Source organism: Streptomyces tanashiensis (assembly GCF_014648895.1).
Taxonomy (GTDB): Bacteria; Actinomycetota; Actinomycetes; order Streptomycetales; family Streptomycetaceae; genus Streptomyces; species Streptomyces tanashiensis.
The window spans coordinates 341,153-398,350 of sequence record NZ_BMRZ01000004.1 but is presented as its reverse complement, the minus strand read 5'-3'; the positions used below and the strand labels follow the sequence as shown (position 1 = coordinate 398,350).

Below are 57,198 nucleotides of genomic sequence, written 5' to 3'. Positions count from 1 at the left end.
AGGGCCTCGCCACCGCCGGCGCCCCCGGCACGCCGCCCGCCCTGCACCCCGTGCAGGAGGAGATGGCGGTCCGCGGCGGATCCCAATGCGGTTACTGCACACCGGGGTTCGTCTGCAGCATGGCGGCCGAGTACTACCGGCCCGACCGCTGCGCCCACGCGGACGCCGACGCCGGCAGCGACGCCGAGCACGGTCCGAACGGTTTCGATCTGCACGCCCTGAGCGGCAACCTGTGCCGCTGTACGGGCTACCGCCCCATCCGCGACGCCGCCTTCGCCGTCGGCGCACCCGCCGAGGAGGACCCGCTCGCGCGGCGCCGCGACCAGGCCCCGCCCGCACCGGTCGCCACCGAGTACGCCCAGGACGACAGCGTGTTCCTCCGGAAGGCCACCCTGGCCGAGACGCTGCTGCTGCTGCGCGAACGGCCCGACGCCGTGGTCGTCGCCGGTTCCACCGACTGGGGCGTCGAGGTGAACATCCGCTCGCGACGGGCCGGTTGCGTGGTCGCCGTCGACCGCCTCCCCGAACTCCGGCAGCTGCGCGTCGCGTCCGACTCCATCGAGATCGGGGCGGCCCTGACGCTCACCGAGATCGAGCGCCGTCTCGACGGCGACGTCCCGCTCCTGGCCGAGCTGTTCCCCCAGTTCGCCTCCCGGCTCATCCGCAACGGCGCGACCCTCGGCGGCAATCTGGGGACCGGCTCCCCCATCGGCGACAGCCCGCCGGCCCTGCTCGCGCTCGACGCGTCGGTGCTGCTCGCCGACGCCGACGGTGAGCGCGAGGTCCCCCTCGCGGACTACTTCACCGGCTACCGGCAGAGCGTGCGCCGTCCCGGCGAGCTGATCCGCGCGGTGCGGGTCCCGCTGCCGCTCGCGCCCGTCGTGGCCTTCCACAAGATCGCCAAGCGGCGCTTCGACGACATCTCCAGCGTGGCGGTCGCGTTCGCGCTCGACGTCGAGGACGGCATCGTCCGCAGGGCGCGCATCGGCCTGGGCGGAGTCGCCGCCACCCCCATCCGTGCGCTCGCCACCGAGGCGGCCCTGGAGGGCAGGCCGTGGACGGCGGAGACCGTCGAGGCCGTGGCGCCGCTGCTGCGGGACGAGGGCACCCCGATGGACGACCACCGGGCGAGTGCCGCCTACCGGTCCGCGATGCTCGGCCGGAGCCTGCTGAAGCTGTACACACGAACCACCGAGGCGGTCTCGTCATGAGCCAGTTGTCCGAACGCCCCGAGAAGTCCGTCGTCGGCCTCTCGGTGCCGCACGAGAGCGCTGCCCAGCACGTCACCGGCACCGCGCTCTACACCGACGACCTCGTGCACCGCACCAAGGACGTGCTGCACGCCTACCCGGTCCAGGTCATGAAGGCCCACGGCAGGATCACCGCACTGCGCACCGGACCCGCGCTCGACGTGCCCGGTGTCGTGCGGGTGCTGACCGGCGCCGACGTGCCCGGCGTCAACGACGCCGGGATGAAGCACGACGAGCCGCTCTTCCCCGACGAGGTCATGTTCCACGGGCACGCGGTCGCGTGGGTGCTCGGCGAGACGCTGGAGGCGGCCCGCCTCGGCGCGGCGGCCGTCGAGGTGGAACTCGACGAACGCCCCTCCCTGATCACCCTGCAGGAGGCCATCGCCGCGGGCAGCTTCCACGGCGCCCGTCCGGTGATGGAGACCGGCGACGTCGACGCGGGATTCGCCGACTCCGCGCATGTGTTCACCGGCGAGTTGCAGTTCTCCGACCAAGAGCACTTCTACCTGGAGACGCACGCGGCGCTGGCCTGCATCGACGAGGCCGGGCAGGTGTTCGTCCAGAGCAGCACCCAGCATCCGTCCGAGACGCAGGAGATCGTCGCCCACGTGCTCGGCCTGCACAGTCACGAGGTGACCGTGCAGTGCCTGCGGATGGGCGGCGGCTTCGGCGGCAAGGAGATGCAGCCGCACGGGTTCGCGGCCGTCGCCGCGCTCGGCGCCCGGCTGACCGGACGGCCGGTCCGCGTCCGGCTCAACCGGACCCAGGACCTGACCATGTCCGGCAAGCGGCACGGCTTCCACGCCCGGTGGAAGATCGGCTTCGACCCCGAGGGGCGCATCCAGGCCCTCGACGCCACCCTGACGGCGGACGGCGGCTGGAGCCTGGACCTGTCCGAGCCGGTGGTGGCCCGCGCGCTGTGCCACATCGACAACACGTACTGGCTTCCCCACGCCCGCATCACCGGTCGCGTCGCCAGGACCAACAAGGTGTCCAACACCGCCTTCCGCGGCTTCGGCGGACCCCAGGGCATGCTCGTGATCGAGGACATCATGGGCCGGTGCGCGCCGCTGCTCGGACTGGATCCGGCGGAGCTGCGGGAGCGCAACTTCTACCGCCGGGGCCAGTCGACGCCGTACGGACAGCCGGTCGTCCAGCCGGAGCGGATCTCCGCCGTCTGGGAGCAGGTCAAGGAGAGCGGCGGCATCGCCGGTCGCCGGCGCGAGATCGCCGCCTTCAACGCCGCGCACCCGCACACGAAGCGGGCCCTGGCGATGACCGGACTCAAGTTCGGCATCTCCTTCAACCTCACCGCCTTCAACCAGGGCGGCGCGCTGGTGCTGATCTACAAGGACGGATCCGTCCTGATCAACCACGGCGGCACCGAGATGGGCCAGGGCCTGCACACCAAGATGCTCCAGGTGGCCGCGACCACGCTGGGCATCCCGCCGCACAAGGTGCGGCTGGCCCCGACGCGTACCGACAAGGTGCCCAACACCTCCGCCACCGCCGCCAGCGCGGGAACGGACCTCAACGGCGCGGCGGTGAAGAACGCCTGCGAGCAGTTGCGCGAGCGACTGCTCCAGGTGGCCGCGACCCGGCTCGGGGTGAACGCCTCGGACGTACGCATCGTCGAGGGCGTCGCGCGCGGCCTGGGCAGCGCCGAGGAGCTGTCCTGGGACGACCTCGTGCGCACCGCGTACCTCCAGCGCGTCCAGCTGTCGGCGGCCGGCTTCTACCGGACCGAGGGGCTGCACTGGGACGCGAAGACCTTCCACGGCTCGCCTTTCAAGTACTTCGCCCACGGCGCCGCCGCGGCCGAGGTGGAGGTGGACGGCTTCACCGGCGCGTACCGCATCCGGCGGGTGGACATCGTGCACGACGTCGGCGACAGCCTCTCCCCGCTGATCGACATCGGTCAGGTCGAGGGCGGTTTCGTGCAGGGCGCGGGCTGGCTGACCCTGGAGGACCTGCGCTGGGACGCCACGGACGGTCCGCACCGCGGCCGTCTCCTCACCCAGGCGGCGAGCACCTACAAGCTGCCGAGCTTCTCGGAGATGCCGGAGGAGTTCCACGTCACGCTGCTCGAGAACGCGGGCGAGGAGGGCGCGGTCTACGGGTCCAAGGCGGTGGGCGAGCCGCCGCTGATGCTGGCCTTCTCCGTACGGGAGGCGCTGCGGCAGGCCGCCGCCGCGTTCGGGCCGGGCGGGATCAGCGTCGAACTGGCCTCGCCCGCGACGCCGGAGGCGGTGTACTGGGCGATCGAGGCGGCGCGCCGGGGCGGCGACGCCTCCACCGTCGGGGCCGGTGCGGAAGCGCTGAGCGGTGCCTGACATGACGTGGTTCGCCGCGGTCGCGCGGCTGCGGGCACGCCGGGAGCCCGGCGTGCTCGTGACCGTCGCGACCGTGCGCGGCCACGCCCCGCGCGACGCCGGCGCGAAACTCGTGGTGGGACGGACCGAGACCTGGGGCTCGATCGGCGGCGGCAACGTGGAGGCCGTCGCGATCGACCGGGCCCGCGAGATGATCGCCGCGGCCGAGCCGCGGCCGGAGCTGATCGATTTCGCCCTCAACGAGAAGGTCACCAACCGGCACGGTGTGCAGTGCTGCGGCGGCACGGTGTCCGTGCTGCTGGAACCGCTGCCGGTGGTGCGGGCGGTGGCGATCTTCGGCGTCGGGCACGTCGGCCTCGAACTGGCGCGCATCCTGGCCCGTCAGGACCTCGATCTCCATCTGATCGACAGCCGCTCCGACACCCTCGCCGAGGAGCGGCTGGGTGTGCTCGCGGACGCGGTGGCGCAGGTGCGGGTGCACCACACGCCGCTGCTGCCCGAGGAGGTCCTGGAGGAGCTGCCGCTCGGCACCCACGTCCTGATCATGACCCATGATCACGCCGAGGACGCCGCGCTGTGCGACGCCGCCCTGCGCGCGAACCATCTGGGCTCCGTCGGGCTGATCGGGTCGGCGGCCAAGTGGGCGAGGTTCCGCAAGCGCCTCGCCACCGAGGGCGGTCACGACGAGGCCGTCATCGACCGGATCAAGACCCCGATCGGTCTGGCCGACATCACGGGCAAGGAGCCCGCGACGATCGCGGTCAGCGTCGCCGCGGATCTGCTGCGCACCTTCGAGTCCACCTTCGAATGACGGGAATCGATATCACTTTACTCGCTTCATTCGGTATCGAATGAAGCGAAAACCATTGACGAAGCATGCGAACTATCAAATGATGCCGTTCGACGCCCCAGCGAACGATCGGTGCACATCATGCTTCGCAGAACAACGGCCGCCCTGGCCGGTTCCGTCGCCGCCCTCTCCCTCCTCGTCACCGCCTGCGGAGGGGCCGGCCCGGACACCACCCCGAGCAAGGCGACGACGGGGAAGGTGACCTTCTGGTCCTTCCTCAAGGGTTCGGACCACGTGGCCGAGGCCTTCAACCGCAGTCACCCGGACATACAGGTGACCTTCGAGAACGTCCCGTCGAACCAGGAGTACTACTCCAAGCTCACCAACGCGGTGAAGGCCGGCACCGCCCCGGACGTCGCGGTCGTCGAGTACCCGCACCTGCCCGAGTTCGCGACCCAGGGCAAGATCGAGGATCTGAGCGGAACGCTCGGGCCCGTGGTGAAGGAACGGTTCCCCGAGGCGGTGCGGCAGCTTGTCGACCTCGGCGGCAGGACCTGGGGGGTCCCGCGCGACGTGGCCCCCCTGCTGCTCATGTACCGCAAGGACTTCTTCACCCGGCACAAGATCGCCGTGCCCACCACGTGGGACGCCTACCGGACCATGACCGAGCAGGTGAGGAAGGCCGACCCGGACGCCCGCGGCGGAGTCCTCTTCACCGACAACCCCGGACTGCTGACCGCGCTCTCCTGGCAGGCCGGAGCGAAGTGGTTCGACGCCGGCCAGGACTCCTGGCAGGTCACCCTCGACGACGGCCCCTCGAAGAGGACCGCCGCCTACTGGGGCGACCTCGCCCGCGAGGACCTCGTCCGCTCCCTCAGCGCCGCCGACCCGTTCTGGACGAGCATCCAGAAGAACCGGACCGTCGCCTACGTCTGCGCGAGCTGGTGCGCCGGAGCCCACCAGGCCACCGTCCCCGACCAGAAGGGCAAGTGGGCCGTGGCGCCCGTCCCCACCTGGGACGGCAAGCCCGCCTCGGGCATGTACGGAGGCTCGTCCTTCGTGATCCCGAAGGGCTCCGGCAACAGCCGCGCAGCCGCCGAGTTCATCAAGTGGATCACCACCGACCCCGAGGGCATGAAGGCGTGGGTGTCCTCCGGCACCAGCAGCATGTTCCCCGCCGACCCGGCACTGGTCCCGGTCACGAAGGCCGCGTTCGGAACGGAGTACTACGGCGGGCAGGACCTCTACGCCCTCGGGAAGGCGTCCTACGACGCGGTCCGGCCGGGCTGGGCCTGGGGCCCGGTCATGGGGGCCACCAACACCGCCCTCGTCGACCGACTCCCCAAGGTCGCCGGCGGCACGGTGTCCCTGCCCGACGTGCTCACCCTCGCCGAGCGGACCACCGTCGCGCAGATGAAGCAGCGTGGCATGCGGGTGACCGCTCCGTAGCACCCGAAGCCCCCTCGGGCCGGTGCCGGCCACGCCCACGGGCCGGCACCGGCGCCCGACCGCACCCAGCTCGTCCCCGCCCCACCCCGAAAGGGCCGTCATGGCGACCCCGTCCACCCTGGGACAGCGCAGAACCGCCGCGCTGCTCCTGTCACCGTTCCTCGGCCTCTTCGCGGCCGTCACCCTCGCCCCGCTCCTCTACGCGGCCTGGCTGAGCCTGTTCACCACCCGCACCTCCGGCCTCGGGTTCGGCGGCACGGAGAGCGTCTTCGCCGGGTGGGACAACTACGTACGGGCCCTGTCCGACCCGGAGTTCCTCGACGGTTTCCTCGTCGTCGCCGCGTACTGCGCCGTCTACATCCCCGTGATGATCGGCGCCGCGCTCGCCCTCGCGCTGCTCCTCGACTCCGGCCTCGCCAAGGCCCGGTCCTTCTTCCAGCTGGCACTCTTCCTGCCGCACGCGGTGCCCGGCCTGATCGCCGCCCTGATCTGGGTGTACCTCTACACCCCCGGCCTGAGCCCGGTGATCGACCTCCTCGCCTCCGGCGGCATCCGCGTCGACTTCCTGTCCGCCGACCACGCCGTCCTCTCCACGGCCAACATCGCGGTGTGGGAGTGGACCGGCTACAACATGGTCATCTTCTACGCCGCGCTGCAGGCCGTGCCCCGCGAGACCCTGGACGCCGCCCGGGTCGACGGAGCCGGCGCCGTACGGACCGCGCTGTCCGTCAAGGTCCCGATGATCCGGCCCGCGGTGGCGCTCGCCGTCATGTTCACGGTCATCGGCTCGATCCAGCTCTTCACCGAACCGAAGGTCATCTACAACGCGTCCAGCGCGATCGGCAGCAGCTGGACCCCCAACATGTACGTCCAGACGGCCGCCTTCCAGAACAACGACTTCGGCCTGGCCGCGGCGGCCTCGCTGCTGATCGCCCTGTTCGCCGCCGTGCTGTCCTTCGCCGTCACCCGTATCTCTCGCCGCGGGAGCAAGCCGTGACCACGCCCTCCACCCTCCCCACCGCCCCCGCGCCCGCGCCGGCACCCGCCGCCGTCCCCGCGCCGCTCCCCCACCGACGGCGGCGCGCCCCGAAGGCCCCCTCGGCGCTGCTGTCCAGGGCCGGGGTCACCGCGCTCCTGGCCCTCGCCACCCTCTACACCCTGCTCCCCCTCACCTGGCTGCTGCTGTCCTCCACCAAGAGCCGCGCGGACCTCTTCGGCACCAACGGCTTCGCCCCGGGCCGCGACATGCACCTCGCCGAGAACCTGGAGCAGCTCTTCACGGCGGACGGCGGGGTCTATCTGCGCTGGATCCTCAACACCGTGGCCTACGCGGGCGTCGGGGCCCTCCTCGCGGCGGTGTTCAGCGTCGCCGCCGGGTACGCCTTCGACAAACTCGCCTTCCCCGGCAAGGAACGGCTCTTCTCCCTCGTACTCCTGGGCGTGATGGTGCCCGGTACGGCCCTCGCGATCCCCCTCTTCCTGCTCGCGGCCGAGGCCGGCCTCGTCAACACCTTCTGGAGCGTGTTCCTCCCCGGCCTCGTCTTCCCGTTCGGCGTGTACCTGGCCCGGGTCTTCAGCGCGTCCTACGTACCCGACGAGGTCCTGGAAGCGGCCCGCATGGACGGAGCGAGCGAGTTCCGCGCCTTCCGCACGATCGCCTTCCCGATGCTCGCCCCCGGGTTCGTGACGATCTTCCTCTTCCAGTTCACCCAGATCTGGAACAGCTTCTTCCTGCCCCTGGTGATGCTCTCCGACCAGGACCTGTACCCCGTCAACCTCGGTCTGTACGTGTGGTATTCGTCCGCGCTCTCCCAGGGTCACCCCGAGGACTACCTGCTGGCCGTCGTCGGCTCGCTGGTCGCCGTGGCGCCGCTGATCGCCGTCTTCCTGATGCTCCAGCGGTTCTGGAAGTCCGGCATGACCGCCGGCGCCGTCAAGTAGGCCTTCTCCGTGAGGAATTCCCCCATGCGCCCGCACACGACCACCCGCCCGCGCGCCCTGCTCGCCATGGGCCGGCACCACCGGGACGCGCTGTTCCCGCCCGAGGAGATCCGGCGCCTGGCGGAGTACGTCGACGTCGACCCGGACCACGTGGCCGAGGACCTCGCCCACGAGCCCTCCCTGCCGGAGGTGGAACTCCTCATCACCTCCTGGGGCTGTCCCGTCATCGACGAGGACGTGCTCGCGCGCGCCCCTGCCTTGAAGGCGGTCGTCCACGCGGCCGGCAGCGTCAAACACCATGTGACCGAGGCGTGCTGGGACCGCGGGATCACGGTGTCATCGGCCGCCTCCGCCAACGCCGTCCCCGTCGCCGAGTACACGGTCGCGGCGGTCCTCTTCGCCAACAAGCGCGTCCTCGACATCGGCGCCCTCTACCGCCAGCACCGCACGCCGCTCGACTGGTCCCGGCGCTTCCCCGGCTTCGGCAACTACCGGCGGACCGTGGGCGTGGTCGGAGCCTCGCTCGTCGGACGCCGGGTGCTCGAACTGCTCCGGCCCCACGACCTCGACCTGCTGCTCGCCGACCCCCACGTCGACGCGGCGCAGGCCGCTGCCCTCGGCGCCCGGCACGTGGAGCTCGACGAGCTGGTCGGCGCCTCGGACGTCGTCTCCCTGCACGCACCGGCGCTGCCCGAGACCCACCACCTGATGGACGCGCGCAGGCTGTCCCTCATGCCCGACGGCGCCACCCTCGTCAACACGGCCCGGGGATCCCTCGTCGACACCGACGCCCTGGCCGCCGAGGCGGCGACCGGCCGCCTCCACGCGGTCATCGACGTCACCGAACCCGAGGTGCTGCCCCCGGCCTCCCCCCTCTACCACCTGCCGAACGTCCTCCTGACGCCGCACATCGCCGGCTCGCTCGGCGGTGAACTCCGGCGCATCACCGAGAGCGCCCTCGCCGAGGTCGAGCGCTACTGCTCCGCAGAGCCCTTCCGGTACGCCGTCCACCACACGGCCCTCGCGACCTCGGCCTGACGGCCCGGCACCGCCCTTCTCCGCCTCCCCGCCCACCCCCACCCAAGGAGTCCCCATGCAGCACTCTCCGTCAGTCGGCAGGCGCCGGCTCCTCCGGGCCGGCGGTGCCCTCGGGCTCGCCGCCGCCGCTGCCCCGTTCCTCCCCGCGACCGCGCAGGCCGCGCATGGCGGGCCCCGCACGACCGTCACCGATCTGGGCCCCGCCATCGAGCAGTTCGCCCTCATGAGCGGGATCCTGGTCGGCGACACCGTCGTCATCGGCTCGCGCAACCTCACCCCGCCCCGGCTGATCGCCTTCCATCTGCCGACCCGCACGGTCGTGTCCCGGACCGACCTCGGCACCGGCCACTCGGTGCAGGCGCTCGCGGTCGACGCGAGCGGCAGGTACCTGTACGCCGGGATCCTGGCCAAGGCCGACGAGGGCGGGCCGAACCTCTACCGCTGGGACCTCGCCACCCCGGACGCACCCGCCGTGGCCGTCGGCCGGACCGAGGACCGCGACATCCGCGAGCTCGCGGTCGCACCCGACGGCACCGTGTACGCCGTCGGCGGCATACCGGGGAAGGCGCCCGCGCTGTGGAGGTACGACCCGGGCACCGGCCTCGTCACCAGGCTCGGCGTGCCCGACCCGAACGCCACCCTGGCCCGGGCCGTCGCCGCCACGGACACGACCGTCTTCTTCGGCGCCGGCAGCACCCTCGCCGGCGGGGACGGCGCGAGCAGGGCCTCGCTGTACGCGTACGACCGGGCGACGGGCACGTTCACCGACGTCACCCCGCCGGAGATGGAGAAGGACCCCAGCCTGCGCGAACTCGCCGTCGTCGGCGACCGCCTCGTCGTCACCACCGCGGGATCGACCGAGCCCGCCAAGCTCGCCGTGATGGACCTGGCCGACCTCTCCTCGTACACCCTGACGCGCACCGGCGGAAAGGTGGCCAAGACCCTCACGACGGACGGCGAGCGGATCTACTTCTCCGGGGAGGCCGGTCTGCACGCGTACACGCTCGCGACCGGGAGCATCGCCCCCGTCCGGTCCGACGCGGGCGACCTCGGCGAGGTCTGGGGGCTCGACCACGTCGACGGCGGTCTGACCGTCGTCTCGGGCTACGGCTTCGTCGCGGAGATCGACCTCGCCACCGGTGCGTCCGTCGTCACCGACCTCGGCCGGGCCGGGGCCCCCGTCAGCCCGCAGACCTGCATGGGGATCGCCGCCGACCGCCGGTCCGTCTACGTCGGCGGCAACAACGTCATGGCACGCCACGACCTGTGCGGCGGAGAGGTGGTCAACCTCCGGGCGCCGGGCGAGGCGAAGGACGCCGAGGTGCTGGACGGGGTCCTCTACACCGGTCAGTACAGCTCGCAGGGCATGTGGACGTACGACCCCGCCGTCGACGCGCAGCCCCACCGGCTCGCGGAGTTCCCGAGCGAGCAGAACCGTCCCCTCGACCTGTGCTTCGACGCCGTCAACGGCCTTCTGCTGGCCGGCGCGCAGTCCGACACCGAGGGCGGCGGCTCCCTGTGGACGTACTCCCTGGAGGACGGCGGGAAGGCGGCGTACATCAATCCGATCGACGAGGTGCAGCTGGTGCGCGCCGTCGCCGCCCGGGACGGTGTCGCCTACCTCGGGGGTGACAACCCCACCACGCGGGGACCGCGCGGCACGGTCGTCGCCTTCGACCCGGTCGCCGGCCGGGAGCTGTGGCGGATCGATCTTCCCCTGGCCACGGGCGTGGCCGCGCTGGCCGTCCGCGGCCCGCACCTGTACGGCCTCACCCGCAGGGGCGGTTTCTTCGTCGTCGACCTGCGGATCCGCCGGGTGGTCCACACCGCCGACCTGCGGGCCCTCTGCCCCGGCTTCGCGGCGATGGTGACCTGCCGGGGCTGGGTCTACGGCGTCTCCGACACCACGCTCTTCCGCGTCCACCCGAAGACCTTCGCCGTCACGACGGTCGTCGCCGGCATCGACGGCGCCTGGTACAGCGGCCCGCACGTCAACACCGACGGCCTGGGACGGCTCTACACGCTGCGCGGCCACCATCTCGTCCGCGTCGACGACAGGCCGGTGCTCTGATCGCGCGGGAGGGGAGGAGGCGTCCCCGATGAGACACGTCATCGCCCTCGGCGTGAGCGACACCGGAACACGGGCGGCACTGGTCGGCCCGGACGGGACGCCCTTGTACGAGGAGTGGCGGGCCGTCGGGCGGGGTGCCGGTCCCGAGGCCGTCTTGGAGGAGCTCCTCCCCTTCGCGGAGGAGCTCCGGGCGCGGGGGCGGGAGCGTTTCGGCACGGCCGCGGAGGCCGTCGGCATCGCCGTGCCCTGTGCCGTGCCCGTACGGGGGACGGGGGTCGGTTCCGGCGGCCTCTGCCGGGAGGGGATCCGGGAGCGGCTGAGCCGTGGGCTCGGGCGGATGCCCGTCGGGCTCGCACCGGAGGTCCGCGCCGCCGCCCTCGCCGAGGGCCGCCTCGGGGCGGGGCGCGGCGCCGACCGGTTCCTGTTCGTGTCACTCGACGGCCGTGTCGCCGGCGCGATCGGGACCGACCGCGGCATCGAGACCGGTGCGCACGACCGGGCGGGCGCGATCGGGCACGTCGTCGTACGTCCCGGCGGCCCCCTGTGCGGCTGCGGGCGGCGCGGCTGTCTGGACGCGGTCGCCTCGGCCGCCGCGATCGCCCGGTCCTGGGCCGCCGCGAGCGGTGCGCCCGTGGCCGACGCCATCGGCTGCGCCCGGGCCGCGGGGAACGGCGACGCGGCGGCGGCCGAGGTGTGGACGGCGGCGGTGGAGGCCCTGGCCGACGGCCTGATCACCGCGCACACCCTGCTGGACTCCCGCACCCTGATCATCGGCGGCGGCCTCGCCGCGGCCGGGGAGACGCTGTTCGCTCCGCTCCGGGCCGCCGTGCGGGAGCGCATCGCGTTCCGGCGCCTGCCCGGGATCGTTCCCGCGGCGCTCGGGGACACCGCCGGGTGCCTGGGCGCGGGTCTGCTCGCCCGGGACCTGCTCGCCGTCGGGGCGGGCCGCTGACGTGCGAGGCGCCCCCACCCGGGCGGATACCGGGGTGGGGGCGCCTGACCCCACGGGGTCTACAGGCCGCCGGTGAACAGCAGCTTGTTGGGGGTGCCGCCGCTGACGTTGTTCAGGAGGCCCTTCGTCGCGTTGTCGTCGAGCCACTCGGCGACCTCGGCCGGGCCCGCCGCGGGGTGCTCGGCCTTGTAGAGCGCGGCGACGCCGGCGACGTGCGGGGCGGCCATGGACGTGCCGTTCTGGGCGACGGATCCACCGCCGATCCGCGCCGAGACGATGTCCTGGCCGGGTGCGAAGAGCTCCACGCACGGGCCGTAGTTGGAGAAGGAGGTCTCCTCGTCCCAGATGTTGGAGGCCGCGACGGTGACCACGCCCGTCGCCGAGGCGGGCGAGACGTCGCAGGCGTCCTTCGACGAGTTCCCCGCCGCGATGACGGGCAGCACGCCGGCGGAGTGGAGCGCCGTGGCGGCGTCGTTCAGCGCCACGGACCTGTCCCCGCCCAGGGAGCCGTTCAGGACCGCCGGCTGCCTGGCGTTCTTGGCGACCCAGTCGAGCCCGGCAATCATCCCCGAGTACGCGCCGCGTCCGTCGCACCCCAGCACCCGGACGCTCACCAGGGCGGCCTTGCGGGCGACGCCGTACGTCTTGCCGGCGACCGTGCCCGCGACGTGCGTGCCGTGGCCGTTGCAGTCCTGGCCGAAGCGTCCGTCGCCCATCGCGTCGAAGCCGAACGTGGCCCGGCCGCCGAACTCGTCGTGGTGGTAGTCGATGCCGGTGTCGAGGATGTACGCGGTCACCCCGGCGCCGTTGCCGCGGGTGGTGAAGTCGTTGTCGAGGGGCAGGTTCCACTGGTTGATCCGGTCCAGGCCCCAGGTGGCGGCCGGGGCCCGGGGCACGGAGGTCGTGGCCGGCTGGGGCGGCGCGAGCGCCACCGCGTCCTCCTCGACCGAGGTCACCCCGGGGGTCTTCCTGACGATCGCCAGCTGGAGGTCGCTCAGCGGGGCCGCGAAGCCGTTGATGGCCTTGTCGTAGACGAAGGTGGGCCTGAGGTTCAGCTTCTCGGCGGTCTCGGCGGCGTCGACGGACTTGTCGAGGGTCACGATGTACTTGCCGGGCACCGCGTTGGCGGCGGTGACGAGCGGCGCCGGGGTCGGTTCGGGACCGGCGGCGGACCCGGACGCCGACGCCGTCGGGGCGGTGACGGCGAGGGCGGTCAGGGCGGCGCCTGCGAGAGCGAGTCTGGTACGCGTGTTCATGCCGGTGAGGGCATCATGAAGAAACGATCACGGCCTACGACATTCCCGGCGGATTCCAACGGATGCCGCAAACGTCACCGCAATGCGCTCCGCCGAAGCGGTGCCGTCGGCCCGAACGGGTGCACGGGAGGCCGAAGTCGACGTCGAGCCGACCGCGATCGCCGAAGCCGAACGGCAGGCCACCCGGGACTTCCTCGCCGACCACCCCGCCGCCGAACTGCCCTGCGACGACCGGGGGAACCGCGTCGCCTGAGCCGGAGCCGTCGTACCGGGAACACTGGCGCCACGCGTCGGAGTTGTGTTCTCCTGGACGCATGAGCCTGCTCGTGATGCGCCGACACGTGGACTACGTGCGCGTCACGACCATGGCGTGTTCCCGCTGACACCGAGGCCTCGACCCGGCGTCCGGACACCGACGCACTCGCCCCGGCTCACCCCGGGCGCCTCCTGACGGCCTCGTCCTGCCCCGCGGCTCGCTCCCCGCCTCACCACGCCACGCTTCGGCTTTCCGGCGGCGGACCCGCGACCGCGCACACCACACCATCCACCACAGCAGGAGGAGACGCATGAGCGTCCGTGGCATACCCCACGCCCCCGAACCCGACCCCCGGACCGTCGACGTCGATCCGGAGCTCTTCGCCGCCGAGTGGGAGACCTGGCACCGGGACAAGGACGCCCGGCTCGCCTCGGAGCACGGCTTCCTCGCGATCACCGGTCTGCACTGGCTCTCCGCCGAGCCGCAGGAGATCCCCGGGGCACCCGGGACCTGGTCGACGGGGCCCGGAGGCGTCGTCGTCGAGCTCGACGAGGGCACCGAGCTCGTCGTCGACGGCGAGGTCGTGCGGGGGCGTCACCTCTTCGGCGTCATCCCGGAGCGCGGCGGCATCGACGCCGTCTGGGGCGACACCGTGATCGAGGTCGCCCGGCGCGGCGGCAACGACGTGGTCCGGCCGCGCCATCCCGGCCACCCGCTGCGGGGCGACTTCACCGGCACGCCCGCGTACGAGCCGGATCCGCGCTGGGTGGTCACCGGCCGGTACGAGGCCTTCGACGAGCCCCGGCCCACGACGGTCGGCGCCTCCGTCGAAGGCCTCCGGCACGTCTACGACGCCCCGGGTCGCGTCGTCTTCCGGCTGGACGGAGAGGAGTTGAGCCTGACCGCGTTCAACGGGCACGCGCCCGGCAGCCTCACGGTGCTGTTCACCGACGAGACCTCGGGCGTCACCACGTACGCGGCCAACCGGAACCTCACCGTGCCGGCCCCCGGGCCCGACGGCGCGGTCCGGCTCGACTTCAACCGGGCCACCAACCTTCCCTGCGCCTACACCGACTTCGCCACCTGCCCGCTGCCGCCGGCCGAGAACCGGCTGCCCGTCGCGGTCGAGGCCGGAGAGAGGATCCCCCACGAGCGCGGCGCCGTCGTCTAGCGGGACGCACGGGTGGCCCGCGGGACGCTGTGTTGCGGCGGCGTGACGGCCGCGTGGCCACCCGGTGGCGATCCCGTCCGGCACCCCGCGGCGCCGTCCGGCGTCACCTGACATCCCGGGGAACGGCCCCGCCGCCACTGTCGCGGAGCCGTTCCCCGCACCTCCCAAGGACAGGTTCCTCATGGGTATTTCCCGCACTCTCGGCGTCGACGAAGCACTGCCACAGTTGCCCGGTCTGAACGTGGTCGACGTCCGCACCCCCGGCGAGTTCGCGTCCGGCCATCTGCCGGGCGCCGTCAACGTTCCCCTGGACCGCATCGACGGCAGCCTGGCGGACCTGCGGCAGGCCGCCGAGACCGGACCGCTGCTCCTGGTGTGCGCCTCCGGCGCCCGCTCCGAGAAGGGCTCCGCGGTCCTCGCCTCCCACGGGATCGCCGCCGCGAGCCTCACCGGTGGCACCCGGGCCTGGACCGGGGCCGGTCACGGCCTCGCGTACCCGCCCGGCCCCGTGCGGGCCGTCTGGGGGATGGAGCGTCAGGTCCGGTTCACCGCCGGGGCCCTGGTGCTGCTCGGCCTGGTCCTCGGGCTGCTCGCGCATCCGGCGTTCCAGCTGCTGTCGGCTGCGATCGCCGGCGGTCTGGTGTTCTCCGCCCTCACCGACACCTGCGGCATGGCGGTGGTCCTGGGCCGGCTTCCCTTCAATCGGCGCGGCCAGGCACCTCCGTCCCTCCGGGCCGGAGCCGGCCGAGCAGCGCGGTGAGGAGGACCGCCGTCAGCGTGCCGGCGACGACGCCGCTGCCCAGGATCGTCCGGGCCCAGCCGGGGAACCCCGCGTACAGGTCCGGGCTGAGCAGCGGCAGCAGCCCCGCGGTGAGCGCGAGCGCCGCCGTCAGCGAGCCCGGTCCCGTACCGGACAGATCGGCGCGGCGGAGCATCTCGACGCCCATGACGGCGATCACCGCGTAGACGACGAGGGCGGAACCGCCCACGACCGCCTCGGGTATGCCGGCCAGTGCCCGGGAGACGGGGGTGGCCAGGCCGAGGGCGACCAGGAGCGCCCCGGCCCCGGCGGTCACGAAGCGGCTGCGGACGCCCGTGAGCCGGCCGATGCCGATGTTCTCGGCGCTGGTGACCATGAGCGAGGTGCCGAACAGGCCGCCGGCCAGGGACACCAGGGCGTCGGCGCGGGCGACGCGGGGGACGTCGCGCTCGGGGGCGGGAGTCCGGCCGACGGTCTCGCTGTTGAGGACGGTCTGCCCGGTGATCTCGGCCAGTGTGGTGAGGCTGAAGACGAGCAGCGGAAGCGCGGCCACCAGGTCGAACCGCGGTGTGCCGAAGGGCAGGAACACGGGCAGCGCGAAGCCGTCGCCGGACGCGGGGGTGAAGGAGCCCAGGCCGGTGCCGACCGCGACGAGGGTTCCCGCCGCCATCCCGAGGAGGACGGACGTCTGTCGCCAGACGCCGCACAGGAAGACGTAGGCGGCGACGGTCGCCGCGACGGTGAGCGCGGCGAGGAGCACCGCTCGCGGCTCCCCCGTGCCGTCCGGCCCGGTGACGAGCCGGGCGGCGACGCGGATCATCGCGACCCCGATGAGCAGCACGGTCACGCCCATGACCAGGGGCGGGAAGAGCCGTACGACACGGGCGTAGAGGGGCAGGACGGCGAGCAGCAGGGCGGCTGCCAGGAGGACGGCGCCGGTGGCGGTCGCCGGGCCGTGTTCCTGGGCGATCTGGAGGAACAGCGCGGTCGCGGCGCCGCCGGGCAGCATGACGAACGGCAGCCTGCCGCCGATCCGCCACACGCCGAGGGACTGGAGCAGGGCGCCCGCGCCGCAGAGCAGCAGGACGGTGCTGAGCAGCGAGGCCGTCGCTCCGGGCGACATCCTCAGGCTGCCGGCGACGAGGAAGACGGTGGAGACCGGCGCGGCGATCATCGCCAGGACGTGCTGGGCCGCGAGCGGAAGCAGGCGCCTCGGCGGGACCCGTTCGTCGACGTCCTCGACCGTGCGGGCGGTGGCGGGAGTCCCGGGGGGTGTGGTCGTCATGCCGTCGTCTCCAGCCACGGGATCTGGGCCGCGGTGTAGCGGTAGGCGCGGAATACGGCGTTGGGTTCGGAGGGGAAGAGGCCGCGGACCTCGTTCTCGGCGTAGCCGGCGAAGTACGGGACGACGTACTCCCAGCAGAGGTAGCCGTCCTTCGTCACCTCGAAGAGCCGGCCGGACGGGGAGTCGGTGACGAGCGTGTTGCCGTTCGGCAGGCGCTGCGCGGAGCCCATGAAGGGGGCGAAGAAGAACTCGCGGGCCGGGTCGTGGTACTCCCACACGATCGCGCCGTCGGCCCGGTCGATCTCGATGACGCGGGAGTACGGGACGTCGTGGCCGGGCCGGAAGACGCCGTTGTCGAAGACGAGCAGCCGGCCGTCGTCCAGTTCGGTGGGCGCGTGCTGCTGGCTGACCGTGCCGGGGCGGCTGCGCCAGAGGATCTCGCCGGTGTCGCGGCTGATGACGACGACGGCCGAGACGCTCCGCAGGCTCGCCAGGATGTTGCCGTCGCGGAGCGGGGTGACGCTGTTGATCAGCGGCCAGTGCTCGCGGGCGTAGGCCTCGTGGAGCGGGAAGGAGTCGCGGTCGAGGTGCTCCGCGGCGCGCCAGGACCAGAGGAGTTCGCCGTCCGGGCCGACCTCCCTGATGGTGTCGGCCCAGACGAGACCGTCCTCGGCCTCGGAGCCGGGCACTCCGCCGCGTACCGTCGCGGCCTCGGCGCCGGTGAGGGGTTCCAGGGCGGTGTAGAGGATGCGGCCGTCGTCGAGGTGATGGGCGTCGTGGTGCTGGAGGGGGTCCCGGTGCTCCCGCAGCACGGTCCCGTCGGGTGCCGCGCGGAGCATGACGCCGCCCCGGTACTTGTGCCACATCGGGAAGAGGGCCTTCTCCCCGGGGAGGACGCCGTTGTAGGCGAGGGTTCCGTCGTCGAGCAGCCGGGCGTGGCGGCCGGGGCGGTACGGAAGGTCCCACCGGTGGACGGTGCGGCCGTGGAGATCGATGAGGTGGACCTCTCCGGTGCCGGTGAGCGGCGCGTAGAGGGTGTAGCCCTCGGACGCGGCCGTCTCGTCGAGGGCGATGAGGCCGGTGGGACGGCGGCGGCGTGAGTTCTGGTCGATCGTGGGCACGTCGGAGCTCCTCCTTCAAACTTTCTTTGATGAGAACAACCGACTTTGACGTTAGGGGCGTTGTGTGACGGGCGTGTGTCAGGAGTACGAAACCGTCTCCGGGCTCCGGCCGCGCGCCGCGTAGGGTGCCGTCAGGCGCCACCGGGCGCCGGGGCGAAAGGACGGGACCATCCATGGAGGCCGCGAACACACCGCGGGTGGGCGCCGCCGTACGCCGCCGGCGACGGGCACTCGACCTGACGCTCGCCGAGGTGGCACGGAGCAGCGGACTCTCCTCTCCGTTCCTCAGCCAGATCGAGAACGACCGGGCGCGCCCCAGCATGCGGTCGCTGCAGCGGATCGCGGACGCCCTCGGCACCACGGCGGTCCAGCTGCTCGCGGCCTCGGACGAGACCCGCACGGTCGACGTGGTGCGCGCCGGCGACGACAGCGGGCTCGACCGCGAGGCCCGCGTCCGGCCGGTGGTGAGGGGCCGTCACCAGCTGCACGCGCTGGAGTTCGTCGGCGCGCACGAGGCGGACCGCGAGTTCCGGCACCGGAACGACGAGCTGCTGTACGTGGCGGACGGTTCCGTGGAGGTGGAGGCCGACGGGCGCGTGCACCGGCTGGGCCGCGGGGACACACTGCTGCTGTCGGGCGGCGTCCGGCACCGCTGGCGCACCACCGAACCGGGCTCGCGGGTGCTGGCCGTCGCGATCGGCGACCACGTGGAGGTACTGGAGACATGACATGGACGGCGCCGTCGGTCGTGCGCACGCGCCGGCTGGGCGACCTGGGATCCGTGACCGAGCGTCGGATGCTGGAGGGCTGGCTGACCTGGCACCGGGAGACTCTGCTCGCCAAGTGCGCCGGTCTCGACCCGGAGCGGTTGGCGCGGGCCACGGTGGAGCCTTCGAGCCTCACCCTCCTCGGCCTGGTCCGGCACATGGCGGAGGTGGAGCGGTCGTGGTTCCGGCGCGGCTTCGCGGGTGAGGACCTCGGTGACGTCTTCACGGGGCCTTCGGACGGCGACGAGGGGCTCGCCGGGGTCCTGGCGGTCGACGCGGAGCGGGATTTCGGGGTGTACCGGGCCGAGGTCGAGGCGTGCGACGCCGCGGCGGCCGGGCACGACCTCGACGAGACGTTCACGTCCTCGCGCGGGGTCGCCCTCAGTCTGCGCTGGGTCTACATGGTGATGATCCAGGAGTACGCCCGCCACAACGGCCACGCCGACTTCCTGCGGGAGCGGACGGACGGGGTGACCGGGGACGCGTGACGTCCGGTACGGCTCCGGGAGGGCCGTACCGGACGGGCCGGAGAGCGGGCGGGGCTCAGGCTTCGCGGACGCCCTCGTACATGGCTTCGACCACCTCGGCGTACTCGCGCTCCACGACGGGGCGCTTCACCTTGAGGCTCGGGGTGAGTTCGCCGTGCTCGACGTCGAGGTCGCGCGGCAGCACCGAGAACTTCTTGATCGTCTGCCAGCGCTGGAGGTCGGCGTTGACGCTCTGGACGAAGCCGTCGATGAGCGTGCGCACCTCCGGCGAGGAGACGACCTCGGCGTAGGGGCGGCCCCCGAGGCCGTGGGACGCCGCCCAGGGCATGATCACGCTCTCGTCGAGCGCGATCAGGGCGGTGCAGTAGTTGCGGCCGTTGCCGATCACCAGGATGTTGCTGACGAAGGGGCAGACGGCCTTGAACCGGCCCTCGATCTCCGTGGGCGCCACGTACTTGCCGCCCGAGGTCTTGAACAGGTCCTTCTTGCGGTCGGTGATCCGGACGAAGCCCTCCTTGTCGATCTCACCGATGTCCCCGGTACGGAACCAGCCGTCGCTCTCCAGCACTTCGGCGGTCTTCTCCGGGAGGTTGTGGTAGCCGCGCATCACACCGGGCCCCCGCAGGAGGATCTCGCCGTCCTCGGCGATGCGGACCTCGGTGCCGGGCAGGGGTCTGCCGACCGTGCCCACCCGGAAGTCGTCGGCCGGGTTGACGGTGCACCCGGCGCTGGTCTCCGTCAGGCCGTAGCCCTCGAGGACGGGCACGCCGGCGCCGGCGAAGAAGTAGCCGATGTCGGGGGCGAGCGCGGCGCTGCCCGAGGCGCTGCCCCGGAGCTCTCCGCCGAACGCCGCCCTGATCTTGCCGTAGACCAGCTTGTCGGCGAGCGCGTGCTGCACGGTGAGCCACAGGGGGATCCGGCGGCTGCCCGTCGCCACCAGGCTCTCCTGTGCCGTCCTGGCGTGGTCGCGGGCCACCTTCGCGGCCCATCGGAAGATCTTGTACCTGGCGCCGCCCTCGGCCCTGGCCTTCGCCGCGATGCCGTTGTAGACCTTCTCGAAGACCCTCGGCGCCGAGGCCATCACGGTGGGCCGGACGACGGGGAGGTTGGTGACGATGCGGTCGATGCGCCCGTCCACCGCGATCACGTGGCCGGTCCGCACCTGACCGGAGATCAGGGCCTTGCCGAAGACATGGGACAGCGGCAGCCACAGGAACTGCACGTCGTCGGGTTGCAGCAGCCCGCTGACCTCCTGCGCCACGCCCTGGTAGGACCAGCAGTCGTGCACGAGGCGCACGCCCTTGGGGCGGCCGGTGGTGCCGGAGGTGTAGATCAGGGTGGCGAGTTGTTCGGGCTCGATGGCCCCGACCGTCGTCTCGATCGCCTCGGGATGTTTCTGGAGGTACGCGGTGCCGCGCTCCTCCAGTTCGGCGAGGCTCAGCACCTCCAGGCCCTCGACCCGGGGGAGTTCCGCCTCCGGGTCGAAGAGGATCGCGTGGCCGAGCCCGGGCAGGCGGTCCGCGTGCTCGACGACCTTGGCCAGTTGGGCGGCGTTCTCGACGAAGATCGCCCGGCTGTCGGAGTCGGCGAGGATGTACGCCGTCTCGTCGGCGTTGGTGCTGGGGTAGACGGCGGTCGCGGCGGCGCCCGCGCACATCACCCCCAGGTCGGCGAAGATCCACTCCACCCGGGTCGAGGAGGAGATGGCCACCCGCTCCTCGGTCCCCAGCCCGAGGGCGAGCAGGCCTGCCGCGATCGCCGTGACGCGCTCGGCCGTCTGGGCCCAGGTCAGCGAGCGCCATTCCTCGGCGCCGTGAGCACCCGGGCCGGCTGCCACGGGGTAGCGGTAGGCCTCCCGGTCCGGTGTGGCCTCGACCCGCGAGAGGAAGAGGTGCGCCACCGAGTGCGGCCGGTTTTCGAGCAGGTACTGCGCGGAACTCATGGCGACCTCCGGGCCCAGTGCGCCGGTCAACGTCATTGACCGGCGGGTAACTTGCGCGCTGGGGTGAGGCTAGGGGGAAACCCGTCACCGCGTAAGGGGTCGGTCCCCGTCCGTCTCGCCGTGGGCCGCGATCAGCGGCCCGAGAAGCCGGGTGCCGGGCCCCACCCGGCCGCCGGGGCCGGGCGGGCGACGCGCGGGCGACGCGGGGGCGACGCGCGGGCGCGGGCGCAGGCGCAGGCGCGGCACACTGACCGACGAACAGCTGCCGGCCCTGGTCGACATGGTGCTCCAGCCCGACGGCAGCCCGGTGGTGACGTATCTGGGGTACGCGGTCCGCCGGGCCTGAGCCGGCGCCCCTACGGGTGCGCCCCCCAGTGGCCCGGGCCGCGGTCGCCGAGCAGCGCGCAGACGAACCGCTCCTCGGTCGCGCGCAGCCGGGCCAGCAGCGCGGGGTCCAGCGTCGCCTGGCTGGTGAGGGAGACCGTCACCGTGCGCCGGCCGTCCCGTGTGGCCGCGGCGAACTGCGTGTAGCCGGGGGTGTTGCCCGTGTGTCCGAGGACCGCGCCGCAGCGTGTGGTGTAGCGGAAGAGGCCCAGACCCGCCGCGTTGGCGCCGGGGCCGGCCGGCTCGGAGGCGCCGCCGGGGAGGAAGTCCTGCTGGGCACGGCGGGTGGTGGGGGTCAGCAGCTCCGGTCCGGCGTAGCCGCCGATGAACCTGCTCAGGTCGGCCGGGGTGGAGACGATGCCGCCCGACGCCCAGGCCCCGGAGGCGCTGACCGCCTCGCTCACGTCCTCGGGCTGCTCGCCGGGGGCGGTGAAGTAGCCGTGCAGGAAGGGGCGGGGAAGCAGATAGCCCTGGGGCAGGCTCGTCGCGGTGAGGTCCAGCGGGCGGTACACGAGCTGCCTCAGCAGCGACTCGTACGGGCGGCCGGTGGCCTGTTCGGCCATCAGGGCGACCGCGATGTTGTCCGAGTTGGAGTAGGCGTACCGGCTGCCCGGAGGGAAACCCAGGGGCTGGTCGGCCACGAAGTCGAGGAGCCGGCGGGAGTCGAAGTGGTGGCGGGGGTCGGCGCGGACGATGTCCTGGAAGGCCTGGCTCCTGCTGTAGTCCGGGAGTCCGCTGGTGTGCTGGAGGAGCTGTCGCAGGGTCACCGCGTGCCAGGCGGCGGGCAGGTGGGGCAGGCGTCGCCCGATCGTGTCGTCCAGTTCCAGGGCCCGCCGGTCCACCAGGCTCAGCGCGACCGCGCCGCTGAAGGCCTTGGCCACGCTCGCGATCCGCATGTGGTCGTCGGGCCGGGGCCGGCGGTCCGTGCCCACCTCGGCCGTGCCGGCCCGGTAGACCTGCCGTACGCCGTCCCGGGTCAGGATCGCGATCGCGCCGGGCGGGCCGCCCGGCGCCCCCACCAGGTCGGCGAGGGCCCGCTGGAGCTCCGGGTCGCCGTGGCCGGGGCCGTACGGGGACGGTGCGGCGGCCCTGACCGGGGCCGTCGCCGCCCCGCCGAGGAGACCGGCCGCCACGACCGCCCCGACGGCCGCCGCGCGGAGTCGGCGCCTCGGGCGAGGTCGGGTACGAGCAGGGGCGGAGCCCGTGGAATTCCGCCCGCCGTACGCGGCGGGGACACGTCGGTGCATGCGTTACCTCCTCGACTGCGGGACCGGGGACGGCGGACGGTGCCCGCGGTCCGGATCCGGTCGTACGACCGGCCGTCCCGGCCCGCGTCGGCCACCGGGCCTTCCTGTCCCAGGATTCGGCCACCCTCTCGCGGACCCGGCGCCGCCGCGCGCCGCCTGCGCCATCCGGCCCACACGCGCCTCCGGGGGACGGCGGGGCGGGAGCTCGCGCCCCCTCCTCAGGGGGTGGGGGCGGTCCCGGCGCCGGTCCGCCGCCCGGACCCGGTCCGGTATCCGACGGTGACCAGGACCGTGGCGACGAGGACGACCGTGCCCACCGTGCGCAGCGCCGGGCTCATCGCGTCGGCGAAGGACGCCGCGTGGGCGTCGGCGTGGTGCACGGCGAGCACGGTGCCGGTCACGGCCACACCGAGGGCGGCACCGATCTCCCGGGCCGAGGTGCCGAGGCCGGAACCCAGACCGGCCTGGTGCGCGGGGAGGGAGGAGACGACGCCCACGGTCAGGGCCGGCATGCACAGGCCGGTGCCCGCCGAGATCACCAGGAGCCAGCAGGCGTACAGCGCGTACGGCGTGGCCGCGCCGGCGGTGGAGGCTCCCACGAGTCCGGCGCCGATCAGGAAGAGCCCGGTGGCGACGGCGGGACGCGGGCCGGAGGCGGCCTGCCAGCGGGTGGCGACCTTGGGGAAGAGGGCCATGCCGATCGTGAGCGGGACGATGGCGAGGCCGGTGACGGCGGGGCCGTACCCCTTGACGTACTGCAGGTACTGCGAGTTGGCGTAGAACAGCGAGAAGAGGCCGAAGAATCCGGTGGCCGTGCCCAGGACGGCGGCGCGCAGCCGCCGGGAGCGGAAGACCCGCGGATCGAACAGGGCCGCCTCGGAGCGCAGGGCGTACCAGGTGAACAGACCGGTCAGTGCCGCGCCCGCCGCGAAGAGGACGAGGATGCGCGGCGAGGTCCAGCCGTAGGCCGGGCCTTCGATGATGCCCGCGAGGAGGGCGACCAGGGCCGCGACGAGCAGCAGGGTGCCGCGCGGGTCGGGGTGTCCCTGCGGGGAACGCCCGGTGCGCGGGACGGTGACGGTGACGGTCCAGGCCAGCAGTGCGGCCAGGGGGACCATGAGCCAGAACAGGGCGCGCCAGGAGAGGAACTGGCCGACCGCTCCCCCGCCGACGTTCCCCGCGAGACCGCCCAGACCGACGGCGAGGGTCCACGAGGCCAGGGCCCGGGCCCGGTGTTCCGGTCCGGCGAGCTGGACGAGGATCGACATGGTCGCGGGCATGACGCAGGCGGCCCCGGCCCCGGACACCCCGCGGCCGGCGATCAGCAGCGCGGGCGAGGTGGCGAGGGCGCTGAGCGCCGCCCCGGCGGCGAACAGCGCGAGACCGGCGAGCAGGACGCCCTTGCGGCCCCGGCGGTCCCCCAGCGCCCCGGCGGGGATGAGCAGTCCGGCGAAGACGATGACGTAGGCGTCGACCGTCCACAGCAGCTCGGTGGGGGACGGATGCAGGGAGGAGGAGGCGAGTTGGGGGATGAGGAGGTTGATGGCGGCGACCATGCTCTGCGCGACGAGGACGCAGGCGCACAGGGCGAGCAGGGTCGACCGGGCGATCGCGGTCGGCGCGGGCCCGGCCGGGGCGGAGGGAGGCGGTGAGAGGGCAGGCGAGGACATGGCTCCTCCGGGGAGCTTCGTGGTGAGGGGATGTGCGCCCACCGTAGGCTCGGCCCATGGATTACTTCCAGTGCATCTTTCGCAAGGGGTGAGTGCGTGTGACGCAATCCGTGGAGCCCACCGGCCTCGACCTCAATCTTCTCCTCGCCCTCGACGTCCTCCTGGAGGAACAGAGTGTGCGGGGAGCGGCCCGGCGGCTGCATCTCTCCGAGCCGGCCACCAGCCGCACCCTGGGCAGGATCCGCAAGGCGCTCGGCGATCCGATCCTGGTGCGCGCGGGGCGGGCGATGGTGCCGACACCGTACGCGCTGTCCGTACGGGCCGAGGTGGGCGCGGTCGTGGAGCGGGCCAGGGCGCTCTTCGCGGCCTCGGGCCCCCTCGATCTGCGCGGCGTCGCCCGGACGTTCACGGTGCTCGGCCAGGACTCCCACGCCGCCCTGCTGGGGCCCGCGCTCCTCGCCCGCGCCGGCCGCGAGGCGCCGCTGGTGCGGCTGCGGTTCCTGAACGAGAGTCACGTCGACGCGCCGGCGCTGCGGGAGGGCGTCGCCGACCTGGAGGTCGGTGTCATCGACACCGTCCATCCCGAGGTGCGCACCGAGCACGTCCTGGACGACCGCATGCTCGCGGTCGTCCGGGCGGGACACCCGCTCCTGCAGGGGCGGCTGACCCGGCGGAGGTTCGCGACGGACGCGGACCACCTCGTCGTCTCGCGCCGGGGACGGCTGCACGGCCCCGTGGACACCGCTCTGGCCGAGCACGGCCTGCGGCGGCGGGTGGCCGCGGGCGTCGGCACGTACCCGGCGTCGCTGTTCGTCCTCCGCGACACCGATCTCGTCGGCCTGATCAGCGCGCGGAGCCGCGCGCTGGCCGAGTCCCTCGGACTGGTCGCCTTCGAGGTCCCTCTCGACCTGCCACCCCTGCCGGTCGGCCTCGCCTGGCATCCCCGGCACGACGCCGATCCGGCGCACGCGTGGCTGCGGGGCTGTGTACGGGACCTGCTGCTGGACCGGTCCGGCTGATCCCGGACCGGTCCGGCAGGCGCGGGTCAGGAGGCGCGGTCGGCGGCGAGCCCGGCGGCCAGGGCGGGGATGCCGAGGGCCTGCTCCTGGGCCGGTGTGGCCTGGTACAGCTTGTTGACCAGCTGGTGGGGGTCGTTCACCAGGTCGTAGTACTCGCGGAACTTCACCTGGCCGGTGCCGGACACCGTGCCGTTCCCGTCGGTCGTCAGGTCGTAGTACTCCGTGTACTGCTCGTCCTTGGCGACGTACGAGGACCAGGTGGGGGTGCCGCCGGTGCCGGTGCCCTGCTTCCACCATTCCACCAGGAGGTGGTCACGGCTGTACCCGGTGAGCAACGACCGGCCGTCCTGCGGTGCGGCGGGGGTGATGCCGGCGGCGTCGAGGATGGTCGGCGCGATGTCGATGTTGGCGACGATGCGGTGGTCCTGGGTTCCCGTGCCCAGTCCGCCGGCCGGCCACGAGAGGTAGAACGGCACCTCGTGCGCCGGGCGGTAGGGCACCGACTTCGCCGTCCAGCCGTGGTCGCCCCAGCTGAAGCCGTTGTCCCCGATGTAGATGACCAGGGTGTTGTCGAGCTGGCCGAGGGCCTGCAGCCTGTCCTTGAAGGCCTGCACCGCGTCGTCGACGGAGAGCAGGGTGCGGAGCTGCTCGGCGCGGATCCGCCGACCGTCGGCGAGGGTGCCGGTGGCGTTCTTGATGTAGCCCGGCTTGTCGCTGCGGTCGGCCTCGGGGACGGAGGGGCGGCCGTTCCACTCGGGGACGACCGTGTCGGCGTACTTCGCCTCGGGGGTGCGCGGGCCGTGGGACGCGTAGGGCGTGACGTAGGCGAACCAGGGCCTGGTGTCGGTGGCGGCCTTGTCGAGGAACGCCAGGGTGCGGTTCTTGACGATGGTGGTGGTGTAGCCGTTGATCGTCTGCACGGTGCCGTCGACGTTCCAGCGGGCGTCGGTGTACCCGGGCTGGAGAAGGGCGAACTCCTCGAAGTGCGGCGGGTTGTCCTCCAGGGTCCAGGAGTTGAGGTACTTGCCGAACAGGCCGGTGCGGTAGCCCGCCTGCTTGAGGTACTTCTGCACGGTGGTGCTCTGGTCGAGCGCGTACGAGGCCTTGTTGTTGCGCACGCCGTGGTGGTGGGCGTGGCGGCCGGAGAAGACGCTGGAGCGCGAGGGCGCGCACAGCGGGGTGGTGACGTGGCCGTCGGTGAACCTCACGCCCTGGTCGGCGAGCCAGGCGACGGTCTTGGGCAGGGCCCATTCGGTGTGCTTGGGCTGGTCGTCGGTGACGATCAGCAGGATGTTCGGCCGGGCGGCGGCAGCGGCGGGGCCCGCCGCGGCGGCCTGGGCGAAGGTGGGTACGGCGGTCGCGGCCGCGACGGCTGCGGCGCTGCCGAGGAAGCCTCGCCGGCTCACCTGCGGGCGTCGGTTCTCGCTCATGATGTCCATTCCTCTGGGTGCGTGGGCACAGGAGGGCGCCGCGGACGAACGGCGTGGGGACATGCCGTCGACCGCGGTGCGGAAGGGGAGGGACGGGAGTCGGGCGGGGGCGCCGGGTGGGGATCCCGTGGGGGGAGGAGGGCGCGTTCAGCGCGCCGGGGCGACCGTACACAGGGCGCTCGCCACGTGCCCCTGGTCGACGTGGCGGCGCGCAGTGAGCATCTCTGCTGCCATGGCCACGACCATAGAAGGTGCGAAAGCGCGGTTCCATGTACGGCGGATGAAATGCGGAACGGCGCGACGGAGGAGCGGCCGACGGGCAGGAGGCGGTGTCCGGTGCCAGGCTGAGGGCAGACCGCATCCACGGAAGGGAATCACCATGCTCACCACCGCCTTCGTGCCGGGCTCGCCCTGCTGGCTCGACCTCGGCGCCCCCGACGTGCCGGCGGCCGCCGCCTTCTACGGTGCCGTGCTCGGCTGGGAGTACGAGCCGATGGGCGAGGGGGAGGACACGGAAGGCGGAATGTTCCGGAAGGACGGGAAGGTCGTCGCCGGGCTCGGCAGGCTGACCGAGCCGGGCGCGCGCTCGGCCTGGATGATCTACTACACCGTCGCCGACGCCGACGCCACGACCCGGGCGGTGGAGAGCGCGGGCGGCACGGTCCGGGTGGCACCGAGGAGCTTCGGCGAGCAGGGCCGGATGGCCCAGTACAGCGACCCGCTGGGGGGACAGTTCGCCGTCTGGCAGTCGGGCGACCTCAAGGGCGCCGAGCTGATGGACGAGCCGGGTTCACTGAGCTGGACCGAGCTGTACACGACCGACGCGGCCGCCGCGAAGGCGTTCTACGGCGAGGTCCTCGGCTGGCGGTTCGGCGACATGGAACTCCCCGACGACGCGGGCACGTACAGCCTGATCACGCCCGCGGGGCTGCCCGACGAGCGCATGCACGGCGGACTCATGCAGCTGTCCGCGGCGGACCTCGACGTCGCCGGCGGACGGCCGTACTGGCACCCCGTCTTCGCCGTCGCCGACTGCGACGCCACGGTCGCCGAGGTCACCCGGAGCGGCGGAAGCGTGCAGATGGGACCGGTGGACATGGAGGGGGTCGGCCGGCTCGCGGTCTGCCTCGACCCGTCGAACGCCGACTTCGTGGTCCTGACCCCGCCCGCGGGCTGAGCGGCCGGTACGGAGCGGCGCGCACGGGGCCGGTCGGCCGGTTCCCGGTCTGGAAACCGGGCCACCGCCCCGTGAGAATGCCCCCATGACCGATGCAGCAGCGACACCGGCGGAGCGGGACGCGGTACGCGTCGAGCGCGACGGGCCCGTGACCACGGTGATCCTGTCGCGGCCCGCCGCCCGCAATGCCGTGGACGGGCCGACGGCCCGCCGACTGGCCGACGCCTTCCGCGCGTTCGAGGCCGACGAGGAGGCCTCGGTCGCGGTGCTGTGGGGCGAGGGCGGGACGTTCTGCGCGGGCGCCGACCTCAAGGCCGTCGGTACCGGGCGCGGCAACCGGGTGGCGCCCGACGGAGACGGCCCGATGGGGCCGACCCGGCTGGAGCTGACCAAGCCGGTCGTCGCGGCCGTCAGCGGCCATGCCGTGGCCGGCGGACTCGAACTGGCCCTCTGGTGCGACCTGCGCGTGGTCGAGGAGGACGCGGTCCTCGGGGTGTTCTGCCGCCGGTGGGGCGTGCCCCTGATCGACGGCGGCACGGTCCGCCTTCCCCGGCTGATCGGCGAGAGCCGCGCGATGGACCTGATCCTGACCGGCCGCCCGGTCCCGGCGCCCGAGGCGTACGCGATCGGGCTCGCCAACCGTCTCGTCCCGCCCGGCCGGGCCCGGGCCGCGGCGGAGGAACTCGCCCGGGAGATCGCCGGCTTCCCCCAGCTGTGCCTGCGCCACGACCGTCTCTCCGTACGGGAGCAGCACGGCCTGCCCGAGGCCGAGGCCCTGGCCGCCGAGCTGCGGCACGGCATGGTGCCGCTGTCGGCGGGCGAGACCCTCTCGGGCGCCGCGCGCTTCGCCGCCGGGGCGGGACGGCACGGCTCCTTCACCGAGTGAGCCGCAGGCGTCCCCCGTCGCCGGGAGGCCCCGCCCCGGTTCAGAACCCGAGCCCGGAGCGGACCTGGCCCGCCACCCGGTTCGCGAGCGCGGCGACGTCGATCTGCGGGACGATCCACTGGATGTCCCGCGCCTCGGGCAGCCGGAGCGGCTGGTCGGACTGGTAGTGGAACGGGGCGACCAGACCGAACTCCAGGCCTGTGGCGTACGAGTAGGACGCCAGCTCGTAGGGGAAGCGCCAGGACCCGCCGACGGCGGCCTCGATCAGGATGTCCGCCTCGATGCGCAGGGTCAGGACGGGCTGCACGCTGATCCTGGCCAGGGTGTCGAAGCTGAGGACCCCCTTGGTGTAGGCGAGCTTGGCGGCGGCGTCCAGGCCGCCGCGCAGCAGGACGCCGCCGGTGAGGGTGATGCCGCCGGTGGCGCTGGCGATGGCCACGGACGCGCCGATCCCGGCCCGCACGAACATCTCCAGACCGGCTTCGGCCGGCAGCACGAGGCGGGCCTCCGCCGCCAGTTCGGCGTTCATGTCCTCTTCGAGGGGGTTGAACGCGCCACGGATGACCATGTCCCGGATCTCGCCCGGCCCGAACCGGTAGAACACGGCCAGGCCGCCGCCGATGCGGGCGACCAGGCCGACCGACCCGATGCCGAGGGGGATCGCGAAGATCGGGATGTCGGGCAGGCTGTGGCGGAACAACTCGTGACGGGCGCCCCGGGGTTCGAGGAAGCGGTACGGGGGGAAGCGCAGCTCGCCGGAGACGCGGAGCTTGCGGTCCCGGCCGTACTCGACGCCGACGGTTCCGACGAGCCCCGGCCGGATCGTCAGACTGCCGGTGCCGCGGCCGGTGATCCGGCCGTCCTCGTCGAGGTGCGCGTCGAGCCGCCCGGCGAACCGTCCCCGCCTGAGCTCGACGGACCCGTCCCCGCCGAAGACCCCGTCGCGGTAGCGCAGGGCGATCTCGCCCTCGGCACCGAGCAGGGAGAACGTCGTGCGGGCCGTTCCCGTCACGCGCTCGCCGTCGTAGGTCACCGCGACGTCCACCGGCCGCAGGCCGGGGACCTTCAGGGGGGCCTTGCCGCCGTAGACGATCCGGTCCCCGGACCTGTGGACGGTCAGCTGGGCCGAGCTGTCCCCGGGCAGCATCAGGTCGATCCGGCCGCCGACCCGCCACGCCGTGCCGGCGACGTCGAGCCGCACCTCGCCGCCGCGCACGAGCCCGGAGGGCTTCGAGGCGCGGGCGACGAAGAAGCCGGTGAGTCCGGTGGCGGGCCGGTACTCCACGTCGCCGGTCGCCTCGTCGAGACCGGGGACACGTCCGACGAGGCGGCCCTTGGCGAACATCCCCTGCGCGTCCACCCCCGCGTCGACCCGGCCGGTGACCCACGAGCCGAGGGCGAAGGCCACATGGCCGCCGACCTGGAGCTGCGGTGCGATGCTCAGCGCGAGGGCGGCCTCGGTGACCTTGAACGGCGGCAGCGACAGCTTGTCCGCGGGCGCCTGCGCGGAGCCCCGGAAGCCGTTGCGGTCCCAGTCCACGGTGATCGGCACGCGGGACAGCAGGGGCACGCTGGGGGTGAGGGTTCCGTGGCCTTCGAGTCCCTGCTCCGTCGAGGACAGGGTGAGCCGGCCGGTGGACAGGTACGGGTACAGGAAGCGGACCTCCTGCTTCCCGCCGCGGAGCGACAGGGACCCGGTCGTGAAGGGGTCCTTCACGACGAGGGTGAGCTCCTTGTCCTCCGCCTTCGGGATGCTGATGGGCAGCCGGGTGCCCGTCCGGACCGGGTGCGCGTCGGAGTCGATCCACGCGGTGACCGTGTGCGCGCCCCTGCCCGACGAGGGCCGCCTCAGCTTCTCCAGCGTGATGCCGGCGATCAGTTCCCGCGCGGCACGGTTCTCCGGGACGGCACTGGCCTCGATCTCGTCCTGGCCGTCGCCCGCGGGCTTGTCCGGCACCCGCAGCTCCTGCCGGCCCGGGCCGCTGACCAGCGGATAGCGCTTGTACGCGGCCCAGGCGTCGGCGGACTTCTTCAGATCGTCCGCCGAGGGCCGTCGGCCGGCCTTGAGATCGGCCTCGGCGGTGAAGTGCACCTGGAGCGCGGACGCCGCCTTGCGGGACGCGAAGGGCGGATCGAGCGGGTTCACCGCCTTCAGCTCGGTGTACTTCTTGGGCTGGTCGGCGCTGCCGAACCACAGGACGACGTGGTCGGGCCGCTCGCGTCCCTTGGCGTGCAGGGCGTCCGAGACGGAGGAGGCCGCCTGCTGCACGTGACGGGCGATGGTGCGTCCGCTGTCCTCGTTGTCGGGACCGTCGTGCGGGGCCAGGTTCTCGGGCACGTTGGAGCCGCCGAGCTGGAGCTCGACGATGTGATCGATCTGCGACTGCGTGGAGTGGACGTACGGATCGAACTCCGCGCCCTTCCTGGGGTCGTCACCGCCGGCGTCCTTCCACCACGCGGCGGCCTGGTCCTTGGGCCACTGCACGCGCAGCAGCCACAGATTGCGCAGCTCCTTCGTGGGTGCCCGCTTCTCCCAGAGGCCGGAGCTCGGGTGGCTGCCGGACATCTTGACGACCGCCTGCAGGCCCTTCGCCTTGGCGATGGCGTCGTACGTCTCCTTCCACGGGCCCTTGTTCTGCGGGACGACGAAGGTGCCCAGGTTGACGCGGACCATGCCGGCCGGGTCTCCGGGAGAGCGCTGCTCCTCCGTGACGGTGCGCTGCCCGTCCGCGTAGTCGACGGTGTACTGGTCCTTGGCCTCCAGCTTGGTCCAGCTCATGTCGGCACGGCCGAGGAAGGGACCGGCGGGCCGCTCCCACCGCCACCCGGCGGGCAGCGGCTCGCCGCGCGCGTGGAACGCCGACGCCGTGTGCGCCTGCCCTTCCAGGCGTGCGTCGGCGGCCGGCGGGGCCACGGAGGGGTGTGTCCGCAGGAAGCCGGGCGCCGAGGGATGCCCGCGGTGCTGGGCGACATGGGCCAGCTCGTGCGCGATGAGGGCACGGCCGCGGCGCGACAGCGGATCGTAGGCGCCGTGCGAGAAGACGACGTCGTTGCCCACGGTGTAGGCGAGGGCGCCGAGTTCGGCGGTGGCCCGGTCCGCGGCGGGGCCGGCGTGGACCCGTACCGGGGCGAAGTCGTGGCCGTAGCTGGTGGACAGCTGGTCGCGCACGCCAGGCTCCAGGGGCGCGCCCCCGCCCTGGAGCCCCGAGGCGGCCGTGCTGTCGGCCGTGCCGGTCATGACGGGACCCAGCCGCGGATCTCGTTGGCGGCCAGCGGGCGTTCGAGCTTGTCGCTCTCGATCCTGGCGGCGTCCAGCACGTGCCGCATGCCCACGGGCACGCCCTCGTCGGCGGCGAGGAAGGCGGCGTGCAGGGCCAGCTGGGCGATGGTGCCGCCGCTGACGGCCAGTTGGGCGAGGCGGCGGGGGTCGAGCCCCTCGGTGGGGACGCCCGGAGGGAACGCCCCGGCCCACAGCAGGGCACGCTGTTCGGCGTCCGGGAACGGGAAGGTCACGACGAACCGCATGCGGCGGACGAAGGCGGGGTCGATCGCCTCGCGGGCGTTCGTGGTGAGGATCGCGATGCCGCGGAAGGTCTCCAGGCGTTGCAGCAGGTACGACACCTCCAGGTTGGCGTAGCGGTCCCGGCTGTCCCGTACCTGGGTGCGCTTGGCGAAGAGGGCGTCGCCCTCGTCGAAGAGGAGCACCGACCCGGTCTCGGCCGCGTCGAACAGCCGGGCGAGATGCTTCTCGGTCTCGCCGATGTACTTGCTCACCACCTGGCTGAGGTCCGCGGCGATCACGTCGAAGCCCAGTTCGTGGGCGACCGCCTCGGCGGCCGTGGTCTTCCCGGTGCCGCTCGGGCCCGCGAACAGGGCGGTGACGGCGAGGCCGCGGCCGCGCTCGGCGTACCCCCATTCGCCGTGCACCCGGCGGCGCCGCCGCACGTGCGCGAGCAGGGCCCGCAGGGAACGGTTCGCCTGGTCGGGCAGGACCAGGTCGTCGAGCCCGGCCGCCGGGCGGCGTACCGTCGCGAGGCCGTGCAGCGGGCGCTCGGCGACGGCCCGGCAGGCCGCCGCGACATCCGCGGCCGGAACGCCGGCGGCCTCCGGACCCGTGGCCCGTGCGCGGGTGTCCCCCGCCTCCCCCGCGTCCCCGTGCCCGGGGGCGGCGGCGAGCCGGCCGGTGCGCTCCACGGCCAGCGTGATGCCCGCCGGGGTGAGCGGATGGCGTTCGGCGAGTTCGGCCGGGTCCTCGGTCAGGCGCGCCTCGCGCAGGGCCGCGGCGAACAGGTCCCGTCGTTCGCCCGCCGACGCGGGCGGCAGCCGCAGCACCGGAAGCTCGCTGCCGGGGGGTGCTTCGTCCGCCGACAGGACGGCGGACACGCCGAGCGGCGCTCCGGCGGCCAGCAGCCGCACACAGCGCGGCAGGGATGCGGCCGTTCCCTCCACGAGCAGCAGCCGCAGCCCGAGCCCCGCCTCCCGGGCGAGCAGGCGCGCCAGGGTGTCCATGGCCGGGGCGGTGTCGGGCAGGTCGAGGCCGTCGACGGCGAGCACGGTGAGGCCGATCCGCCGGGCGGCGTCGACGACCGCCTGGCGACGGGTCAGCCGGTCCTCCCCGGTGAGCAGACAGCCTTCGGTGCCGGGGGCGGGGCGGACCAGCGCGGCCAGGGAGGCGACGACGGGGCCCTGGCCGGGTGCCAGGCGGCACACCGGGGCGACGAGGCGGGCGCGCCCGGCCAGGCGGTCGTCCGTCGTGTCGGCGCCGAGGAGGGCGTGCAGGATGCGCTCGTCGACGGCGAGGGGGAGCTGCGAGAGGCCGCCGAACTCGGTGGGCGGCAGCTGTGCCGGGACGTCGAGCAGGCGCCAGCCCCGCAGCGGGGCGTCGGGCAGCAGGGCGCTCCAGTGCGCGTCCGGCAGTGCGGCCAGGGCGCGGGCGAAGGTGACGGGGCCTGTCGCCGTGGGCAGGCCCAGTTCGGGGGCGGCGACCGCGACGAGCAGGTCCCGTTCGAACGCGGTGAGGGTGAACAGGCTGCAGAGCCGGTCGAGGGCCGGGGGCAGGCCCGTGGTCCTGTGGACCTCGGCGGCCAGCAGTTCGGCGGCGCGGGCCGGTTCGTCCGCCTCGTCCGGGCGGGCGTCGAGACGGGCCGCGGCGGCGGCCGCGGCCAGGGCGAGATGCCGCTGGTTGTCGCGGGCCCAGACGCGCTCGCGGTCGGCGTCGTCGAGGCGGGGCTGGGTGTCGGAGAGGGTCACAGGGTCACCACCGTGGGGACGTACAGGCCGTTGGCGTCGAGGGCCGGGAGGCTGCGTGCGCCGTCGACCTCGAGGGTGACGCGGTACGGGCCCGCGGGGGCGTCGGTCACCGTGAAGTCCACCTGCGCCGTGGGCGGATTCGCCGCGGGCAGGTCGACCGTGAGGGCGAGCGACACCGCGGACCCGGGTGCCGTGGCGTCGAGCAGCAGCCGCACCCGGTTGCCGTGTCCGACCGGCGGGGTGACGGCGGCGGTGACGGTGCCCGTGCGCAGTCCGGGCTGGTGCCCGGTGCTGGTGGTGGCGACGACCGTGCCGAGGGTGGGGACCACGAGGACGACGACGGGCGCGCTGACCTGCGCGGGGCGGGTCGCCGAGAGGGTGGGGTGCGGCGGCGGCCCGCTCCGGCGGACGGAGATCCGCCGCCGGCCGGGCGCGAGCGCCGGGGAGGCCAGGACGAGGTGCGTGTCGTCCGCGGCGGTCACCCCGGTGACGGGGGCGCCGTCGACCAGCACTTCGCTGAGCTCGCCCTCCCGGGCGGAGAGGGCGTGGCCGTACAGATGGAGAGCGGGCATCGGGTCGGCCGCCCGGACGGGAGCCCCTCTGCCGTCGGGTCCGGCGGCGCCGTCCAGCCTCGGGGGTGTGAAGGGTGTCGCACCGGCGAGGAGGGTGCGGACGGGGAGCACCGCGCCGGGGTCTCCGTCGCCGTCCACGAGGACGGGGCCGGCGGTGACGGCGAGCGTCACCGTGAAGGTGGCGGGCGGGAACAGGGCCCACAGTCGGGTCAGTTCGTCGGTCGAGAGCACCTCGGGCGTGACGCGGACGGGCTCGTCGGCCTGTGCCAGGTCGTTGTCCGCGATCTCGGGGTGGGCGGTCTCCGCGTCGGCGAGGAGGGCGGCGGTGACGTGGGGGACGGTGTGCAGCGCGGCCGCGGTCCTGGCCAGGAGCTGCTGCGTCTCCCATTCGTTGGTGCCGCGGAAGGTGAAGAGGTAGTGCAGGTCGAGCGCCGCTCTCGGTTTCTCCCGCAGCTGTCCGGAGGACGAGCGGGTGGGGAGGTCGGCGAGGGACAGGGTGGGGTTGCGCGAGACGCGGTACAGGTGGACGCCGACGCGGGCGTGGTCCCCCGTGTTGTCGAGGGGACCGGGGGCGACGATCGGGCCGGGGTTGATCCCGAGCCCGTTCACGGCGTTCTGCACGAGGGTGGTGAGGGCGGCGGTGACGGCCGGTACGGCCAGGGGGTTGCTCATCGGATCCTCACCACAGCGTGCTCAGGTCGTCGATGTCGGTGTACCACTGCTCGATGCCGTTGAGCAGGATGTCGGTGTTGTCGCCGGCGGCCGTCACGTCGTCGTCGATGGAACTGCGCAGAAGCTGCAGGTTCTCCTGGAGCAGGGGGTCGTTCTGGGCCGCTTGCTGGACTTCCATGACGTCGAGAACCTTGGCCATCTGCTCGAGTTCGGCCTTCTCGTCCTTCAGGGCCGCGTCGGCGACTTCGAGGAGGGCGTCGACCTCTCCTCTGACCTGCGCGAGGAAGAGGTCCAGGCTCTCGTCGACCAGGTCGTCGTGATCGCCGCCCCGCAGGTCCGCCAGCCGCGGCACGACGACGACCATCCCGGGTCGCAGGTGGACGAGGTCGAGGCCCGGATTGGCCTCGCGGATCGCCTGCGCGGCCTTCTCCTTCACGGCCTTGGGCGTTCTGGTCTTCAGGAGCCGTGTGGTCAGGGCGGCGAGTGTCTTCTCCTGCGCGACGACGACGATCGGCATCGGTGCGGGATCCTTCCGGAGGTCGGGGCGGGTGGTTCGCGGGCGGAGGGAGCGGACGGTCCCTCGGGGGCGGGGCGGATCCGCCGTCAGAGCACGCCCTGGACGTTGAGGGACAGCCACTTGGGGTCGATGGTCGCCGGCTCGATGCCACCGCTGGTGATGTTGCCGAGCACGGCGAGCCATTTCGGGTTGACGTCGAGGAGGATCGACGGCATGCCGCCCCTGGCACGGTTGCCGGTCACGGTGGCGGTCGTGGCCCGCACGCTGAGCGCGGGCGGGTCAGAGTCTCCGTGCTGGCGGAACTGGTTGGCGGAGACGACGGCGTCTCCGGTCATGTCGATCCGCGCCGCGGGGAACTGCGCGCCGCCGGTGAGGGTGTTGGTGGAGACGATCAGGCTGACGTCGTCCGAGGTGTGGGTGAACGCGGTGCGCGGACCGATCAGGTAGGAGACCCTGGCGCCGATGACGGAGACGTACGGGCCGATGTGCGCGGTGCGGAAGGCGGGGGCGTCGCCGTTCCCGTCGTCCTCTTCGTGGTCGTCGCCCACCACCAGGCCGCTCCACGGCGGGTGGCCGTCGTGGTCGACGTCCTCGGGGATCCGTCGGCAGACGTTGCTCTCGATGGTGCTGCGGGTGAAGACGCATACGTGGATGCCGAGGTAGCGGTCGCCCTCCATGTAGTTCTCCCGGCCGACCGATTCGACGGTGTTGCCGTGGACCCGGGACTCCCGGCAGGCCAGCAGCGCCACGGCCGTCTTCCGCTGCGGCCCGCCGTTCTCCTCGGCGGGGGACGGCGTGGTCACGTTGGAGATGGTGTTGGAGCCGATCAGCGCGTGGTTCGCGCCGACCACTCGGATCGCGTAGATGTCCACGGGCGGGTGCCCGTACGGGCGCGGGACGATGTCCCGCAGCGTGTTGCCGACGATGACGGCGTCGGCCGACCTGCCGCGCTCGGTGACCACGATGCCCTCGACGGCTCGTTCGACGGTGTTGTGCGAGATGTCGAGGTCGCCGGTCGGCACGCGCACGGCGATGCCCGGGCCCATGACCCGACGGATGCGGTTGCCCGTGATGCGGGTGGTTCCCCGCAGTACGCCGGACACGCTCTCCCGCACGAGAATCCCGCGGGAGGGACCGGGGTCCGGCTCCGGGGTACCGACGATCGTGTTGTCCCGGACGGTGTATCCGCTCGCGCCCACCTCGATGCCGCCCCCGTCGGCCTGCACATGGTTGTCGGCGATGTCGAAGGACGCCCGGGGCGAGACCGCGCCGCACAGGCGGAGACCCGCGCTGTGGGTGAACAGCACCGTGTTGCCGCGGATGGTGTTGCGCAGCACGTGGGCCGCGCTCTTGCGGAACTGCACGCCGGCCGAGAAGCACATCATGCGGTTGCCGACGATCTCCAGGTCGGCCGTCAACAGGTGGGATCCGACGCCCTCGCCCTCGCCCTCGCCGTCCAGGTACTCCTGGGCCTCGACGCCTTCCCGGCCGATGATGTCGCAGTCCAGGATCCTGGTCCGCAGGGACGCCCCGGACAGTTGGAAGGCCGTGCCGCCGCTGCCCTCTCCGCCGCCGATCGCCAGCGCGGTCAGCCGCCGCGCGGTGACCGCGGTCGTGACGGCGAACCGGATCGCCGGATCGCCGCCGATGGAGATGGCCGCGAAGTCCTCCAGGGTGACGAAGACCGAGAGGTTGACGTCGAAGCAGCCGCTCTCGCCGATGAGCAGGGTGCCGGTGCCCTGCCCGTGGACGCGCACCGACCGTGCCCCCCGCATTCGGACGGGCCCTTCGACGAGGTGGTAGACGCCCGGAGCGAGACAGACCGTGCCGCCCTCCTCCGCGACCGAGTCCACCGCCGCCTGCACGGTGAGGACGCCACTGGCGTGGGACTCGGGGGTGACGCAGACGGTGCAGTCGCCGCAGCCCCCGCCCCCGGCTTCCGGCCACAGGGTCCGGCAGTCGTGCACGTCGGAGGGGAAGGAGACCGTGGCCAGGCGCGCGTAGTGGTGGTGGACGCCCAGCGGCGGTGCCGCGTCGAGCTTCTCGACGGTGGCGGTGGTGGTGCGCGCGGTGAAGACCCAGTGGTCGCCGGTGCGGAAGACACCGCCGGGCGCGTCGAGCGCCACGGTGATGCCGTGTTCGAGGACGATCGGCACGTTCCCCGGGGGCACCTTGACGGCCCCGGTGGAGCCGGGCGCGTCGAGGTCCTCGACCACGGCACCGTCCGCGCTCCTGACCGTGCCCGCCTGGTCCCAGCGGCGGATCAGCAGGTTCCGCCGGAGTGCCTCCTCGGGCGTCACGACCAGCTCGGCCGGGAGCGGAGGGGCGACGGTGATCGTTCCGTCGCCGTGCACCGTCGTGATCCGGCGCAGGTGGCCGGGCCGCTCGTCGAGTTCCTGCTGGTCGTCGAGGATCTCCACCCAGTCGTTCTCGCGCAGTCCGAGCACCGTGTCCCGGCCCAGGTGTTCGGGCCGCAGCAGGTCCTGTGCCAGGACCTCGACGACCCGCATGGCGACCGAGGCGTTGTCACGGGACCACTTGAACGTGGCGGTGCCGGCCGCTCCCCCGTCGTGGATCTCCACCCGGTAGGTCTGGTTCTCCAGCCCGCGGTAGGCGCCGCTGGGCGGCAGCGAGCACGGGTTGTCGTCCGGGGCCACCGGGATCGTGTCGGTGGTGAGCCGGCCGGCGGAGGGGGCGATGAGCTCGGGCCAGCCCGGGATGTCCGCGTCCGGGGTGCCGCAGTCGACGTCGGGGGTGTCGGGCTCGTGCACACGGACCCGCCATACGGTCTGGGTGCGGACCGTGGTGTCGACCCCCACGGCCTCCTCGACCAGGTCCCGCGCCTGGAGCGGGGTGACCTCGCGCTGCCACACGTCCAGGTACACCAGGTGGGTGCCGGTGGCGGGCAGCTGCGTCGGGGACGTCCAGTAGGGCTGGTTCGCGTACGGGGTGTCCTCCGCGCCGACCGGACCGACGAGCAGCGGGTCGAACGCGGTCGCGCCCGTGCCGTGGTTCTCCGCCATCAGACCGTCGACGTACATGCGTCCGCGGCCGATGGTGAGGCCGCCCTCCGAGCTGGTGATCCGGAAGGCGTCGGGCGTCGTACGGGGGACCACGGCGGCGCCGGAGAACCCGTCCGTGACCCCGGGGGTGCCGAGGTCGGCGGCGGCGGCGCGCAGTCTGCGGTCCACGATCGCCACGAATTCGTTCCAGTCGGAGTCGAGCAGCAGGCGGCCCTGCTGCATGACGACGCCGGAGTGGTCGCGCAGCGCGTCGAACCGCACGCGGCTCAGATCGGCTCCCATCGGGAGGCCTCCTTGCTCAGGTCGCGTAGAAGAAGCCCGCTTCGAGTCCGAAGCGGAGGTACTCGTCGAGCCGCAGCAGGAGATCGCTCTCCCGGCGCGGAGTGAACAGCAGATGGGTGGCGCCCATCTCGCTCTCGTCGTCGGCACCGCGCCGGACGGTGTCCGGCGTGGCCGTGCCGAGCTGGGCGTACGCGGGGTCGCCGAAACGGAGCGAGGTGAAGTGCGGGCGGTCGGCGCGCCGGGTGCCGGGCGGGTCGGCGGGGTCCGGGCGGCAGCGGTAGCGGCGCCCCGTCCGCGAGCCCTCCGGCACGTGGCTGAAGCGCAGACAGCCCTCCTGGCGGCGCCGGGCCCACACCGCGGCCTCGCGGACGTCTCCCGGGGCGAGTTCGGCGACCAGCAGCGAGTTGGACGCGTCGAGCACGTCCGCGTGGATGCCGCCGATGACGGTGCACTCGCGCAGATGGAGGCGGCCGCCGGGCTCGGCGCCGTCCCCCGTGGCCTGTGCGGCCTCGTCGGGGACGGTGCGCGGGCCGCCGCCGGCCGGTGCCGGACGCCCGCAGTGGGCGACGGCTGTCGGGGCGGAGGCGTCGACGACGCAGTCGGTCAGCGTGATGTCGGCGCCTTCGACGGCGACGATCGGTCCGAGGACGCACCGGTTGAGCCGCACGGTGGCGAAGGGGTCGAGGATCAGGAGGGAGGCCCGCTCGGGGTGGGCGGGCTGTCCGTCCGCCGTGCGGCTCTGGCCGGGGACCAGGGTGCAGTCGTGCAGTTCGACGGTGCGGTTGCCCCCGTCGCCCTGCTCCTCCAGGACGACGGGGCCGCCGGTGACCAGGAGACCGTCGAGGACGACCGTGGTGCGCGGTCCCATCGCGAGGCGCAGGCCGTCGGGGACGACGACCGTGGGGCGGGCGCCGTCGTCGGCGCGTACCCACACGACGGTGTCGGGGCTGCCCGCGGCGGCTGTGGTCGTCTGCACGGTGTGCAGGTCCTGGTACCGGTCGGAGTCGGTGATCCGCAGCGTCCCGCCGCCGGCGAGGCCGTCGAGGAGGGCCTGCGGAGCCTCGCCGTCGGCGACCTCGCGGTGCGGCAGGGGTGTCGTCGCCTCGCCGCGCGCCGAACCCCGGGCACCCAGCGGCACGGCCAGCCCGTAGTGGTGGGTGGCGACGGGCTTGGTGGTGGCGGGCAGGGCCGTGCCGAAGTACACCCGCCCGAGCTCGGGGTCGACCGCGACCTTGCCCGCCGCGGGCGCGTGCGCCCAGGCGCCGGTGCCGCCGGGCAGGTCGGACAGGTCGCAGACGGTGACCTCGGAGGTCGGCACGGGCGTGAGCTTCCAGGCACCGGCCGCGTTCCGGACGGCCTTCGCCAGCAGGAGGTCGCGCTCGTTCCCGTACGAGGCGTCGAGACGGGCGGCGAGCCGGCGGCGGGTCAGCGGCAGCGGCACGTCCTCGGGCTCGGCGAGGTGGGTGATCTCCTCCTCGGTGCGCGGCGCGCCGAAGAGCGCCGAGTCGCTGCCCAGCGTGTCGACGCGGAAGCGCCGTCGGTCGCCTGCGGCGTGCTGGGTGAGCGGTGTGCGGTCGAGGCGCACGGCCTCGGTGCGCCACAGGAAGATCCCGACGTTCGGGATGCCGTACCGTCCGGCGCGGCGCGGCGGGCGGGCCCCGATCGCGCGGACGTCCGCGCTGTGGGCCAGGTCGTCGAAGGCCCCGTTCATCCGTGTGCCCCAGGACAGCGCCTCCTGGTCCCGCATGTCGGGGGTGGCGCGCGCGTGGAGCCTGGTGTGGTTCATGTACTGGGTGGTCACGAGGCGTTCGAAGAACTCGACGGCCCGGGCCGGCCAGCCGGTGACGTCCCGGGCCAGCTGCTCCAGGGCGGCGGCCGTGCCCTTGCGGCGGCGGTAGGCGATGGTGTGGGCCACCTCGGCGCGCGGCGAGCGCACCCTGTCCGCCACGCCGTGCAGCGGCCGGTAGCCGATGAGGTCGCCGATGTAGGGCGCGGCCCAGGGCGCGCAGGTCTCGATGAACTGGTCGTCGTAGAGCTGCTCCAGGTCCTCCTCCAGGGCCACCAGCTGGGTGGCGAGGACGTCGACGAACTCGCGCAGCACATGGCCGCGTTCGGCGTCGCGCAGCCGGTACACCTCGGGCAGCAGGGCGTACAGGCGGTCGGCGGTGGTGGGTTCGGGCCGGGGTGTGGTCACGGCATCTCCTGCAGCCGGTCGAAGGGAGCTTCGGAGAGGGCGAGCAGCTCGGCCGCGACCGCCCTGCCGTGGGAGTCGACCGATGCCTCCGCGGCGACGAGGCGGCTCTCCAGGCCGGGTCGGTCGCGGTACAGCGCGTCCAGGTCCACGGCGACGACGCCCGGCACGGCGGCCGCGACGGCCACCACCTGGGAGCGGTGCACGGGTGCGGCGAGGCCGCGGACGAGCGGGGCGTAGGCGGTACGCAGCGCGGTCTCGACGGCGGCGAGCACGGTCTTCGCCTCGCGCTCGGGGTCCACCCGTACCTCGAGGGCCAGCCGGAACCGTGCCTGACGGGCCGCCAGGACCTCGACACGGGCCAGTGGGTCGCCGTACCGGCGCAGGGCCGCCGTGAGGTGGGAGACCGTGGCGTCGGGGGCCGCCCCGCCCCCGGGTCCGCAGACGCTGACGACGATCGTCCGGCCGGGCCGCAGCCGCAGCACGTCGGCCCGGGCGAGCGAGATCCCGGCGAAGGCGAGCGCGAAGTCGGCGTAGTCGCGCAGCGAGACGGCGCGGCCGAGGGTGCGGGTGGCGAGCGGCACGGAGACGCGGGCGTGCCCTTCGTCCTCGGGGTCGACGCCGCCGTCGGCGGCGACCGGGTTGGTGGCGGCCTTGACGCCGAGGGGCCGGTCCATGAGCTGGGAGAGCCGGTCGGCCGGCAGGTTGCCGGCGAGGCCGGTGCCCTTGCGGTAGCCGGCGCGGACGTTGTGCGAGCCCGAGGGGAGCCGGGCGCCGTGTGCGCCGTCGCCGAACGCGACCACCACGGAGCCGTCGGGTTCGTCGCGGGTGGTGAAGACGCGGTCGCCGGGCTCCGCCCCGTACAGGGTGGGGCGTTCTCGCCAGGCGACCTCGTCGGCGCGGACGGCGAGGGTGGAGGCGTAGCCCTGCGGCGTGTCGGCGCGGACGTGGGTGAGGGGGCCGTGCAGCAGCGGCATGGTCTGGAAGGGGCGGCGGGCGTCGCCGTCGCCGAGGACCTGCTGCACGGTCTCGCCGTGGGTCGCCTTGACGACGTTCCCGAAGAGGACGGCGGTCGCGCGTTCATAGCGGTGCCGGGGCGGCGCGGTGAGCCTGACCAGGGTCCGGGCGCCCTCGGCGCGCACGGATTCGAGGACGACGAGCTCGGCCGCCGGCTCCTCGGCGCCTCCGTCGACCCGGCCGGACAGGACGAGCCGACGCCCGGGCAGCATGGCGGTGGCGTCGCCCTCGACGAGGAGGTCACGTGCGGTCACGGGGGTGGTGTCCGGTGCCTCGACGAGCGTGAGGGGTACGGAGACGGCGAGGACGGTCACCTCGCGCGGCGTTCCGAACGTGTACCCGTCGGCCCTCTTCCTGCCCGCGGGGGGCTGTTCACCCCGCAGCGTCAGCCGGGTGACGGTGCCCGAGACGGCGAACTCGGCCCGGGAGAACTCCGTCCGGTCCTCCACCTTGTAGAGCTCCCGGTAGAAGGCGGTGTCCTCGTCCACGTGCTCCTGGGACAGCACCACCCAGGACCCGACCACGACGTCGGGCTGCGACCCGTCGAGGTCGACGACGGTGACGGTCTCCCCGAACTCGTCGTGCTCGCTGACGGCGGCGAACTTCGGCCACTCCGCGTCGTCCTCGTGGCCCTGGGCGCCGACCGCGATCACATATCCCTTGCGGAACTCCTCGTTCATCGCCCGCCACACCGGCGCGTTGTGGCCGAACACCCGCAGCCGTCTGCGCAGCACGAACGCCTCCGGCCGGGCGGCCGGTGCGTTGTACGGGGCGTCCGATCCGAGCCCCCGGTCCCAGCGGACGTGCGTGCGGTGGTGCGGCGGGTCCGGCTCGACGGCGGTCACGAGCCGCACGTCCCACTTGTCGTGGGCGAGGTCGTCGCTCGCGAAGAGGATCGCGTCGCCGACGCGGACGGGGAGGACGTCGCCGTCGAACCAGGCGTCGACCCTGCGCTTGACGGGCGGGTAGGGCTTGGTGGGGACGACCGGCAGGGCGTTCCACTCGGCGCGCGCGGGGAGTTCCTCCACCGTCTCGAAGAGCTGGGGACGCTCGCCGGGGCCCGGCACGCTCTGGACCCTCAGGCCGACGGGCAGGTCGACGGCCGTGGGCGGCGCCGGGGGGACCAGGCCGGGGTCGGGCGGAAGTCCGGTGGGCTGCCCGGTCTGCGGAGGCTTCTCCAGGGAGAAGGCCAGGTGCGTCTCGGCAGCGACGCCGGGCGAGAGCCGGTACGCGACGAGCCGGCCCAGTTCCTGGAGCGAGACGCGTTCGGTGGCGGTGCGGAGGTACGACTCGTTGACGAGACGCTCGTTGTAGAAGGTGAGGACGTCGCAGACGACCGCCCAGGCGTCGATCAGGGCGATCGTCGGGTCGCCCGGGTCGCGGGTGAGCAGCCGGGCCAGCCGGGGGCGGTTCGCGTCCGAGAGGGCGGTGACCATGCTCGACCGGAAGTCGCCGTGCACACCGCTGCGATAGGCGATCTCCGGGAGCCCGGGCCGGTTGCCGAGGGTGCCGGGGGTGCGCGCGGAGGTGCCCGAGCAGCAGCCGCAGGTCCCTTCGGTTCCGGCGGGGATGGTCGCGGTCATCGGCCGCCTCCCAGGGTGAGGTCGAGCATGCCGCGCTCGGGGAAGTTCGGGTCGTTGTCCAGGCGGGCGATCTCCAGGCGTCCCATCTCCAGGACGCCGCTCTCCAGGCCGCTGGTCTCCGGGAGGCGCTGCCGCTGGAAGGTGTGGACGTCCACCGACTCCACGCCGGGCACGGCGTGGACCTCGGCGAGGACGGTGGACAGGTGCACGGGCCGGCCGAAGGTGAGGCGGTCCGGGTGGAACAGGCCTCGGCCGCCGCCCGGCAGGGTGGAGTCGCTCAGCCGGGCCAGGACCGCCGCCCCGACGTCGGACCGCAGATGGGTGCGCTCCACGCACACCCGCAGCCCGATCTCCAGGGGGACGAACACGGGTCCGTCCACCTCCAGGTCGTAGCCGGCCAGCCGGTACCGCTCCAGCCGGGCGCGCAGGTCCCGCTCGTACGCGGCGTCGACGGGCTTGCCGCCGCGCCGGTCCGCGGTGACGAACACGCTGTGCCAGGAGCCCGTCCACCGGAAGGTCGCCGCCGCGCGCTGCACGGCGCCGACGCGTTCGGTCACCTCGGCCCAGTCGGCCTCGGTGACCGCCCGCTCCTGCACGGCGAAGGCCTCGGGCGCGTCGCGGCGGATCTCCCCGGCGGACTCGGGGTCCGTTCCGCCCGCGGCGGGCAGCGGATTGGACACGGAGACGACGGCGTCGTCGTCCGTCACGGCGTGGGCGATCGACTCGGCACCCACGTTGCCCGCCCGCCCGTTGCCCACCCGGTACCGGGCGAAGAACCGGGTGCCGGTCCTGGGACGCATCCCGTGTTCGTCGTCCCCGAAGCGCAGCCGTACCGTCCCGTCGTGTTCGGCCTCGACGGTGAAGTCGACGGCCGCCGCCGCGCTGTCCAGCAGGTCGGGCCGGACCTGCCAGTCCCGGCGGTCGCCGCCCAGGTCGCCGACGAGGTCGATGGCCGGACGCGCCGTGCGCGGCTCGGCGGCGGGAACGGCCGACGCGGGCCGCGTCGGTTCCGAGACGAGCAGGTCGCCCCCGGCGAGGGCGACGCGCAGGACGGTCGTGCCGTCGCTGATCGACCAGAGGGGGTCGGCGCCGCGGACGGTGACCTTCTTGCCCGCCGGCTGCCGCCCGTGGGCGGCCAGCAGGGTCCGCAGCTCGTCGCCGTAGGCGAGATCGGTGAGTTCGTCGAGGAGGGCCGGGGTGGCGGCCTGCCGGAACAGGGTCGGGGCGGGGTGGGCGTCGGCGTGCGTGAGCGGGCCGCGGGCGAGCGTGGGGCGGTAGCGGGCCGGTACCGGGCCCGGCGGGGAGACGTCGGGCCGGCCCGGCCGGGCCACCCTGACCAGACGGGGCGGCGGAACCTCGCCGAGCGGTTCGCCGGACCCGCCCGGGCCGGGGACGCTCTGCCCGTGGTCGGCGAGGACGATGTTCCCCCAGGCGCGCGCGGTCTCCAGGGCCCCCTCGACGACGCCGAGGCAGAGCGGGAACGGCAGGGCGTCGTCCTCGTGCCAGGCGATCTCGGTCACCGGCAGCGGATCGGCGGTCTGGGGCTGCTCGAAGAGACCGCCCACCGGGTCCTCGGACTTCCGGACGTCGACGAGGCGGACGGCCCGGCGCCGGGTCGGGTCGGCGTCGACCTCCCGTCCGGTGGTGGGCGACACGGTCTCCGCGAGCACCAGGACGTCCCCGGCCCTCAGGTGCGGATGGTCGCCCCGCAGTGTCGCCGCCGTCGCTCCCTTCGGCAGGCAGCAGCCCTGGTCGCCCCAGGTGTGGAAGCGCATCTCGGCCAGATCGGCGTGCAGGAGGGCCGCTTCGACCGTCTCGAAGACGACGGGCCGGGTGGCGAGGGCGGCCTGGAGTTCCCGGGAGCCTGGCTTCACCCGCACCGGCACGTCCGGCACCGTCGTGAGGAGCGGGGTTCCCGCGGGCAGCTCGACCGCCGCTCCGCCCTGGACGCCGATCCGCACCCAGACACGGGCGTTGCATCCCTCGTGGACGCGGTAGTCGACGAGCCGGGCGTGCCGGCGCAGCGAGATCCGGCTCCGGGCGGTCCCGAGGTAGGCCTCGGTGGCCACGGCGTCCTGGCGGTAGGAGAGTTCGTCGGCCGCGTAGGCGAGCAGCTCCACGAGGGCGGTTCCGACGTCCGCCGGGTTGCGCTCGGTCCACTCGGGTGCGAGCAGCGAGATCCGGTCCAGCATCAGCCGCCGGAAGCCCTGGAAGTCCTTGGCGAGGTAGTCGATCGCGGGCGTGACGGGCGGCTCGGGCACGCACGGGTCGGCCGGGGCGCAGTCGAAGTCGCTGGGGCATTCGACCTTGAACGCGAACTCGGCCTCGGCGAGCATCGGGTCGAAGCCGGCGGGCGGGATGTCCGAGGCCGGGTTGGTGACGAGCCGAAGCCGGTAGGTCGAGAAGTCCCCGCGTTCCGCGGTGCGGACGACGAGCACGTGGTCGGGCTCGTCGAGGCCGGCGACCAGCTCGGGCGGCATGTCGGGGTGGTTGCCCGCCGCCGCCCAGTCGACGGTCACGGTCGGGACGCGTTCGCCGCCGTCGATGAGGACGTTGGTGCGGTCCAGGAGCGCGGGCACGGGCCGCACGAGGCGGACGTACAGGATGCGCTGGCGCAGGTCCTGGTGGGGCGAGGCGGTGTCGAGGACCTCGACGTACTCGATGGCGTTGCGGTCGCTCAGGGGGCCGGCCTGCCGGAGGGCGAGCAGGCGGTGGGGCTTGGCGCAGGGAAAGCGGGTCACGGGCGGCCGTCCGGGGTGCGGAAGGTGGCGACCTCTCGGGTGCGGGTGCGCAGCACCACGTACGAGACGGTGATCAGCAGGGTGGAGTCGAGTGCCTCCACCTCGACCCGGTCGGCGGTGAGGACCTGGCCCAGGTGCCGCTCCAGGGCGCTCTGCACGAGGTACTGGGTGGTGGCCGCCGCTTCGGGGCCGCCCGGTTCGAAGACGAGCTGCAGAAGGCCCGCCCCGAGGTCGGGCCGCATCACCCGCTCTCCGGGCGAGGTGAGCAGCAGCTGCTCGATCATGTCGCGCACGTGATCGTCGGGACCGGTCGTCGCCGTGCGTCCGCTGCCGTCGATGTCGTAGGGGTGGTCGATGGTCATGCCGGCTCCCTCATGAGGCGATCGCCCGGGTCTGGGCGGCCAGGGGGGTGAGTGGGGTCCCGGTGGGGGTGCACATCGAGGTGCCGGACTGGAGCGCGACGGGTGCGCCGCCCGCGAGGACCCGTACGGCGCCGGCGAGCCACTGGGCGGTGACGCACGGCGGGGTGGGTGTGCCGGTGAGCCCGCAGCCCGCCACCACGTACGGGGTGGCGAGGGTGACGACGGGCTGCCCGGAGACCGTCACCCGGGGGAAGGGCGTGGTGGGCGTGGCCTGTCCGGCGTGGGTGCACAGGAGGGTGGCGCCGAGGTGGAGGATCGGTCCGGGCATCGTTCACACCACCGTCAGTGCGCCGAGGTTGATGTCGGTGGTCGGCCCGGTCATGGAGATCGTCGCGCCCTTGCCGTTGCTGATGACGATGCCGACGTCGCTGACCGAGATCATGGCTCCGGTCGCGGTGGTGATCAGGATCCCGCCCGTCGGTCCCGGCGCGTCACTGATCACCAGTCCGTTCTTGAGGGTGGTCTGCAGGGTGATGCCGGCGACGCCGGGCGGCACCGCACGGGCGAGCAGCGGGACTTCGGCCGGGCTGCCCCAGTAGCCGCCGACCCAGACGGGATGGTCGGGGTCGCCGTGCTCGTACTCGATCCAGACCCCGGAGCCGAGGGGCGGCACGGCGAAGACGCCGGTGTTGATCCCGGCGAGGGGCAGGCAGGGCATCGCCCAGGAGGAGACGCTCGGTGACACGTCGGGGACGAGGGCCTGGATCCGTCCCATCTGGAGGGGGTCGACGTTGTTGGCGACGGTGCCGCGGTACTTGCCGAGGAAGCCGGTGACCGCGTCGGTCCGGGTCTGGGTCATACGGGCACCGCCGGGACGGTCGACACGACGCCGTTGCGGGCGAGCGAGAAGGTCTGGGTGTAGGCACCGCGTCGGATGTCGTGCGTGACGCGGGTGACGTAGTAGAGGCCGTCGAAGGCGGTGCCGGCCCCGCGGACTCCCACCAGCCTGCGGGAGCGCAGGACGTGGCCGTACTTCGCGACGTCGAGGGTGCCGGTGCCGAACACGGCGTCGGAGTGCTGGGCGGCGTGGGCGACGCCCTTCATCACGGCGGCGAGCGGGCTGAGGTTCGCGGTGTCCGTCATGCGGTGGAGCTTCGGCGGGATCGGGGGGACGAGACCGAGCGGCGGCCGGATCGGGGCGATGTCGGGGATGGGCAGGTTCAGCGGGGCCTTGCTCGTGCGTTCCTGGATCGCGACGATGGGGATCTCCCTCTTCTCCTTGTCGAAGGTGAAGTTGAGGGTGGCGACGTTGTCGTGGGCGGCGTCGAGGCCGACGTTGAGCGCGGGCTGCGGCGCTCCGAGCCGGATCTCCGGTCCCCAGTACGCCTTGCTCACCCCCGGGACCGGTCCGGGCTCGATGTAGAAGACGTGGCCGACCTCCTTGGCGAGGGCCGTGACGTAGGCGTAGTCGGTGCCCTGGTGGACGGGGATGCGGTCGACGGGGATGGGCACGTCCTCGAGGAGGCTCGGGATCACGAGCGGCGCGCAGCCCAGGGCCGCGTACTTCGCGAGGACGGTCAGGGCGCGCACGGCCGGTGACATCGCGGGGTAGGGCAGGCCGTCGAACGGCACCAGGTCCATGACGCAGCTGAGGTCCTTGCCCTTCACGTGGAGCACCGAGGTGGGTCCGGCCGCCGTCATGTCCTGGTGGGTCACGACGCCGTCGACGAGGACTTCGGTGACGCCGCGGAGGGTGACCGCGACGACGCAGCGGAACACCGGCGCGGTGACCGGGAAGAACGCCTGGACCGGGGAGTCCTTGGAGATCGAGAAGGTCAGCTCGAATCCGCTCTGCGCGTCCCCGGCGCCGCTCTCGACCTTGAGGCCGGTCAGCGCGTCGAGGACGAAGCGCGGCGCGGGCACCGGGACGGCCGGGCCGAGGAACAGCTGCAGCCGGACGGGCCCCGGGGGCAGGTCACGCATCGTCGGCTCCCGGGACGCCTTCGGCCAGGGTGATGCGCAGCCGGCGCCCCGGCGGCAGCGTCATCCGGGCGGGGTCGATGACCCCGTTGGCGTCGGCGAGCCGCCACCACAGCTCCGGGTCGCCGAGGAGGCCGGCCGCCAGCAGGTCCCGGCGGTCGCCGGCCGTCGTCGCGTACTCGTGGAGCAGCGCGAAGCGCTCCGGGGCGGGGCACAGCCGGCGGCGGAAGTACGGGACGGGCGGCGCGGGTTCCTCGCCGGGGTCGGGAGGGCGGACATGGGCCGTGACGCCGACGTCGGCGTAGCGGCTGGTCGGCGGCAGCGAGACGGTGGGGACGGCGCCGGCCGCGAGGAGTGCTTGGAGCGGGTCGGGCATCTCAGATCACCTCGAGGCCGAGGGCGGACAGGGCGGCCGAGCCCGCGCGGGCGGCCAGGGCCTCCTTGTTGCGCAGGTGGCTCATGAAGAGGGCCCCGCCGCGGTGGGCGAAGCCGAGGTCGTCGACGGAGAGCACGCGCATGGCGAGGGTGACCTTGGCGCGGATCGGGTTGAGGGAGGTGTCGAAGGCCTCCTCGGCGATCGACAGTTCGGTCACGCGGACCGGCAGGACGCGCTGCCTGCTCCAGACGAACAGCGTCAGCGGCGTCTCCATGGGCAGGACCTCCAGCATGCCTCTGGCGGCCAGGGCGTCGTTGTCCACGAGCGTGGTGGCGCGCGGGTTGACCAGGAGTTCCAGGGCGGCGAGCTGGGGATGGATGCCGAACTCGACCGTGGTGGGGTTCTCGGCCGGGAACTCGAGCCGGTCCGTGGCGTCGATCTCCGCCTCCAGGCGCAGCGTCTCGACGGCGACGCCCTTCAGCCGGAGCGCCTGGCCGGCGTCCGCGCCCGCCGCCTGGACGGCGACCGTGCGGGTGAGGGCGTCCGGGTTGTACTGGAGCGCGATGGTGCGCAGGGCGCGACCGGTGGTCACGTCCACCTCGACGAGGCCTCCCTTGACGACGCGGGGCGAGGTCACCGTCCGCCTCCCAGGGCCGTCCAGATCGCGGTCGCGGCCTGCGCCCCGAGCGCGGCGGCGGTGGGCGCGGGCGTACGGGAGAGCCGGGGGCGCACCACGGGCACGGTCCGCCCGGTGAGGGCCGCCGGGTCGGCGCCGGCCGCGAGGGCGCCGAGCGCCCGCTCCAGGCCCGACACCACGGAGCCGGCCTGGGCCGGTGTCAGGCCGCGCAGCACGACCTCGTCGACGACGATCCGCACCCGCGGCGGCCCGGCGCTCATCGCGCGTTCCCGGTGCCGCGGAGGAAGTCGCCGAGGGACAGCGTGCCGGCGCTCGTTCCCGGCCCGCCCCGGTGGCCGCCGTCCGGCTCCGGCCGGGCCGACGCGTGCGGGGCCGGGGGGACCGCGCGGATCTCGACCCTGCCGATGGTGATGGTGACGGCGGGGCCCGGATCGGCGGGCGCGCCGGAGGCCGGGGGCGTGAGCGTACGGGGAGCCGGGCCCGGCGGCGCCGGAGCGGGTCCCGGTACGGGGCGGGCGACCGGCATGCCGAGCGCCTCCGCGGGCCGCGTCGGCCGCGCGGTCTCCTGATCGGGTGCCGGAGGGCGGAGACGCGGTCGGCGCCGGCCGGGCTCCCGCTCGTCGTGCGGGACCGGGGAGGGGCCGCCGTGATCGGCGGAGGGTCGTGCGGCCGGTACGGCGGCCGGGGGCGACACGGTGGCCGCGGGCGGTCCGGGGAGCGGCGTGACGCGCGGTCGTCCGTGCGTCCCGGTGTCCCCCGCCGCGCCGCGGTGTTCCCCGTCGGTGGGGGCCTCCCGGATCACGGCGTCGGGCGCGGGTGCCGGCCGGAGCGGCGCCCCGGGGACGGTGGGCACGACGGGAGGTGGTCCGGGCTGCGGCGCGGGGGCGGCGACGTGCCGTGCGTCGACCGTGGGGCCGTCCGTCCCGGTGGTCCGCCCGGTCGCCGCGCCGTCACGGACGGGCGCGGCCGTGTCCCGTACCTCCTCGGAGGCCCCGTCGTCACCGGGCCCGACGGGCTCCCGGGGCGGCCGTTCGGCGGCGGCGCGCGGGGGCAGGAGCGGTACGGTGGCGGGCCGGTGCCGCCGTCCGGTGGCCCGGGAGGCGAGCCGGTGCAGCAGATCGGTCATGGCAGTTCCCCTGTGACGATGCGGAGATAGCTCGCCCGCCGCCGCTCGCTCAGCGCGAGCACCTCGGTCTCGGACCAGCCGTACGAGCGGGCCAGCGTGTCGACGTCGAGCAGCAGCTGCCGTCCCCGGGAGTCGAGTTCGGCCCAGACGAATGCGGCCACGTCGAAGTCGGCGGTGAACGCGTGCGCGCAGTCGGGACACGTGAGGTCGATCAGGACGTCGGCGAGCGGGTCCGCGGCCGACATCGCCTCGGTCAGCGCCTCGCGCACCGCGTCGGGCAGTGCGACGGCCGCCGGATCCAGGGTCCGCTCCTGATGCCGCAGACCCAGCAGGCAGCGTTCGAGGAGCAGCAGCGCCCCTCGGTGCGGGTCGGCCGCCTCGGGGTGCTCGGCCACCGCCCGGAGGTCCCGGTACGTGAGGCATCGCCAGGCCACTTCGTGGCCTCCGTGCGCCAGCGGCGGCGGAGCGTCGACGATCTTGTCCTCGAGGGCGAGCAGCGCCTCGGTCGTCGCTTGGAACTCCACCGTCCCGCGGCAGGCCGGGCAGCCGACCGTGGCCGCCATCCGTGGACCGGCCAGCGCCTCGCGCAGGCGCAGCAGCAGCGCGGTGACGCGGCCGATGGGACGCTCGGCCGGCGGGACGGAACCGGTGTCCTCGTCGGCGGCGGCGGCCAGGGCGAGGGCGCGCGTGTGCGGTGACGCGTCCCGGTACTCGTCCCACAGCCGCAGCAGCTCTTCCGCCGGCAGTGCGCGCATGTCCCCTCCTACGGCTCGACGAACGAAGGCTCTTGCGGCTCGGCCACGTCCACGTCGCGCTCCCAGCCCTCGTGTTCGAGCTTGAGGGTCTGGATGGCCACGGCGTTGGCGTTGGAGTCGAGTTCGGGGAGGGACTGGAACTCGGAGACCCAGGCGCGGAAGACCTTGTAGGCGAGGACCAGTTGGCCCGCCTCGTTGTACAGCTCGATGATCAGGTCCTTGCGGAAGTCCTTGAGGGAGACCTCCGCGCCGAGCCCGGAGCCGAAGTTCCAGACCTTGTTGGCCCAGCGCTCGAACTCGACGTCGTGGGTGACGCCCCGGGTGAGGGTGATCGCCTCGTACTTGGTGCGGCCCGGTGACTTGCGCGCGGTGGAGGGGTCGGCGCCGTCGCGGTGCTCGACGACCTCGGTGGTGCGCTTGAGGGCGCTCACCTTGCTCACGCCGGCGACGAAGCGGCCGTCCCATTTCACCCGGAACTTGAAGTTCTTGTAGGGATCGAAGCGCTGGGCGTTGACGCTGAACTGTGCCATGGGGTCGGCTCCTAGGCGGAAATCTGGCCGGCGATCTGCTGCAGCCGGAGGACGACGAACTCGGCGGGCTTGAGGGGGGCGAAGCCGACGAGGATGTTGACGACGCCGAGGTTGATGTCGTTCTGGGTGGTGGTCGTCGCGTCGCACTTGACGAAGTACGCCTCGCGCGGGCTCTTGCCCTGGAAGGCGCCCTGCCGGAAGAGGTTGTTGAGGAAGGCTCCGATGTTCAGGCGGAGCTGGGCCCACAGGGGCTCGTCGTTCGGTTCGAAGACCGCCCACTGGATGCCGCGGAACAGGCTCTCCTCGATGAAGAGGGCGGTGCGGCGCACCGGCAGGTACTTCCACTCCGAGGCGTTCCGGTCCGAGCCGTTGCGGGTGCGGGCACCCCAGGTCACGTGCCCCGAACCGGGCGCCAGGCGGAGGCAGTTCACGGCGAGCGGATTGAGCAGACCGATCTCGCCGTCGGTCAGCGGCACGGCCAGTTCGGTGACGGCGGGCAGGGTCGCGTCGAGCCCGGCCGGTGCCTTCCAGACGCCGCGCTCGGCGTCGGTCCTGGCGATCACGCCGGCGATGGCGCCCGACGGCGCGAAGGGCATCACCTGGCCTTCACGGAGCGGATCCGGCTGCCTGACCCGGGGGAAGTAGACGGCGGCGTTCTTGCTGCTGGTGAACGTGGACGCGCCGGTGCCGGCGGCGCTCACGGTCGACCAGGACTGGGGCGGATCGAGCACCACGACGGCTCGCCGGTCCCTGGCGTAGGCGCAGGCGTCGGTGATGACCTGGGCTTCGACGTCACGGTCGCCCAGATCGCCGGTGCCCGAGTAGGGCGGGATGACGAGCAGATTGAACAGGTCGGCGTGCTCCAGGGCGTAGAGGCCCTTCTTGTCACGCCGGAAGTCCGCGCCCGTGGAGATGTTCGCGGCGGCGATCGCCCCGCCGTCGCCTCCTCCGGTGGCGTTGGCCTCCACCGAGGGAGCACCCTGCGCCGTGCTCGGGAGCGACTCCACCCTGACGAACTGCGATTCGGCGGCCAGCACGATGTCCGCCCGGCGGGCGGAACCGGGCGCGAAGGACACGTTGCGGAAGACTTCCTTCGCCTCGGTGGCCGTGTCGATGACGGTCAGGTTGAACAGCGTCGGGTCGCTCGTGCCGTCGTCGTTCAGCCGGATCTTGTCGTCCACGATCGCCTTGAGCTTCGCGCCCCAGGCGCCGGGCGAGGCCGCCTTGAGCGTCAGGCGCTTGTTGCCCGAGCCGAGGACCAGGGTGGCGGTGTCGCCGGCGCCGGCGCTCGCGTGGACCCGTACGACGATGGCCACACCGCCGCCCTGCTGGAAGAAGTCCCGCACGGAGTACCCCAGATGGCTCTCCGACCAGAGGCTGCCGAAGGCGCGCTCGAAGTCGGCGAAGGAGGTCAGCGTCACGGGCCTGTCGACCGGACCACGCAGGGCCCGGCCGATGAAGGCCGTGATCGAGGTGGGGACTCCGGTGATCGTGCGCACACCGCTGGGCAGCTCTTCCACGTACACGCCGGGGTAGGACAATTGCGGCGCCATCTGCTTCCCTCCGCCAGGTCGTCTGTCGGGTATGGCTTATCCCGTGCGTGTCACCACGGCGTCACCGCTCCATCACCGGCCGGCCGCGCGGCGGGACGACCTGTCCCCGGGCCAGCGCCGTCAGTTGGGCGGAGGGCCTCAACCCCAGCTCGGCGTCGAGGAGTCTGCGGAACCACTCGTAGTGGCGCACCGCGTCGACGGCGTTCCCCTCGGAGAGGTGCACGGTGATCACCGCCCTGCTGGCGCTCTCGCGCAGCGGTTCCAGGCGGACGGCCTCGAAGGCGAGCTCCAGGGCTCCCGCGTGGCTGCCGTGCGCGGCCATGAGCCGGGCCGCCGCCTCCAGCGCGTGCAGCCGGAGCTGGCGGGTGTGCTCCTGCTCGAGCAGCACCCACTCGTCGTACCACCCCGGCAGCAGCTCTCCGCCCCGGAGCAGCCAGGCGTAGCCGTCGCCGTCCACCTGCGAGGGGTGGGTGTCGCCGGCGGGCCGCAGTATCCGTCGGACGCGGGTGGTGAACTCCCGGTTGTCCACGACCGTGTCCGGCGCGAGGGAGACGTGCGTCCCGCGGGTGACCACCAGGCCGGGCGCCACGCGGTTCACCCGCCACACGGCGGTCCGCAGGCGGGCCTGCGACTTCTCCTCGGGCGTCTCGGGCCACAGCGCGGCCGCGGCCACCGACCGGCCGGCGCCGACCCGCAGCGCGAGGTAGGCGACGAGCCGCTGCCCGCTCGGCGGCACGGCGACGGCGCAGCCGGCGCGGCGCACGGCGAACCCGTCGAGAAGCAGGATGGTGAAGGGGGAGGCGGCGGCGCTCGGTACGGACATGGTGATCCTCACACAGAGTGACAGTCGAGCGATTCCATCGCAGACCGTAGCCGAGAGCCGGTGGGGCCGTCCGTCCCCGGGCGACCCGGTGATCGCCTCCCGTCCGAGCCGTACAGGGCCTCACACCCCGACCGGATGTCCGAAATCTGCCGGTCCGGTGTCGACGTACCGGGTGAAGGCCTTCGGAGGGGCCAGGTTGACGACGGGAGCGGCATCCGGGCACGGCCGGCGCGCTCGGCCGGAGCGGCATCCGGGCACGGCCGGTGCGCTCGACCGGAGCGGCCCCGAGAGGGCCAGACGCCGTAGAGGCCGCCCCCTCTCACATCCGACAGGTGCGTACGAGTCGACACCTCGTAGATGCCATGGGCACCCCCGGAAGAGCCTCCTGGTCGATCCTCCAGTCCCCCGACCTGCGGGGCGAGTGATTTCCGGCGTCCGCACCAGTCGTCTCCCCTCCCTCCCCCGGGCTTCACTGGCGGAAACGCGGTGACCGGAAGGCGTGGGGAGACATGGACCTGAACACGGTGACGGACGTTCGGGACGGGCGGCTGCACGAGCCGTGGCGTCCCGGCGACGCGTGGCTCGGCGGGGGCACGTACCTGTTCTCCGAACCGCAGCCGCACCTGCGCCGGCTGATCGATCTGAGCCGGATGGGCTGGGAGCCGCTCACGCGCCACGCCGACGGCTCCCTGGAGATCGCCGCGACCTGCACGGTCGCCCGGCTGTCACGGCACGGCCGGACCCTTGACGCTCCGGCGGCGCCGTTGTTCGAGCAGTGCTGCCGGGCCTTCCTCGCCTCCTTCAAGATCTGGAACATGGCGACCGTCGGCGGGAACCTGTGCAACGGGCTACCCGCCGGGCCGCTCATCTCGCTCACCGCCGCCCTCGACGGCACGTGTCTGCTCCGGGCGCAGGACGGCTCGTCGCGCCGCGTGAAGGTGGTCGACTTCGTCACGGGTGCCGGACGCAAGGACCTCGCCGAGGGCGAACTGCTGCGCTCGGTCACCCTGCCGGCGCGCGCCCTGGGCTGCCGCACCGCCTTCCGGCAGGCCTCGCTGTACGGGCTCGGCCGCTCCGGCGCCCTGGTGATCGGGACGCTCGATCCGGTCGACGGCTCGATGGCGGTGACGATCAGCGCGGCGACGGTACGGCCCTTCCGGTTCTGGTTCCCGCTGCCGCCCACGCGCGAGGGGCTCCGGGCGGCGATCGCCGGCACGGTCCGGGACGACGACTGGTTCGACGACATCCACGGACTGCCCGAGTGGCGGCGGCACATGGGGTTCCGACTCGCCGAGGAAGTCCGCCGCGAACTGATCCGTACCGTCGAGGAGGACGCCCGATGAGCTTCCACATCCGTGTCAACGACCGCCCCTTCGCCGAGGAGCCGCGCGCCGGCCAGTGTCTGCGCACCTATCTGCGCGAGCGCGGCTGGTTCGGCGTGAAGAAGGGCTGTGACGCCGGGGACTGCGGCGCCTGCACCGTCCATGTCGACGGGGAGCCGGTCCACAGCTGCCTGTACCCGGCGGTGCGGGCCGAGGGGCGGGCCGTCACGACCGTCGAGGGGCTCGGCTCTCCGGACGGCGAACTCCACCCGGTGCAGCAGAGGTTCCTGGACGCCCAGGGCTACCAGTGCGGCTTCTGCACGGCCGGATTCCTCATGACGACCGCCGCCCTCGAAGCCGAGCGGGGCTGCGCCCACGACGACGGGAAGCTCGACGACCTGCCCCGCGCGTTCAAGGGCAACATCTGCCGCTGCACCGGCTATCGGGCCGTGGAGGACGCCGTGCGCGGTGTGAAGCACACCGAACGCCCCTGCGCGGGAGAGGCGGTCGGGCGGAACCTGGGCGCGCCGGCCGGGCCCGAGGTCGTCACGGGGCGGGCCCGCTACACCTTCGACATCGAGGTCCCGGGCCTGCTGCACATGAAGCTGCTGCGCTCCCCGCACCCGCACGCCCGGATCGTCGCGATCGACACCGCCGCCGCCCTCCGTGTACCCGGGGTCCACGCCGTCCTCACCCACGAGGACGCGCCCGCGACCCTGTACTCCAGCGCCCGCCACGAGCACCCCACGGAGGACCCGGACGACACCCGTGTCCTGGACGACGTCGTCCGGTACGTCGGGCAGCGGGTCGCCGCCGTCGTCGCCGACAGCGAGCAGGCCGCCGAGGAGGGGTGCCGCCGGATCGAGGTGACGTACGAGCGACTCCCGCACGTCACCGACCCGGAGGCCGCGATGCGTCCGGGAGCGCCGCGGCTGCACGGCGACAAGGGTCCCGAGGCACGGATCGCCCGCGCGGAGAACAACGTGGCCGGCGAGGTGCACGGCGAGATCGGCGACGTCGAGCGGGGCTTCGCCGAGGCGGACGTCGTGTACGAGGAGACCTTCCGCACCCAGCGCGTGCAGCACGCCAGCCTGGAGACGCACGGCTGCGTCGCGTACTTCGAGCCCAAGGAGGACGGGCCGGGCGAGCGGCTGACCGTCCGCTCCTCCACGCAGACCCCGTTCCTGACCCGGCGCGCCCTGT

Annotated in this window: 47 protein-coding genes (2 of these 47 only partly in view); 20 read left to right on the top strand and 27 right to left on the bottom strand. The window is 73.5% G+C overall.

Annotated features, from left to right (window positions below; all coding sequences use genetic code 11):
• The 9 genes from IE237_RS17470 to IE237_RS17430 all read left to right on the top strand — a co-directional run.
• Positions 1–1,211, top strand: partial view of a xanthine dehydrogenase small subunit gene (locus IE237_RS17470; RefSeq protein WP_189802890.1) — the 3' portion only. Its footprint begins 253 nt before the window's first position; 1,211 of the gene's 1,464 nt are visible here — the last part of the coding sequence; its start codon lies off the left edge, out of view; its stop codon occupies positions 1,209–1,211.
• Positions 1,208–3,583, top strand: coding sequence for a xanthine dehydrogenase molybdopterin binding subunit (gene xdhB / locus IE237_RS17465; protein ID WP_189802889.1), 2,376 nt, complete (start codon positions 1,208–1,210; stop codon positions 3,581–3,583). The genes IE237_RS17470 and xdhB overlap by 4 nt, the downstream gene beginning before the upstream one ends.
• Position 3,584: 1 nt before the next feature.
• A complete protein-coding gene (gene xdhC, locus IE237_RS17460; RefSeq protein WP_189802888.1) occupies positions 3,585–4,394 on the top strand; it encodes a xanthine dehydrogenase accessory protein XdhC in 810 nt (269 codons plus the stop codon).
• Positions 4,395–4,514: 120 nt separating this feature from the next.
• Positions 4,515–5,822, top strand: coding sequence for an ABC transporter substrate-binding protein (locus IE237_RS17455; RefSeq protein ID WP_189802887.1), 1,308 nt, complete (start codon positions 4,515–4,517; stop codon positions 5,820–5,822).
• Positions 5,823–5,922: 100 nt separating this feature from the next.
• The gene (locus tag IE237_RS17450; protein ID WP_189802886.1) at positions 5,923–6,819 is read left to right on the top strand and encodes a carbohydrate ABC transporter permease; all 897 of its coding nucleotides are present in this window, start codon (positions 5,923–5,925) and stop codon (positions 6,817–6,819) included.
• Positions 6,816–7,763 carry a carbohydrate ABC transporter permease gene (locus tag IE237_RS17445; protein ID WP_189802885.1) on the top strand — a complete coding sequence of 316 codons (948 nt, stop codon included), beginning with the start codon at positions 6,816–6,818 and terminating at the stop codon, positions 7,761–7,763. Before IE237_RS17450 ends, IE237_RS17445 begins: the two co-directional genes overlap by 4 nt.
• Before the next feature lie 24 nt (positions 7,764–7,787).
• Positions 7,788–8,801 carry a hydroxyacid dehydrogenase gene (locus IE237_RS17440; RefSeq protein WP_189802884.1) on the top strand — a complete coding sequence of 338 codons (1,014 nt, stop codon included), beginning with the start codon at positions 7,788–7,790 and terminating at the stop codon, positions 8,799–8,801.
• Between the two features lie 55 nt (positions 8,802–8,856).
• Entirely contained in the window at positions 8,857–10,872 is a 2,016-nt protein-coding gene (locus IE237_RS17435; RefSeq protein WP_189802883.1) for an outer membrane protein assembly factor BamB family protein, read from the top strand.
• A 28-nt stretch (positions 10,873–10,900) separates the two neighbouring features.
• Positions 10,901–11,824 carry an ROK family protein gene (locus IE237_RS17430; protein WP_189802882.1) on the top strand — a complete coding sequence of 308 codons (924 nt, stop codon included), beginning with the start codon at positions 10,901–10,903 and terminating at the stop codon, positions 11,822–11,824.
• Between the two features lie 59 nt (positions 11,825–11,883).
• Here IE237_RS17430 and IE237_RS17425 read toward each other — a convergent pair whose 3' ends face one another.
• A complete protein-coding gene (locus IE237_RS17425) occupies positions 11,884–13,080 on the bottom strand; it encodes a S8 family peptidase (RefSeq protein ID WP_189802881.1) in 1,197 nt (398 codons plus the stop codon).
• 82 nt (positions 13,081–13,162) lie between these two features.
• On the opposite strand from IE237_RS17425, the gene IE237_RS17420 reads away from it, so the two are divergent.
• From IE237_RS17420 to IE237_RS17410, 3 genes are all read left to right on the top strand, one after another.
• Entirely contained in the window at positions 13,163–13,333 is a 171-nt protein-coding gene (locus tag IE237_RS17420) for a hypothetical protein (RefSeq protein ID WP_189802880.1), read from the top strand.
• Between the two features lie 313 nt (positions 13,334–13,646).
• Positions 13,647–14,507: a DUF1684 domain-containing protein gene (locus IE237_RS17415; RefSeq protein WP_189802879.1), complete on the top strand. Its 861-nt coding sequence runs from the start codon at positions 13,647–13,649 to the stop codon at positions 14,505–14,507.
• Between the two features lie 181 nt (positions 14,508–14,688).
• Positions 14,689–15,267, top strand: a complete 579-nt coding sequence (locus IE237_RS17410) for a rhodanese-like domain-containing protein (protein ID WP_189802878.1) — start codon at positions 14,689–14,691, stop codon at positions 15,265–15,267.
• Here IE237_RS17410 and IE237_RS17405 read toward each other — a convergent pair.
• Together IE237_RS17405 and IE237_RS17400 are read right to left on the bottom strand one after the other, a co-directional pair.
• The gene (locus IE237_RS17405) at positions 15,206–16,552 is read right to left on the bottom strand and encodes a uracil-xanthine permease family protein (protein WP_189802877.1); all 1,347 of its coding nucleotides are present in this window, start codon (positions 16,550–16,552) and stop codon (positions 15,206–15,208) included. The genes IE237_RS17410 and IE237_RS17405 overlap by 62 nt on opposite strands.
• Positions 16,549–17,673: an arylsulfotransferase family protein gene (locus IE237_RS17400; RefSeq protein WP_189802876.1), complete on the bottom strand. Its 1,125-nt coding sequence runs from the start codon at positions 17,671–17,673 to the stop codon at positions 16,549–16,551. The genes IE237_RS17405 and IE237_RS17400 overlap by 4 nt, the downstream gene beginning before the upstream one ends.
• Before the next feature lie 173 nt (positions 17,674–17,846).
• Between IE237_RS17400 and IE237_RS17395 the strand changes: the two genes are divergently transcribed.
• Positions 17,847–18,401 (top strand): helix-turn-helix domain-containing protein, encoded by a 555-nt coding sequence (locus IE237_RS17395; RefSeq protein ID WP_189802875.1) that lies wholly within the window; start codon positions 17,847–17,849, stop codon positions 18,399–18,401.
• Positions 18,398–18,928, top strand: a complete 531-nt coding sequence (locus IE237_RS17390) for a DinB family protein (RefSeq protein ID WP_189802874.1) — start codon at positions 18,398–18,400, stop codon at positions 18,926–18,928. Before IE237_RS17395 ends, IE237_RS17390 begins: the two co-directional genes overlap by 4 nt.
• A 55-nt stretch (positions 18,929–18,983) precedes the next feature.
• Here IE237_RS17390 and IE237_RS17385 read toward each other — a convergent pair whose 3' ends face one another.
• A complete protein-coding gene (locus IE237_RS17385; RefSeq protein WP_189802873.1) occupies positions 18,984–20,870 on the bottom strand; it encodes an AMP-dependent synthetase/ligase in 1,887 nt (628 codons plus the stop codon).
• A gap of 151 nt (positions 20,871–21,021) precedes the next feature.
• Between IE237_RS17385 and IE237_RS17380 the strand changes: the two genes are divergently transcribed.
• On the top strand, positions 21,022–21,216 hold the full coding sequence (locus IE237_RS17380) for a hypothetical protein (protein WP_189802872.1): 195 nt from the start codon (positions 21,022–21,024) through the stop codon (positions 21,214–21,216).
• 10 nt (positions 21,217–21,226) lie between these two features.
• Here the strand turns inward: IE237_RS17380 and IE237_RS17375 are convergent, their stop codons facing one another.
• Positions 21,227–22,501 (bottom strand): serine hydrolase domain-containing protein, encoded by a 1,275-nt coding sequence (locus IE237_RS17375; RefSeq protein WP_189802871.1) that lies wholly within the window; start codon positions 22,499–22,501, stop codon positions 21,227–21,229.
• Between the two features lie 218 nt (positions 22,502–22,719).
• Positions 22,720–24,171 carry an MFS transporter gene (locus tag IE237_RS17370; RefSeq protein WP_189802870.1) on the bottom strand — a complete coding sequence of 484 codons (1,452 nt, stop codon included), beginning with the start codon at positions 24,169–24,171 and terminating at the stop codon, positions 22,720–22,722.
• A gap of 92 nt (positions 24,172–24,263) precedes the next feature.
• Here IE237_RS17370 and IE237_RS17365 point away from each other — a divergent pair, with 92 nt between their 5' ends.
• The gene (locus tag IE237_RS17365) at positions 24,264–25,190 is read left to right on the top strand and encodes a LysR family transcriptional regulator (protein ID WP_189802869.1); all 927 of its coding nucleotides are present in this window, start codon (positions 24,264–24,266) and stop codon (positions 25,188–25,190) included.
• Positions 25,191–25,216: 26 nt separating this feature from the next.
• Here IE237_RS17365 and IE237_RS17360 read toward each other — a convergent pair whose 3' ends face one another.
• Entirely contained in the window at positions 25,217–26,620 is a 1,404-nt protein-coding gene (locus IE237_RS17360) for a sulfatase family protein (protein WP_189802868.1), read from the bottom strand.
• A 379-nt stretch (positions 26,621–26,999) separates the two neighbouring features.
• Here IE237_RS17360 and IE237_RS17355 point away from each other — a divergent pair, with 379 nt between their 5' ends.
• Both IE237_RS17355 and IE237_RS17350 read left to right on the top strand, forming a co-directional pair.
• Positions 27,000–27,797, top strand: a complete 798-nt coding sequence (locus IE237_RS17355; RefSeq protein ID WP_189802867.1) for a VOC family protein — start codon at positions 27,000–27,002, stop codon at positions 27,795–27,797.
• Between the two features lie 85 nt (positions 27,798–27,882).
• On the top strand, positions 27,883–28,683 hold the full coding sequence (locus tag IE237_RS17350) for a crotonase/enoyl-CoA hydratase family protein (RefSeq protein ID WP_189802866.1): 801 nt from the start codon (positions 27,883–27,885) through the stop codon (positions 28,681–28,683).
• A gap of 40 nt (positions 28,684–28,723) precedes the next feature.
• Here the strand turns inward: IE237_RS17350 and IE237_RS17345 are convergent, their stop codons facing one another.
• The 20 genes from IE237_RS17345 to IE237_RS17250 all read right to left on the bottom strand — a co-directional run bounded on the left by IE237_RS17345 (position 28,724) and on the right by IE237_RS17250 (position 54,673).
• A complete protein-coding gene (locus tag IE237_RS17345) occupies positions 28,724–31,921 on the bottom strand; it encodes an eCIS core domain-containing protein (RefSeq protein WP_189802865.1) in 3,198 nt (1,065 codons plus the stop codon).
• Positions 31,918–33,933 carry an AAA family ATPase gene (locus IE237_RS40785; protein WP_229842726.1) on the bottom strand — a complete coding sequence of 672 codons (2,016 nt, stop codon included), beginning with the start codon at positions 33,931–33,933 and terminating at the stop codon, positions 31,918–31,920. The genes IE237_RS17345 and IE237_RS40785 overlap by 4 nt, the downstream gene beginning before the upstream one ends.
• A complete protein-coding gene (locus IE237_RS17335; RefSeq protein ID WP_189802864.1) occupies positions 33,930–35,177 on the bottom strand; it encodes a Pvc16 family protein in 1,248 nt (415 codons plus the stop codon). Before IE237_RS17335 ends, IE237_RS40785 begins: the two co-directional genes overlap by 4 nt.
• A gap of 7 nt (positions 35,178–35,184) precedes the next feature.
• Positions 35,185–35,694, bottom strand: a complete 510-nt coding sequence (locus IE237_RS17330) for a hypothetical protein (RefSeq protein ID WP_189802863.1) — start codon at positions 35,692–35,694, stop codon at positions 35,185–35,187.
• Between the two features lie 86 nt (positions 35,695–35,780).
• The gene (locus IE237_RS17325; protein WP_189802862.1) at positions 35,781–38,999 is read right to left on the bottom strand and encodes a DUF6519 domain-containing protein; all 3,219 of its coding nucleotides are present in this window, start codon (positions 38,997–38,999) and stop codon (positions 35,781–35,783) included.
• 16 nt (positions 39,000–39,015) lie between these two features.
• Complete coding sequence (locus tag IE237_RS17320; RefSeq protein WP_189802861.1) at positions 39,016–41,193, bottom strand: hypothetical protein; 2,178 nt, start codon at positions 41,191–41,193, stop codon at positions 39,016–39,018.
• Positions 41,190–43,790, bottom strand: coding sequence for a baseplate J/gp47 family protein (locus tag IE237_RS17315; RefSeq protein ID WP_189802860.1), 2,601 nt, complete (start codon positions 43,788–43,790; stop codon positions 41,190–41,192). The genes IE237_RS17320 and IE237_RS17315 overlap by 4 nt, the downstream gene beginning before the upstream one ends.
• The gene (locus IE237_RS17310; RefSeq protein WP_189802859.1) at positions 43,787–46,531 is read right to left on the bottom strand and encodes a putative baseplate assembly protein; all 2,745 of its coding nucleotides are present in this window, start codon (positions 46,529–46,531) and stop codon (positions 43,787–43,789) included. The genes IE237_RS17315 and IE237_RS17310 overlap by 4 nt, the downstream gene beginning before the upstream one ends.
• A complete protein-coding gene (locus IE237_RS17305) occupies positions 46,528–46,893 on the bottom strand; it encodes a GPW/gp25 family protein (RefSeq protein ID WP_189802858.1) in 366 nt (121 codons plus the stop codon). The genes IE237_RS17310 and IE237_RS17305 overlap by 4 nt, the downstream gene beginning before the upstream one ends.
• Before the next feature lie 10 nt (positions 46,894–46,903).
• Entirely contained in the window at positions 46,904–47,221 is a 318-nt protein-coding gene (locus IE237_RS17300; protein ID WP_189802857.1) for a hypothetical protein, read from the bottom strand.
• 3 nt (positions 47,222–47,224) lie between these two features.
• Positions 47,225–47,752 carry a phage baseplate assembly protein V gene (locus IE237_RS17295; protein ID WP_189802856.1) on the bottom strand — a complete coding sequence of 176 codons (528 nt, stop codon included), beginning with the start codon at positions 47,750–47,752 and terminating at the stop codon, positions 47,225–47,227.
• Positions 47,749–48,876, bottom strand: coding sequence for a hypothetical protein (locus tag IE237_RS17290; RefSeq protein WP_189802855.1), 1,128 nt, complete (start codon positions 48,874–48,876; stop codon positions 47,749–47,751). Before IE237_RS17290 ends, IE237_RS17295 begins: the two co-directional genes overlap by 4 nt.
• A complete protein-coding gene (locus IE237_RS17285) occupies positions 48,869–49,249 on the bottom strand; it encodes a LysM domain-containing protein (RefSeq protein ID WP_189802854.1) in 381 nt (126 codons plus the stop codon). The genes IE237_RS17290 and IE237_RS17285 overlap by 8 nt, the downstream gene beginning before the upstream one ends.
• Position 49,250: 1 nt before the next feature.
• On the bottom strand, positions 49,251–49,886 hold the full coding sequence (locus tag IE237_RS17280) for a hypothetical protein (RefSeq protein WP_189802853.1): 636 nt from the start codon (positions 49,884–49,886) through the stop codon (positions 49,251–49,253).
• Positions 49,883–50,146, bottom strand: coding sequence for a hypothetical protein (locus IE237_RS17275; protein WP_189802852.1), 264 nt, complete (start codon positions 50,144–50,146; stop codon positions 49,883–49,885). Before IE237_RS17275 ends, IE237_RS17280 begins: the two co-directional genes overlap by 4 nt.
• Positions 50,143–51,012 (bottom strand): hypothetical protein, encoded by an 870-nt coding sequence (locus IE237_RS17270; protein ID WP_189802851.1) that lies wholly within the window; start codon positions 51,010–51,012, stop codon positions 50,143–50,145. Before IE237_RS17270 ends, IE237_RS17275 begins: the two co-directional genes overlap by 4 nt.
• Positions 51,009–51,767 carry a hypothetical protein gene (locus IE237_RS17265; RefSeq protein ID WP_189802850.1) on the bottom strand — a complete coding sequence of 253 codons (759 nt, stop codon included), beginning with the start codon at positions 51,765–51,767 and terminating at the stop codon, positions 51,009–51,011. Before IE237_RS17265 ends, IE237_RS17270 begins: the two co-directional genes overlap by 4 nt.
• An 8-nt stretch (positions 51,768–51,775) precedes the next feature.
• Positions 51,776–52,297, bottom strand: coding sequence for a phage tail protein (locus IE237_RS17260; RefSeq protein WP_189802849.1), 522 nt, complete (start codon positions 52,295–52,297; stop codon positions 51,776–51,778).
• Between the two features lie 11 nt (positions 52,298–52,308).
• Positions 52,309–53,850, bottom strand: coding sequence for a phage tail sheath family protein (locus IE237_RS17255; RefSeq protein ID WP_189802848.1), 1,542 nt, complete (start codon positions 53,848–53,850; stop codon positions 52,309–52,311).
• A gap of 61 nt (positions 53,851–53,911) precedes the next feature.
• On the bottom strand, positions 53,912–54,673 hold the full coding sequence (locus IE237_RS17250; RefSeq protein ID WP_189802847.1) for an AfsR/SARP family transcriptional regulator: 762 nt from the start codon (positions 54,671–54,673) through the stop codon (positions 53,912–53,914).
• 509 nt (positions 54,674–55,182) lie between these two features.
• Here IE237_RS17250 and IE237_RS17245 point away from each other — a divergent pair.
• Together IE237_RS17245 and IE237_RS17240 are read left to right on the top strand one after the other, a co-directional pair.
• A complete protein-coding gene (locus IE237_RS17245) occupies positions 55,183–56,016 on the top strand; it encodes an FAD binding domain-containing protein (RefSeq protein WP_189802846.1) in 834 nt (277 codons plus the stop codon).
• Positions 56,013–57,198: the beginning of a molybdopterin-dependent oxidoreductase gene (locus IE237_RS17240; RefSeq protein ID WP_189802845.1), read on the top strand. 1,598 nt of this gene lie beyond the right edge of the window; only the first 1,186 of its 2,784 coding nucleotides appear in the window; the start codon lies at positions 56,013–56,015; its stop codon lies off the right edge, out of view. The genes IE237_RS17245 and IE237_RS17240 overlap by 4 nt, the downstream gene beginning before the upstream one ends.

What these genes read in the sequence shown, in the direction of transcription:
- IE237_RS17245 (WP_189802846.1), top strand. Translation starts at nt 55,183, where the DNA reads ATGGACCTGAACACGGTGACGGACGTTCGGGACGGGCGGCTGCACGAG.
- IE237_RS17285 (WP_189802854.1), bottom strand. Translation starts at nt 49,249, where the DNA reads ATGCCCGACCCGCTCCAAGCACTCCTCGCGGCCGGCGCCGTCCCCACC.
- IE237_RS17435 (WP_189802883.1), top strand. Translation starts at nt 8,857, where the DNA reads ATGCAGCACTCTCCGTCAGTCGGCAGGCGCCGGCTCCTCCGGGCCGGC.
- IE237_RS17250 (WP_189802847.1), bottom strand. Translation starts at nt 54,673, where the DNA reads ATGTCCGTACCGAGCGCCGCCGCCTCCCCCTTCACCATCCTGCTTCTC.
- IE237_RS17350 (WP_189802866.1), top strand. Translation starts at nt 27,883, where the DNA reads ATGACCGATGCAGCAGCGACACCGGCGGAGCGGGACGCGGTACGCGTC.
- IE237_RS17345 (WP_189802865.1), bottom strand. Translation starts at nt 31,921, where the DNA reads ATGACCGGCACGGCCGACAGCACGGCCGCCTCGGGGCTCCAGGGCGGG.
- IE237_RS17455 (WP_189802887.1), top strand. Translation starts at nt 4,515, where the DNA reads ATGCTTCGCAGAACAACGGCCGCCCTGGCCGGTTCCGTCGCCGCCCTC.
- IE237_RS17390 (WP_189802874.1), top strand. Translation starts at nt 18,398, where the DNA reads ATGACATGGACGGCGCCGTCGGTCGTGCGCACGCGCCGGCTGGGCGAC.
- IE237_RS17395 (WP_189802875.1), top strand. Translation starts at nt 17,847, where the DNA reads ATGGAGGCCGCGAACACACCGCGGGTGGGCGCCGCCGTACGCCGCCGG.
- IE237_RS17305 (WP_189802858.1), bottom strand. Translation starts at nt 46,893, where the DNA reads ATGACCATCGACCACCCCTACGACATCGACGGCAGCGGACGCACGGCG.
- IE237_RS17370 (WP_189802870.1), bottom strand. Translation starts at nt 24,171, where the DNA reads ATGTCCTCGCCTGCCCTCTCACCGCCTCCCTCCGCCCCGGCCGGGCCC.
- IE237_RS17315 (WP_189802860.1), bottom strand. Translation starts at nt 43,790, where the DNA reads ATGACCGCGACCATCCCCGCCGGAACCGAAGGGACCTGCGGCTGCTGC.
- IE237_RS17385 (WP_189802873.1), bottom strand. Translation starts at nt 20,870, where the DNA reads ATGAGTTCCGCGCAGTACCTGCTCGAAAACCGGCCGCACTCGGTGGCG.
- IE237_RS17290 (WP_189802855.1), bottom strand. Translation starts at nt 48,876, where the DNA reads ATGCGTGACCTGCCCCCGGGGCCCGTCCGGCTGCAGCTGTTCCTCGGC.
- xdhC (WP_189802888.1), top strand. Translation starts at nt 3,585, where the DNA reads ATGACGTGGTTCGCCGCGGTCGCGCGGCTGCGGGCACGCCGGGAGCCC.
- IE237_RS17375 (WP_189802871.1), bottom strand. Translation starts at nt 22,501, where the DNA reads ATGCACCGACGTGTCCCCGCCGCGTACGGCGGGCGGAATTCCACGGGC.
- IE237_RS17405 (WP_189802877.1), bottom strand. Translation starts at nt 16,552, where the DNA reads ATGACGACCACACCCCCCGGGACTCCCGCCACCGCCCGCACGGTCGAG.
- IE237_RS17410 (WP_189802878.1), top strand. Translation starts at nt 14,689, where the DNA reads ATGGGTATTTCCCGCACTCTCGGCGTCGACGAAGCACTGCCACAGTTG.
- IE237_RS17300 (WP_189802857.1), bottom strand. Translation starts at nt 47,221, where the DNA reads ATGCCCGGACCGATCCTCCACCTCGGCGCCACCCTCCTGTGCACCCAC.
- IE237_RS17270 (WP_189802851.1), bottom strand. Translation starts at nt 51,012, where the DNA reads ATGACCGATCTGCTGCACCGGCTCGCCTCCCGGGCCACCGGACGGCGG.
- IE237_RS17450 (WP_189802886.1), top strand. Translation starts at nt 5,923, where the DNA reads ATGGCGACCCCGTCCACCCTGGGACAGCGCAGAACCGCCGCGCTGCTC.
- IE237_RS17255 (WP_189802848.1), bottom strand. Translation starts at nt 53,850, where the DNA reads ATGGCGCCGCAATTGTCCTACCCCGGCGTGTACGTGGAAGAGCTGCCC.
- IE237_RS17360 (WP_189802868.1), bottom strand. Translation starts at nt 26,620, where the DNA reads ATGAGCGAGAACCGACGCCCGCAGGTGAGCCGGCGAGGCTTCCTCGGC.
- IE237_RS17295 (WP_189802856.1), bottom strand. Translation starts at nt 47,752, where the DNA reads ATGACCCAGACCCGGACCGACGCGGTCACCGGCTTCCTCGGCAAGTAC.
- xdhB (WP_189802889.1), top strand. Translation starts at nt 1,208, where the DNA reads ATGAGCCAGTTGTCCGAACGCCCCGAGAAGTCCGTCGTCGGCCTCTCG.
- IE237_RS17420 (WP_189802880.1), top strand. Translation starts at nt 13,163, where the DNA reads ATGCGCTCCGCCGAAGCGGTGCCGTCGGCCCGAACGGGTGCACGGGAG.
- IE237_RS17425 (WP_189802881.1), bottom strand. Translation starts at nt 13,080, where the DNA reads ATGAACACGCGTACCAGACTCGCTCTCGCAGGCGCCGCCCTGACCGCC.
- IE237_RS17430 (WP_189802882.1), top strand. Translation starts at nt 10,901, where the DNA reads ATGAGACACGTCATCGCCCTCGGCGTGAGCGACACCGGAACACGGGCG.
- IE237_RS17265 (WP_189802850.1), bottom strand. Translation starts at nt 51,767, where the DNA reads ATGCGCGCACTGCCGGCGGAAGAGCTGCTGCGGCTGTGGGACGAGTAC.
- IE237_RS17355 (WP_189802867.1), top strand. Translation starts at nt 27,000, where the DNA reads ATGCTCACCACCGCCTTCGTGCCGGGCTCGCCCTGCTGGCTCGACCTC.
- IE237_RS17330 (WP_189802863.1), bottom strand. Translation starts at nt 35,694, where the DNA reads ATGCCGATCGTCGTCGTCGCGCAGGAGAAGACACTCGCCGCCCTGACC.
- IE237_RS17325 (WP_189802862.1), bottom strand. Translation starts at nt 38,999, where the DNA reads ATGGGAGCCGATCTGAGCCGCGTGCGGTTCGACGCGCTGCGCGACCAC.
- IE237_RS17260 (WP_189802849.1), bottom strand. Translation starts at nt 52,297, where the DNA reads ATGGCACAGTTCAGCGTCAACGCCCAGCGCTTCGATCCCTACAAGAAC.
- IE237_RS17335 (WP_189802864.1), bottom strand. Translation starts at nt 35,177, where the DNA reads ATGAGCAACCCCCTGGCCGTACCGGCCGTCACCGCCGCCCTCACCACC.
- IE237_RS17275 (WP_189802852.1), bottom strand. Translation starts at nt 50,146, where the DNA reads ATGAGCGCCGGGCCGCCGCGGGTGCGGATCGTCGTCGACGAGGTCGTG.
- IE237_RS17415 (WP_189802879.1), top strand. Translation starts at nt 13,647, where the DNA reads ATGAGCGTCCGTGGCATACCCCACGCCCCCGAACCCGACCCCCGGACC.
- IE237_RS17440 (WP_189802884.1), top strand. Translation starts at nt 7,788, where the DNA reads ATGCGCCCGCACACGACCACCCGCCCGCGCGCCCTGCTCGCCATGGGC.